At 62.6% G+C, this 56800-nt stretch carries 52 protein-coding genes and 3 riboswitches (1 of these 55 running past the window's edge); of the genes, 25 read left to right on the top strand and 27 right to left on the bottom strand.

From position 1 onward, the window contains the following. The 13 genes from CTATCC11996_RS20485 to cobJ all read left to right on the top strand — a co-directional run. Positions 1-530, top strand: the 3' portion of a protein-coding gene (locus tag CTATCC11996_RS20485; protein WP_003079920.1) for a FecCD family ABC transporter permease. It extends 535 nt beyond the left edge of the window; only the last 530 of its 1065 coding nucleotides appear in the window; its start codon lies off the left edge, out of view; it ends in the stop codon at positions 528-530. Further along, the gene (locus CTATCC11996_RS20490) at positions 527-1324 is read left to right on the top strand and encodes an ABC transporter ATP-binding protein (RefSeq protein WP_003079922.1); all 798 of its coding nucleotides are present in this window, start codon (positions 527-529) and stop codon (positions 1322-1324) included. The genes CTATCC11996_RS20485 and CTATCC11996_RS20490 overlap by 4 nt, the downstream gene beginning before the upstream one ends. Positions 1325-1373: 49 nt before the next feature. Beyond that, a riboswitch (cobalamin riboswitch) is annotated at positions 1374-1631 on the top strand. 252 nt (positions 1632-1883) lie between these two features. Then, positions 1884-3908, top strand: a complete 2025-nt coding sequence (locus CTATCC11996_RS20495; RefSeq protein WP_236597849.1) for a TonB-dependent receptor — start codon at positions 1884-1886, stop codon at positions 3906-3908. Positions 3909-3943: 35 nt separating this feature from the next. Next, positions 3944-4978, top strand: a complete 1035-nt coding sequence (locus tag CTATCC11996_RS20500) for an ABC transporter substrate-binding protein (protein WP_236597850.1) — start codon at positions 3944-3946, stop codon at positions 4976-4978. After that, positions 4975-5796, top strand: coding sequence for a (2Fe-2S) ferredoxin domain-containing protein (locus CTATCC11996_RS20505; RefSeq protein WP_003079928.1), 822 nt, complete (start codon positions 4975-4977; stop codon positions 5794-5796). The genes CTATCC11996_RS20500 and CTATCC11996_RS20505 overlap by 4 nt, the downstream gene beginning before the upstream one ends. Before the next feature lie 33 nt (positions 5797-5829). Continuing rightward, entirely contained in the window at positions 5830-6885 is a 1056-nt protein-coding gene (cobW, locus tag CTATCC11996_RS20510; RefSeq protein ID WP_003079930.1) for a cobalamin biosynthesis protein CobW, read from the top strand. 62 nt (positions 6886-6947) lie between these two features. Further along, positions 6948-10772: a cobaltochelatase subunit CobN gene (cobN, locus tag CTATCC11996_RS20515; protein ID WP_003079932.1), complete on the top strand. Its 3825-nt coding sequence runs from the start codon at positions 6948-6950 to the stop codon at positions 10770-10772. Further along, positions 10769-11971 carry a magnesium chelatase ATPase subunit I gene (locus CTATCC11996_RS20520; RefSeq protein WP_003079934.1) on the top strand — a complete coding sequence of 401 codons (1203 nt, stop codon included), beginning with the start codon at positions 10769-10771 and terminating at the stop codon, positions 11969-11971. Before cobN ends, CTATCC11996_RS20520 begins: the two co-directional genes overlap by 4 nt. Before the next feature lie 77 nt (positions 11972-12048). Continuing rightward, positions 12049-12636, top strand: a complete 588-nt coding sequence (locus tag CTATCC11996_RS20525; RefSeq protein ID WP_003079936.1) for a vWA domain-containing protein — start codon at positions 12049-12051, stop codon at positions 12634-12636. A gap of 170 nt (positions 12637-12806) precedes the next feature. Further along, positions 12807-13046: riboswitch (cobalamin riboswitch) on the top strand. Positions 13047-13175: 129 nt separating this feature from the next. Then, entirely contained in the window at positions 13176-14516 is a 1341-nt protein-coding gene (locus CTATCC11996_RS20530) for a nitrite reductase (RefSeq protein ID WP_003079939.1), read from the top strand. Further along, positions 14500-15129, top strand: a complete 630-nt coding sequence (locus CTATCC11996_RS20535; protein ID WP_003079941.1) for a precorrin-8X methylmutase — start codon at positions 14500-14502, stop codon at positions 15127-15129. The genes CTATCC11996_RS20530 and CTATCC11996_RS20535 overlap by 17 nt, the downstream gene beginning before the upstream one ends. 11 nt (positions 15130-15140) lie before the next feature. Continuing rightward, a complete protein-coding gene (gene cobI, locus CTATCC11996_RS20540; protein ID WP_003079943.1) occupies positions 15141-15881 on the top strand; it encodes a precorrin-2 C(20)-methyltransferase in 741 nt (246 codons plus the stop codon). 25 nt (positions 15882-15906) lie between these two features. Then, on the top strand, positions 15907-16695 hold the full coding sequence (gene cobJ / locus CTATCC11996_RS20545; RefSeq protein WP_034349827.1) for a precorrin-3B C(17)-methyltransferase: 789 nt from the start codon (positions 15907-15909) through the stop codon (positions 16693-16695). A gap of 31 nt (positions 16696-16726) precedes the next feature. On the opposite strand, the gene CTATCC11996_RS20550 is transcribed toward cobJ, so the two are convergent. Beyond that, a complete protein-coding gene (locus CTATCC11996_RS20550; RefSeq protein WP_080569916.1) occupies positions 16727-17473 on the bottom strand; it encodes a cobalt-precorrin-6A reductase in 747 nt (248 codons plus the stop codon). Between CTATCC11996_RS20550 and cbiT the strand changes: the two genes are divergently transcribed. The 4 genes from cbiT to cobF are packed head-to-tail and all read left to right on the top strand — an operon-like array spanning position 17466 to position 20651. Further along, a complete protein-coding gene (gene cbiT / locus CTATCC11996_RS20555; RefSeq protein WP_003079948.1) occupies positions 17466-18662 on the top strand; it encodes a precorrin-6Y C5,15-methyltransferase (decarboxylating) subunit CbiT in 1197 nt (398 codons plus the stop codon). The two genes, CTATCC11996_RS20550 and cbiT, sit on opposite strands and share 8 nt — an antisense overlap. Then, entirely contained in the window at positions 18659-19102 is a 444-nt protein-coding gene (locus CTATCC11996_RS20560; RefSeq protein ID WP_003079950.1) for a cobalamin biosynthesis protein, read from the top strand. Before cbiT ends, CTATCC11996_RS20560 begins: the two co-directional genes overlap by 4 nt. Continuing rightward, positions 19099-19893: a precorrin-4 C(11)-methyltransferase gene (gene cobM / locus CTATCC11996_RS20565; protein WP_003079952.1), complete on the top strand. Its 795-nt coding sequence runs from the start codon at positions 19099-19101 to the stop codon at positions 19891-19893. Before CTATCC11996_RS20560 ends, cobM begins: the two co-directional genes overlap by 4 nt. Further along, positions 19893-20651: a precorrin-6A synthase (deacetylating) gene (gene cobF, locus CTATCC11996_RS20570; RefSeq protein WP_003079954.1), complete on the top strand. Its 759-nt coding sequence runs from the start codon at positions 19893-19895 to the stop codon at positions 20649-20651. Before cobM ends, cobF begins: the two co-directional genes overlap by 1 nt. A 118-nt stretch (positions 20652-20769) precedes the next feature. Here cobF and CTATCC11996_RS20575 read toward each other — a convergent pair whose 3' ends face one another. The 4 genes from CTATCC11996_RS20575 to CTATCC11996_RS20590 all read right to left on the bottom strand — a co-directional run bounded on the left by CTATCC11996_RS20575 (position 20770) and on the right by CTATCC11996_RS20590 (position 24410). Continuing rightward, a complete protein-coding gene (locus CTATCC11996_RS20575) occupies positions 20770-21777 on the bottom strand; it encodes a LysR family transcriptional regulator (protein ID WP_042437864.1) in 1008 nt (335 codons plus the stop codon). Positions 21778-22044: 267 nt separating this feature from the next. After that, positions 22045-22845 carry an amino acid ABC transporter permease gene (locus tag CTATCC11996_RS20580; RefSeq protein WP_003079959.1) on the bottom strand — a complete coding sequence of 267 codons (801 nt, stop codon included), beginning with the start codon at positions 22843-22845 and terminating at the stop codon, positions 22045-22047. Next, positions 22842-23504, bottom strand: coding sequence for an amino acid ABC transporter permease (locus CTATCC11996_RS20585; protein WP_034349767.1), 663 nt, complete (start codon positions 23502-23504; stop codon positions 22842-22844). Before CTATCC11996_RS20585 ends, CTATCC11996_RS20580 begins: the two co-directional genes overlap by 4 nt. Positions 23505-23507: 3 nt before the next feature. Then, on the bottom strand, positions 23508-24410 hold the full coding sequence (locus tag CTATCC11996_RS20590) for a glutamate ABC transporter substrate-binding protein (protein ID WP_003079964.1): 903 nt from the start codon (positions 24408-24410) through the stop codon (positions 23508-23510). A 695-nt stretch (positions 24411-25105) separates the two neighbouring features. Between CTATCC11996_RS20590 and CTATCC11996_RS20595 the strand changes: the two genes are divergently transcribed. The 3 genes from CTATCC11996_RS20595 (at position 25106) to CTATCC11996_RS25220 (ending at position 28009) form a co-directional block, all read left to right on the top strand. Then, positions 25106-26131 (top strand): tripartite tricarboxylate transporter substrate binding protein BugE, encoded by a 1026-nt coding sequence (locus CTATCC11996_RS20595; RefSeq protein WP_034349832.1) that lies wholly within the window; start codon positions 25106-25108, stop codon positions 26129-26131. A 90-nt stretch (positions 26132-26221) separates the two neighbouring features. Next, positions 26222-27649: a M20 family metallopeptidase gene (locus tag CTATCC11996_RS20600; protein WP_003079967.1), complete on the top strand. Its 1428-nt coding sequence runs from the start codon at positions 26222-26224 to the stop codon at positions 27647-27649. A gap of 216 nt (positions 27650-27865) precedes the next feature. Continuing rightward, on the top strand, positions 27866-28009 hold the full coding sequence (locus tag CTATCC11996_RS25220) for a DUF3149 domain-containing protein (protein WP_003056033.1): 144 nt from the start codon (positions 27866-27868) through the stop codon (positions 28007-28009). Between the two features lie 453 nt (positions 28010-28462). On the opposite strand, the gene CTATCC11996_RS20610 is transcribed toward CTATCC11996_RS25220, so the two are convergent. The 7 genes from CTATCC11996_RS20610 to CTATCC11996_RS20645 all read right to left on the bottom strand — a co-directional run bounded on the left by CTATCC11996_RS20610 (position 28463) and on the right by CTATCC11996_RS20645 (position 36053). Continuing rightward, a complete protein-coding gene (locus CTATCC11996_RS20610; RefSeq protein ID WP_034349834.1) occupies positions 28463-30700 on the bottom strand; it encodes a putative bifunctional diguanylate cyclase/phosphodiesterase in 2238 nt (745 codons plus the stop codon). A gap of 148 nt (positions 30701-30848) precedes the next feature. Beyond that, on the bottom strand, positions 30849-31610 hold the full coding sequence (locus tag CTATCC11996_RS20615; protein WP_003079973.1) for a GGDEF domain-containing protein: 762 nt from the start codon (positions 31608-31610) through the stop codon (positions 30849-30851). Next, a complete protein-coding gene (locus CTATCC11996_RS20620; protein ID WP_003079975.1) occupies positions 31611-32000 on the bottom strand; it encodes a DUF1987 domain-containing protein in 390 nt (129 codons plus the stop codon). A 34-nt stretch (positions 32001-32034) separates the two neighbouring features. Next, on the bottom strand, positions 32035-32601 hold the full coding sequence (locus CTATCC11996_RS20625; RefSeq protein ID WP_003079977.1) for a SiaB family protein kinase: 567 nt from the start codon (positions 32599-32601) through the stop codon (positions 32035-32037). A 15-nt stretch (positions 32602-32616) separates the two neighbouring features. Beyond that, positions 32617-33849, bottom strand: a complete 1233-nt coding sequence (locus tag CTATCC11996_RS20630; RefSeq protein ID WP_003079979.1) for a SpoIIE family protein phosphatase — start codon at positions 33847-33849, stop codon at positions 32617-32619. A gap of 792 nt (positions 33850-34641) precedes the next feature. Continuing rightward, the gene (locus CTATCC11996_RS20640; RefSeq protein WP_034349775.1) at positions 34642-34860 is read right to left on the bottom strand and encodes a SlyX family protein; all 219 of its coding nucleotides are present in this window, start codon (positions 34858-34860) and stop codon (positions 34642-34644) included. Then, a complete protein-coding gene (locus CTATCC11996_RS20645) occupies positions 34857-36053 on the bottom strand; it encodes an aminotransferase-like domain-containing protein (protein WP_003079982.1) in 1197 nt (398 codons plus the stop codon). The genes CTATCC11996_RS20640 and CTATCC11996_RS20645 overlap by 4 nt, the downstream gene beginning before the upstream one ends. A gap of 299 nt (positions 36054-36352) precedes the next feature. Between CTATCC11996_RS20645 and CTATCC11996_RS20650 the strand changes: the two genes are divergently transcribed. The 3 genes from CTATCC11996_RS20650 (at position 36353) to nth (ending at position 40471) form a co-directional block, all read left to right on the top strand. Continuing rightward, entirely contained in the window at positions 36353-37882 is a 1530-nt protein-coding gene (locus CTATCC11996_RS20650) for a collagen-like triple helix repeat-containing protein (protein ID WP_003079985.1), read from the top strand. Between the two features lie 134 nt (positions 37883-38016). Then, on the top strand, positions 38017-39726 hold the full coding sequence (locus tag CTATCC11996_RS20655) for a ShlB/FhaC/HecB family hemolysin secretion/activation protein (protein ID WP_172590541.1): 1710 nt from the start codon (positions 38017-38019) through the stop codon (positions 39724-39726). An 88-nt stretch (positions 39727-39814) separates the two neighbouring features. Then, entirely contained in the window at positions 39815-40471 is a 657-nt protein-coding gene (gene nth, locus CTATCC11996_RS20660; RefSeq protein ID WP_003079988.1) for an endonuclease III, read from the top strand. Positions 40472-40521: 50 nt separating this feature from the next. Here nth and cobT read toward each other — a convergent pair whose 3' ends face one another. The 15 genes from cobT to CTATCC11996_RS20735 all read right to left on the bottom strand — a co-directional run bounded on the left by cobT (position 40522) and on the right by CTATCC11996_RS20735 (position 55161). Continuing rightward, positions 40522-41634 carry a nicotinate-nucleotide--dimethylbenzimidazole phosphoribosyltransferase gene (gene cobT, locus CTATCC11996_RS20665; protein WP_003079990.1) on the bottom strand — a complete coding sequence of 371 codons (1113 nt, stop codon included), beginning with the start codon at positions 41632-41634 and terminating at the stop codon, positions 40522-40524. 184 nt (positions 41635-41818) lie between these two features. After that, positions 41819-42244, bottom strand: coding sequence for a hypothetical protein (locus tag CTATCC11996_RS20670; RefSeq protein WP_003079992.1), 426 nt, complete (start codon positions 42242-42244; stop codon positions 41819-41821). Positions 42245-42361: 117 nt separating this feature from the next. After that, complete coding sequence (locus CTATCC11996_RS20675) at positions 42362-43816, bottom strand: cobyric acid synthase (RefSeq protein WP_034349777.1); 1455 nt, start codon at positions 43814-43816, stop codon at positions 42362-42364. Positions 43817-43819: 3 nt separating this feature from the next. Then, a complete protein-coding gene (locus CTATCC11996_RS20680) occupies positions 43820-44221 on the bottom strand; it encodes a DUF3037 domain-containing protein (RefSeq protein WP_003079996.1) in 402 nt (133 codons plus the stop codon). Then, the gene (locus CTATCC11996_RS20685; protein ID WP_034349837.1) at positions 44208-44993 is read right to left on the bottom strand and encodes a HipA family kinase; all 786 of its coding nucleotides are present in this window, start codon (positions 44991-44993) and stop codon (positions 44208-44210) included. Before CTATCC11996_RS20685 ends, CTATCC11996_RS20680 begins: the two co-directional genes overlap by 14 nt. A gap of 65 nt (positions 44994-45058) precedes the next feature. Continuing rightward, positions 45059-46066, bottom strand: coding sequence for an aminotransferase class I/II-fold pyridoxal phosphate-dependent enzyme (locus CTATCC11996_RS20690; RefSeq protein ID WP_003080001.1), 1008 nt, complete (start codon positions 46064-46066; stop codon positions 45059-45061). Next, the gene (gene cbiB, locus CTATCC11996_RS20695) at positions 46059-47141 is read right to left on the bottom strand and encodes an adenosylcobinamide-phosphate synthase CbiB (protein ID WP_003080005.1); all 1083 of its coding nucleotides are present in this window, start codon (positions 47139-47141) and stop codon (positions 46059-46061) included. Before cbiB ends, CTATCC11996_RS20690 begins: the two co-directional genes overlap by 8 nt. Next, the gene (gene bluB / locus CTATCC11996_RS20700; protein ID WP_003080008.1) at positions 47138-47890 is read right to left on the bottom strand and encodes a 5,6-dimethylbenzimidazole synthase; all 753 of its coding nucleotides are present in this window, start codon (positions 47888-47890) and stop codon (positions 47138-47140) included. The genes cbiB and bluB overlap by 4 nt, the downstream gene beginning before the upstream one ends. 36 nt (positions 47891-47926) lie before the next feature. Further along, a complete protein-coding gene (gene cobO, locus CTATCC11996_RS20705; protein ID WP_003080011.1) occupies positions 47927-48496 on the bottom strand; it encodes a cob(I)yrinic acid a,c-diamide adenosyltransferase in 570 nt (189 codons plus the stop codon). Positions 48497-48556: 60 nt separating this feature from the next. Next, a complete protein-coding gene (locus CTATCC11996_RS20710; protein WP_003080013.1) occupies positions 48557-49354 on the bottom strand; it encodes an ABC transporter ATP-binding protein in 798 nt (265 codons plus the stop codon). After that, on the bottom strand, positions 49351-50394 hold the full coding sequence (locus CTATCC11996_RS20715; protein ID WP_003080016.1) for a FecCD family ABC transporter permease: 1044 nt from the start codon (positions 50392-50394) through the stop codon (positions 49351-49353). The genes CTATCC11996_RS20710 and CTATCC11996_RS20715 overlap by 4 nt, the downstream gene beginning before the upstream one ends. Then, entirely contained in the window at positions 50391-51302 is a 912-nt protein-coding gene (locus tag CTATCC11996_RS20720; protein WP_003080019.1) for an ABC transporter substrate-binding protein, read from the bottom strand. Before CTATCC11996_RS20720 ends, CTATCC11996_RS20715 begins: the two co-directional genes overlap by 4 nt. Further along, the gene (locus CTATCC11996_RS20725) at positions 51299-51880 is read right to left on the bottom strand and encodes a bifunctional adenosylcobinamide kinase/adenosylcobinamide-phosphate guanylyltransferase (RefSeq protein ID WP_003080022.1); all 582 of its coding nucleotides are present in this window, start codon (positions 51878-51880) and stop codon (positions 51299-51301) included. Before CTATCC11996_RS20725 ends, CTATCC11996_RS20720 begins: the two co-directional genes overlap by 4 nt. A 47-nt stretch (positions 51881-51927) precedes the next feature. Next, positions 51928-53322 carry a cobyrinic acid a,c-diamide synthase CobB gene (locus tag CTATCC11996_RS20730; protein ID WP_034349841.1) on the bottom strand — a complete coding sequence of 465 codons (1395 nt, stop codon included), beginning with the start codon at positions 53320-53322 and terminating at the stop codon, positions 51928-51930. Positions 53323-53352: 30 nt separating this feature from the next. Further along, positions 53353-55161 carry a TonB-dependent receptor domain-containing protein gene (locus tag CTATCC11996_RS20735; protein WP_003080029.1) on the bottom strand — a complete coding sequence of 603 codons (1809 nt, stop codon included), beginning with the start codon at positions 55159-55161 and terminating at the stop codon, positions 53353-53355. 137 nt (positions 55162-55298) lie between these two features. Continuing rightward, positions 55299-55539, bottom strand: a riboswitch (cobalamin riboswitch). A gap of 241 nt (positions 55540-55780) precedes the next feature. Here CTATCC11996_RS20735 and CTATCC11996_RS20740 point away from each other — a divergent pair. Further along, the gene (locus CTATCC11996_RS20740) at positions 55781-55990 is read left to right on the top strand and encodes a hypothetical protein (RefSeq protein WP_003063053.1); all 210 of its coding nucleotides are present in this window, start codon (positions 55781-55783) and stop codon (positions 55988-55990) included. A gap of 40 nt (positions 55991-56030) precedes the next feature. Further along, the gene (locus tag CTATCC11996_RS20745) at positions 56031-56411 is read left to right on the top strand and encodes a cell division protein ZapA (protein WP_003080033.1); all 381 of its coding nucleotides are present in this window, start codon (positions 56031-56033) and stop codon (positions 56409-56411) included. The last annotated feature ends 389 nt before the right edge of the window (positions 56412-56800 follow it).

Here is a 56800-nt window from a genome sequence, read left to right on the forward strand (position 1 = left end):
TCACCAGCCTGATTGTGCTGACGGCAGATCAGCGTGAGCTGGCCAACTCCGTGCTCACCTGGACCCTGGGCAGTCTGGCCGGAACCCGCTGGCAGGAGCTGGGCCTGCCGGCTGCCTTGCTGGCGGCGGGCGTGGCCCTGCTGCTGGCACAGGCCCGCTCACTCAATGCACTGCTGGCAGGCGAAGAGACCGCCGCCACGCTCGGGGTGGACACCACCCGCACCAGGCGCTGGCTATTCGTTCTGGTCTCGATGGTGACGGGCGTGCTGGTGGCGCTGACGGGTCCGATCGGCTTTGTCGGCCTCATCGTGCCCCATGTCGCCCGCATGCTGGTCGGCTCCGAGCACCGGCGCGTGCTGCCTGTGGCCGCGCTCACAGGTGCCATCTTCCTGATCTGGGTCGATGTGTTCTCGCGCATCAGCTTTGCCCCCGCCGAAGTACCCGTGGGGGTCATCACCTCGCTGCTGGGCGGCCCCTTCTTTGTCTGGATGCTGTGCCGCAAGAGCGTGCGGGAAAAGGGCAACCCGTGAGTGCCGCACCCAGCTCTTCCTGCCTGCTGGAGGCCAGCCGCCTGCATTGGCAAACGGCGGCCGCCTCCATTGTCAAGGACATCAGCCTACATATCCGGCATGGCGAACTGGTCGGCCTGCTCGGCCCCAACGGCAGCGGCAAGTCCACCCTGCTGCGCATGATCTACCGCATGCTCAGGCCTGCCAGCGGTGCGGTCTGCATAGATGGACAGGACGTCTGGCAGCGAAGCGCTCGCGACAATGCCCGCTCCATGGCGGTACTGACCCAGGAAAACACCAGCGAGTTCGATCTGCGCGTCTGCGATGTGGTGCTCATGGGTCGCACGCCTCACCAGAGCTCTTTCGCCCGGGACAGCGAGCAAGACTTTCACATCGTCGCCCAGTCCCTGGCCCAGGTCCGTGCCCAGTCGCTGGCGCAGCGCATGTTTTCGACCCTGTCAGGGGGCGAGAAGCAGCGCGTGCTCATGGCCAGAGCACTGGCCCAGCAGACCAGGCTGCTGGTGCTGGACGAGCCCACCAACCACCTGGACGTACGCCACCAGTTCGAGCTGATGAACCTGATCCGCAGCCTGGGCCTGACCACGCTGGCCGCGCTGCACGAGCTGCCACTGGCTGCCCACTACTGCGACCGTCTGTACCTGCTCAAGGCAGGAGAACTGGTGGCACAGGGCACACCGGCCCAGGTGCTGACCTCCCAGACCATTGCCGAGGTCTACGGCGTGCATGCCCAGGTACGCCTGAGCGAGCGCAGCGGCAGACCGCTGATCGAGTTCATGCCGGACGAGTTGCTCTAAATCCCTCTGCGTTTCGCCCGGGGACTGATAAACTCTCGCGGCGCCTTGATGGCGCTTCGTTTCGGAAGGTGCTCGCTTGAAGCGAGTGAAACGGGAACAAGGTCTGATCGCAAGCTCAGGAAGCCTTGGCTGCCCCCGCAACGGTAAACAGGTCAACACACTCATGCGAGCGCATCAACGCTTGCAGCCACTGGACATGATCCGGCCCCTCGCATCGCGACGGTCTGCATCTTTCGGGAAGGCGAGTCGTGAATTCAGCAATGAATTGCCTGTGAGCCCGGAGACCGGCCTGCCGATGACTCAACTCCGCCCCTCGGGGCGGTCTTTACGAAAACTGTCTGCGGGGTGCGGATAGCGGCCAGAAAGTGGATTGCGTCATGCCTGAAAAAGGCGGACCTGTCTGCGGCACAGCTATCCCTTCAGGCAGTTTCGGCCTCGTGATATGTGCTCTCATCCACAAACCTCTGCTGCTCTTCATTCCGCCCTCAACTCCAAGCCTCAGCTGCGCCATTTAGGCAGCACCGCAATCAAGCTGCTTCTGCTCTGCCCCGCCGTCGGCATGGCCCAGCAGTCCCTGCCCGAAGTCACGGTGCGGGAAAACCGTCTGCCCTCGCATGAGTTGCAGACCAGCCAGCCGTCAACCACTGCCTCCCATGTGAACGTACCCGTGCTGGACCTCCCGGCCAGCGTCAGCGGCGTGTCTTCACTACAGATCGAAGAGCGCGCTGATTACAGCGTGGCCGACGCCGTCACCCGCACCGTGGGCCTGAGCACATCGGGTGCCCCCGGCAATGGGGGGCTCTCTTTTTCAAGCCGCGGCTTCAATGGCGTGAACTCCATCGGCATTGCCGAGGACGGCATCATGCTGGGCGTGGCCTCGGGCACCGTCAACTATCCGGGCGACAGCTGGGGCTATGAGCGCATCGAGGTGCTGCGCGGCCCCGCATCGCTGATGTATGGCAGCGGCACCACAGGTGCCACCATGAACGCCATCCGCAAGCAGCCCAGCCGCGAACGCTCCACCGAAGTGCTGCTGGGAGCAGGCAGCCACGGCAGGGCCTACGCCGGCATCGGCGCCAGTGGCGCACTGGGCGAGACCCTGAGCTACCGGCTCGATGCCTATGGTGACCGCACCGACGGCGAGCGCGAGCTGGGCAAGGCCAGCAGCGGCAAGCTGATGAGCGCACTGCGCTGGACACCACGCAGCGATCTGACCGTGGACCTGAGCGCCGACATCAGCCAGCAAAAGCCCGAGCGCTATTTCGGCTCGCCCGTGGTCGGCGGGCAGATCGTCAAGGAGCTGCGCAACAAGAACTACAACGTGCTCGATGCCATCGACCAGTTCAAGGACCAGCGCTTCCGTGCCAAGGCCCAGTGGCGTGCCAGCGACGCGCTGACGGTGCGCAACGAGCTCTATCACTTCAAGTCCGATCGCCACTGGAAGAATATCGAGGCCTACGACTACCAGCCTGCCACCGGCCAGGTGGAGCGATCCGACTATCTGGAAATCGGCCACGATGTGCAGCAGACGGGCAATCGCATGGGGCTGGACCTCAAGGCCGCCAACCACCAGATCGCCATGGGCTGGGACATCTCCAACGCCCAGTTCACCAGTACCAGCAACTCGCCCTACACCGGCCAGTCCACGGTCTCGGCCTTCAGCCCGCAGCACGGATATTGGGACAGCCCCGATGCCTATCTGCCGCGCATGAACTCCAGCATCCGCCAGAATGCGCTGTATCTCGAAGATGCCTGGAAGATCAGCGAGCAATGGCTGCTGATGGCCGGCATGCGCCGCGACTGGTATGCCTTCTCACGCAACAATATTCAGGATGGCTCGGGCTTTGACAAGCCGCTGAACGGCACCTCCTGGCGCCTGGGCCTGACCCACAAGTTCGATGCACTCAGCAGCGCCTATGTGCAGACCAGCACCGGCCATGACCCCGTCACCAGCCTGCTGTCGATTGCCCAGTCGCAATCAGGCTTCAGCCTCAGCCAGGGCCGCCAGGTCGAAGTCGGCTACAAGCAGCAACTGGCCGATGGGCGTGGCGAATGGACTGTGGCGGCCTATCGCATCGTCAAGGACGACATCATCACCCGCGACCCCGATCGTCCGGCACTGTCGGTCCAGGGCGGCAAGCAGTCGTCCAAGGGGATTGAACTGACCGGCCTCATCCATGCCAGCAAGGCGCTGCGCTTCGAAGGCAATATTGCCTATGTGGATGCAAAGTTCGACCGTTTGCTCGAAGGCAGCAAGGGCGTGGACCGTGCAGGCAACCGTCCCAGCAACGTGCCGCGCATGACTGCCAACCTCTGGGGCCACTACCGCACCGGCCCCTGGCAGGCATCGCTGGGCATGCGCTATGTGGGCGACCGTTTTGGTGACAACGCCAACACCGTTCGCATGCCTTCCTATGTGGTGACCGACGCCGTGCTGAGCTGGGATATGAACCCACGCACCACGCTGCGCCTGGTGGGCCGCAACCTGACCAACCGTCTCTACGCCACCTATGCCTATAGCGGCAACCAGTGGCTGCTGGGACGCGGGCGCAGCGTGGAACTGTCCGCGCTGATGCGTTTCTGATGCTGCCCAGGCCTGCTGCCATGCAAGCTCTTGGCTTGAATCGACCCCGCGCCTCGGCGCTGCTGGTGGCATCGCTGCTGCTGGCCGGTTGCGGCAAAGCACCCGAGCCGCAGGCGGTTGCGGTGCCGATGCGCCAGCATCAGCCAGCGCTGGAGTTGCCGGTGTGCGGGCAGACCGTGCGCTACGACAAGGTTCCTCAACGCGCCGTCACCCATGACGTCAACATCACCGAGAGCTTTCTCTATCTCGGTCTGGGCCGGCGCCTGGTCGGCTACTCGGGCATCCCTTCCAGCAAGGAGATCAGCCCCCAGCTCAAGCCCTGGCTGCAGCGTCTGCCCGATCTTTCATCCCAGGGCATGAACCTGGAGGTATTGCTGGGCGCCGAAGCCGACTTTGTCTTTGGCGGCTGGAGCTATGGCTTTCGCCAAGGTGGCGTGACCCCGGAGCGCCTGGCCAGCCACGGGATCGCCTCCTATGTGCTGTCCGAATCCTGCATCCGCGTGCAAAAGCGCGAGCGCATCGCACTGGACGATGCATTGCTGGACATGGAGAACATCAGCCGCATCTTTGGCGTCCTCCCGCAGACCCTGCCACGCATAGACAAACTGCGGGCCTCCCAGGCCCAGTTGCGCCAGCAGATGCAGGGCAATCGCACGCTGCCGCGCGTCTTTGTATACGACAGCGGCCAGGAGATTCCCGTCACCGTCGGTCACTTCGGCATGCCGCAAGCCATGCTGGACGAAGCCGGTGCCAGCAACATCTTTGCAGACCTGAGCCAGAACTGGCAGCGCGGCAACTGGGAAGACGTGATCGAGCGCGACCCCGAGTGGATCGTGATCATTGACTACGGCCAGCCCGATGCTCAGGGCAAGATCGACTTCCTACTGCAAAAAAAGGAACTTGAGGCGGTTTCCGCCATTCGCAATCGCCGGTTCTTCGTGATGAGCTATGCCGAAGCCACACCCGGCCCGCGAAATATCGAAGCCGCACAGCGCCTGGCAGCCGCCTTGCACCCCGAGCGCAAGATCGCCGTCCAACGCGTGGAGTTTTCTGCAGGAGAGCTCCCGTGAACAAGCATCTCCCCACCTCCCAACCGGCCGATCTCAAGCAGGCCGCAGCGCCTTCGCTGGCCATCATCCTGCTCAGCCGGGGCGGCGCCTATACCGCAGGCCTGACGGAGCTCAGTGATCTGGCCGGGCGGCTGGAGGCCGCCATGAGGGCCTCAGGCCAGCCTGTGCAGCAGGTGACCACGGCCTATGTGGACCGCGCCCAGCCCACGCTGGGCGAGGCGCTGGACCTGTGTGCCAAAGCCCGCAGCATTCTGATCCTACCCGTGATGATGCCTGACGAAGCCTCGCTGCGCCGCTGGCTGCACAAGCTCATCATGCGCTGGCGTGCAGCACGTGATTCCTCACAGCCCCCTCCGCGTCTGGTATTAGGTCAACCGCTGCTGCAGCTACCCGGACTGACCGAGTTGCTGGCTCGGTCCGTGGAAGATGCACTGCGCCAGCCCGATGTGCCCGAGGTGCTGGGCGACGATCCATGGGAGCATGACCCCAAGGGCTGGTCGCTGGTGCCAGAGCACCGCCAGCATGTGCTGTGGTGCGTGGGCCCGCGCTGCGCGGCCAAGGGAGCGCTTCAGCTATGGCCCACACTGACGCGAACGATACGTGAAACCCCGGGGCTGAAAAACCGGCTGCAGCCGCTGCAGACCGGCTGCCAGTACCCCTGCAACCATGGCCCGTTGATGATCGTCTACCCCGACGGCGTCTGGTACGGCCCCATGGATGCCGACAATCTGGCGTCCACGCTCACAGGCCATGTGCTTGATGCGCGCGTCAACCCACAATGCCATGTCCACGGACCGGCTGTCCTCGAACGCTCCTAATTTCTATTGCTTTCCTCCACCGGAGATAGATCCATGCAAACCACCAAGATCCCCGCCACCATCGTCACCGGCTTTCTCGGCAGCGGCAAGACCACGCTGATGCGCCATATCCTCGAGCAGGCCAAGGGTCTGCGCGTGGCCGTCATCGTCAACGAGTTCGGCGAACTGGGCATTGACGGCGAAATCCTCAAGACCTGTGCCATAGGCTGCCAGGAAGAAGGTGGCGCGGATACGCAGTCGGGCCAGATCTACGAGCTGGCCAACGGCTGCATGTGCTGCACCGTGCAGGAAGAGTTTTTCCCCGTCATGAAGGCCCTGGCCGAGCGCCGTGCAGATATCGATGTGCTGCTGATCGAAACCAGCGGCCTGGCCTTGCCCAAGCCCCTGGTCCAGGCCTTTCAGTGGCCTGATATTGCCAATGTCTTCACGGTCGATTCCGTGGTCACCGTGGTCGACACGCCCGCTGCGGCCGCCGGCCAGTTTGCCCATGACCCGCATGCTGTCGACGAGCAGCGCCAGGCCGATCCCAATCTCGACCATGACGCCAGCCTGCATGAGCTGTTCGAAGACCAACTCTCGGCCGCCGATCTGGTGGTGCTGTCCAAGGCTGATCTGGTCACGGCCGAACAACTCGGCCAGGTACGTGCCCTGGTGGCCGAAGAGGTGCCTGCCAGCGTGAAGATGATCGAAGCAGTGCAGGGCCAGGTGCCCCTGAACGTGCTGCTGGGCCAGCATCGCGCCGCCGAGCTGTCGATCAACGACAAGCACAGCCACCATGACCATGACGAAGACCATGACCACGATGCCTTCGACTCCCTGCACCTGGACCTGGGTGCCGTGGACCGTGAGCGCCTGATGCTGGCCCTGCAGTCCATCGTGGAGCAGCATGGCGTGCTGCGCGTCAAGGGCTTTGCCGCGCTGCCGGGCAAAAAGATGCGTCTGCTGGTGCAAGGCGTGGGCCGCCGCTTCGATGCCTATTTCGACCGTGCCTGGGCTGAGGGCGAAGCTGCAGCCACGCGCCTGGTGTTCATCGGCAAGCAGCTGGACGCCGCCGCGCTGCGCCAGGCCTTGCTGGGCGCACAGGCATAAATCCAAGCAAAATCAGCCTCAGTCGCTTTACTGGCAAGCGAATAAAGCTATCTTTTTGAATCATGCACCTGCTCAGCTCCCGCCCCGGCGGCTTTGTCGAAGACGACAGCATCATCACCCGTCTGGACCAGACGCCTGCCGACATGGTGGTGCTCAGCTCTGCCGACACCACGCTGTCGCTGCTGGCCGATGCCTACCGGATGTGGCAGCAAGCCGAAACCGATGCCCCCACGCTGCGGCTCGCCAATCTGCTGCATCTGCGCCAGAGCGCCTCGCTCGATCTGTATATCGACGAGGTGCTGCAGCATGCCAGGCTGGTCATCGTCGACCATCTGGGAGCCGAGTCCACCTGGCCCTACGGCATCGAGCAGCTGCAAAAGCTGGCGCGCCGCAAGGGCCAGAAGCTGGCCATGTTCTCTGGCGACAACCAGGAGGATCCCGAACTGCTGGCCAAGGGCACGCTTGAGCCCGAGCAAAGCCGTGCGCTGTGGCAATATCTGCGCGCCGGCGGCCTTGGCAATGCCCGCGAGTTCCTGCGCATGGCGGCAGCCTGGGGCCTGAACCAGGGCTGCGAGGGCGCGCCCGTGCGGGTGCTGCCCCCCGTGGCCGTTCATGTGCCACAAAGCTGGCTGGCAGACGATGCCGGGCATCTTCCGGGCCTGGACGATCTGCAGGCGCGCTGGCAGCCCGGAGCCCCCGTGGCGATGCTGGTGTTCTACCGCTCGCATCTGCTGGCGGCCAATACCGAGGCCTTTGATGCCATGGCCGACGCCCTGCTCGCACGCGGCCTGAACCCGCTGCCGCTGGCCCTGGAGTCGCTCAAGGACGGGCTGTGCCTGCAGACGCTGCGCTCCCTGTGCATTGCGCACCAGGTGCAGATCATTCTCAACACCACGGCGTTTGCTGCCCTCGGAGAACATGCGCGCACAGGCGAAGCGGCCGATGCGCTGGCCGGCGACATTCCGGTGCTGCAAGTGATTGCCAGCGGAAGCAACCGCGAAGACTGGCTGGCTGACAGCCAGGGCCTGCGCCCGCGCGACATTGCCATGCAGGTGGTGCTGCCCGAGATGGACGGCCGCATCATGACGCGCGCCATGAGCTTCAAGGGCCTGGCCCATCGCTGCGAGCTGACGCAGACCGATGTGATCAGCTACCAGGCCGAGCCCGACCGCGTCGCCTGGATTGCCGAGCTGGCCTGGCGTTGGTGTCAGCTGCGCAGCAAGCCAGCGGCGCAGAAGAAAGCCGCGCTGATACTGGCCAACTACCCGGGCAGCGAGGCACGCATGGGCAGCGGCGTGGGCCTCGATACGCCGGAATCCGTGATCGCGCTGTTGGATCAGCTGGCAAGTGACGGCTGGCAACTGGGCGATGCTGCTGCGCGGCCCGACTCCGGTCTGGCTCTGATGGGCCTGCTGCAGCAAGGCATTGCCAATGACCCCAAAAAATGGCCACTGCGCCCTGCAAGCCAGGGCTATTCGCTTCAGGCCTATCAACAGCGCCTGGCAAAGCTGCCCGGCGATATGGCCCAGGCCATAGCCGAGCGCTGGGGTGCGCCCGAACAGGACCCCATGCTGCGCGATGGCTGGTTCATGATTGCGGGCCTGCAGCTGGGTCATGTCTTTGTCGGCATACAGCCCGCACGTTCTCTCGATGGACGCAATGACTACGCGAGTTACCACGACGCCGAGCTGGTGCCGCCCCATCACTATCTGGCGTTCTACTTCTGGCTGCGCGATGTGTTCGGCGTGGACGCCATGGTCCATGTGGGCAAGCACGGCAATCTGGAATGGCTGCCGGGCAAGAGCCTGGCGCTTTCGCAGCAATGCTGGCCCGATGCCATCCTCGGCCCGCTGCCGCATGTCTATCCCTTCATCGTCAACGACCCGGGCGAAGGGGCTCAGGCCAAGCGCCGCAGCCAGGCCGTCATCATCGACCATCTGATGCCGCCGCTCATGCGCGCCGAAAACCACGGCCCCATGCAGGAGCTGGAACGTCTGGTGGACGAATACTACGAAGCCCTGCTGGTCGATCTGCGCCGCTCCGGCATGCTGCGCAAGCAGATTCTGGACTGCGCCAGGCAGCAGGATCTGCTGCGCGAACTTGGCCTCGAAACGGCGAGCGCGCAGCCCGATGCCGACGAGCAGCTGCTGGAACGCATCGATGCCTATCTGTGCGAACTCAAGGAAACCCAGATCCGCGATGGCCTGCATATCTTCGGCAGCTCGCCCCAGGGCCAGCTGCGCGAATCCACCCTGCTGTCTCTGGCGCGCTATCCGGGCGGTGGTGGCAACGAGCAGGGCCTGCTCAACGCACTGGTCGCCGACCTGCTGCCGGCCATGGACTGGAACCCGCTGGACATGGATGCCGCCGCGCCCTGGAACGGCCTGCGCCCGGCCGCGCTGCAGCAGCAGGATGCCGGTGCCTGGCGCCATGGCGGCGACACGCGCGAGCGGCTCGAGCTGCTGGCCCTGCAGGTCATTGCCCGGCCCGAGCTGGCCCGCGACTGGCCGCACACACTACAAGTGCTGACGCGCATAGAGCAGCAGATTGCACCTTCACTGGACGCCTGCGGCCCCCAGGAGCTGCTGCAGTTCTCGCGCGCACTGCAAGGATGCTTTGTTCCGCCGGGCCCCAGCGGCTCGCCCTCGCGCGGGCGCTGTGACACCTTGCCCACGGGTCGCAATTTCTACACTGTGGACATCCGTGCCATCCCCACCCAGACCGCCTGGGCGCTGGGGCAGCAGTCCGCGCAGCGCCTGCTGGAGCGTTATCTGCAGGAGCATGGCGAATATCCACAGGCCATCGGTCTTTCCGTCTGGGGAACAGCCACCATGCGTACCGGCGGTGACGATATCGCCCAGGCCTTCGCCCTGATCGGGGTTCGCCCCAAATGGGCGGCCGGCAGCCAGCGCGTGACCGACTTTGAAGTCATTCCGGCCGTCGGGCTGCGTCGCCCGCGCGTTGACGTGACGCTGCGCATCAGCGGCTTTTTCCGCGATGCCTTTCCCAACGTGGTGCAGATGTTCGATGCTGCGGTGCGTGCCGTGGCCGAGCTCGATGAGGACGCCGAGGACAACCCTATCCGCGCCCGCATGCTGCGTGACACGCAAACCGCAATGGACCATGGCCTGAGCGCCGACGCGGCCCGCGAACAGGCCCTGTGGCGCGTCTTCGGAGCGCCCACAGGCAGCTATGGTGCCAGCATGCACGAGATGCTGCGTAGCGGCCAGTGGACCGACGCAGGTGACTTTGCACGCCACTACCTGCACTGGGGGGCCTATGCCTACGGCCAGCAGGCCGATGGCGTGCCGGCCCGCGCCGCGCTGGAGCGGCGTCTGCAGGCGTTGGACGTGGTGCTGCAGAATCAGGACAGCCGCGAGCATGACCTGCTGGATTCCAGCGAGTACTACCAGCATCAGGGCGGCATGGTGGCGGCCGTCCGGCACCTGGGCGGCAGCGACCCTGCCGTCTATCATGGCGACCACGGCAATCCTCAGTCTGCCAGGATTCGATCCCTGGCCGAGGAGATCGGCCGCGTGGTGCGCGCCCGCGTCACCAATCCCAAATGGATTGCGGGCGCCATGCGCCACGGCTACAAGGGCGGCTTCGAGATGGCGGCCACGGTGGACTATCTGTTCGGCTTCGATGCCACCACCGCGCTGGTCTCGGACCAGCATTACGCCCTGGTCACCCAGGCCTATGTGGAAGATGAGAGCGTGCGACAGTTTCTGCGCCAGCACAATCCACAGGCGCTGGGCGATATCGTCTCGCGCCTGCTGGAAGCCATAGACCGCGGCATGTGGGAGCAGCCCGGCGAGCATCGCCAGAGCCTGCTGGCCCAGATGCTGGAGCACGAAGAATTCATGGAAGGACAGGTTTCCCAATGAGCCCGAACCACGATCCGGCACCCGTATTCCCTATCTCTGCCATACAGGGACAGCCCGCCCTGGTACAGGCCCTGCTGCTGGCCGCAATCGAGCCACAGCTGGGAGGCGTGCTGATCCGGGGCCCGCGCGGCACGGCAAAGTCCACGGCAGCACGTGCGCTGGCGGATCTGCTGGCACCTGCACCTTTCGTCACCCTGCCGCTAGGTGCCTCCATCGAGCATGTGACCGGCAGCCTGGACCTGTCCAAAGCTCTGGCGGGCCATGAATTGGCTTTTGCGCCGGGCCTGATCGCCAAGGCGCACGAAGGGGTTCTCTATGTCGATGAGATCAATCTGCTGCCCGATGCCATCGTCGATGTGCTGCTTGATGTGGCAGCCTCCGGCATCAATCGCATAGAGCGCGACGGGATCTCGCACAGCCATGCTGCACGCTTTGTACTGGTCGGCACCATGAACCCCGAGGAAGGCATGCTGCGCCCTCAGTTGCTGGACCGCCTGGGCCTTTGTGTGCAATTGGACAATGCCCAGGACCCGCAGCTGCGCAGCAGCATCGTCAAGGCCAGGCTGCGCTTTGACCTGGACCCCCAGGGCTTTGTGCAATCCCATGCGGCCCGCCAGCAGGAGATCCGCCAAAGACTGGCGCAGGCCCGCAGCCGTTGCCGCAATGCCTCGGAACTGGCCTGGAGCGATGCCGTCCACGAGGCCGTGGCCCTGCAGTGCATTGCCGCCCAGGTGGACGGACTGCGTGCCGACCTGGTCATGCTGCGCGCTGCACGCGCCCTGGCAGCCTGGCAAGGCAGTCACAGCATCACGCCAGCCCATGTGTCCGAAGTCGCACCACTGGTACTGCAGCATCGCGCTGCCCAGCCAGACCCCGGCAGCGCCAGTCAACCCCGACAGGCACCGGCCAGCACACCTCCAGCCGCGCCCGCAGCGCAATCCGGCAAGGACAGCAAAGACCTCACAGAGCCTGATATCCAGGCATCAGCATCCCCTTCAACGGCCTCCCGCGAGCCCGGCGCTACCAGCTCCTTGCCTCCAGACGCCGGCCCGGGCCTCGAACAGCCGCCTGCCGGCTGGGGTCAGGCTCAAGCCGTGAGCAGCGTCGTCTTCGAACCGCAACAGGCCGACGCCATGGCACAGGCAGCCCTGGAGGCCCTGGCCGCAAAAAAAGCCCGGGCCTCCGGTCTGCTGCGCTGAGCGCCGGCCGGGGGCAAGTCGGCTCTGCCGACCAAGGTCTGACTCTGGCCAGCCATGCCGTATCCAGCGTCCACAAGATGCCAGGGGCATCGATTGACTGGACTGCCACCCTGCACCAGCGCCAGGGGCTGCCGCTGGCACCCGCCCATCTGCGCTGGCACCAGCCCGAAGGAGAGGTGCGCAGGCAACACCTGTTCCTGCTGGACTGCTCGGCCTCCATGGTGGAGAGCGGCGCGTTCGCCCGGGCCAAGGGCCTGCTGCTGCAGTGGTTGCGCCGGGCTTATCAGCAGCGCGAATCCGTGGCCCTGCTGTGCTTCGGCGCAGGCCGGCTCCATTGGCTGCTGGAGCCCACGCGGGCGCCACGCTGGAATGCCGACCTGATCGAGCCGCTGCGCGGCGGTGGCGGCACGCCGCTGGCCCAGGCCCTGGAGTCAGGCTGGCAGATGGCGGCCAGATACTCCCGGCAACCGTCCTGCCTGTGGCTGATCAGCGACTTCCGCAGCCCCGATGTGCTGCAGCTGGAACGCGGCCCCATACCTGCCCTGGCGCAGATTCTGGTGGACTGTGAAACTGCTGCAGGCCAGAGCAGGCGTCTGTTTGGCGGCGCCGAGCGGCTGGCAAAGGCCTGGCCGGATACTCTGCGACTGCCGCTGAAATTCAACTAAAAACCACCTCTATCGCTTAACAGAAAAGCGTTAATAGCTATCTATTTTGATAGTCACCTGACAGGGTATAACGCCCCCCTGCCCGCCCTATCGATACCCTGTCACCGCACAGGCGGCAGGAAAGCGGCTGCCAGGCCGATGAGTTCGGCCGTGTGGACCAGGTTATCGCGTAAGATCGCGCCACCACAGGTGCCTCATGGCGTGCTTTTGCACGCGGAGGTGAAACGAGAAGCAGGTCAATGGAGTCTCCATCAATCCTGCACTGCACCCGCAACGGTAATCAGAGATATGGCGATGCACGCTCTGGCCCACGGCCATGGCCGCCACTGCGAAAGCGGGAAGGCGCATCGACATGCCACCCTCAGGTGGGCTCTGTAAGTCCGGAGACCGGCCTGATGTGTACAAGGCGCAGCGGGATTGCATGTGGCTTGTGATATGCCAGCGCCTGCGTGCGGCTCATCACCTCTTCATTTCCCTCTGCACATTTTGTTTGTCTGGCCCGGGTATCGGCCAAACCGACCGTGGATGACCTATGTTGCATGGAATTTTCCAGTCAGATTTGTCCCAGCGGGCCGGCCGTGCCCTGGCCTCGTCGCCTGGAGCAGCGCTTGTCCAGCCCTGAGACCGTTCAGATTCGCGGCTGGTGCCCCAGCACCTGGAAGCCCATGCAGGCACAGGACGGCTGGATCGTGCGCGTGCGCCCTCGCTGCGCGTCTCTAACCGCCGCTCAGTGGCTGGTACTGGCCGAGCTCGCACGAACCCATGCCTCGGGCCAGATCGAGCTGACCCGCCTTGGCAATCTTCAATTGCGCGGCGTGCACGAATCGGCCCTGCCTGCCTTGCGCGCAGCGCTCGTTGTCTCCAGGCTGGCCCCTGCCAATGAACAGGCAGATCTGGCGCCTGCCGTGCACTGCACGCCGTTCTACGCCAGAGGAGATCGCACCCATGCACTGGCTCTGGCACTTACTGTGGCGGCGGCGCGTGATCTGTCTCCCCTGGCCCTGCAACAGCAGGACATTCCGGCCCTGCCCGGCAAATTCGACATGCTGGTCGACGATCCGCAGCACCATCTCCAAAGCCTGAGCTCCGATCTTCAGCTATGGGCCTGCGCCGATGGACGCTATGGGCTTGCACTGGGTCAGTCGGCAGACTGGTACGGTTTCGAGAGCGCACCGGCAACCGTCCAGGCCGCCATACGGATTGCACTGTGGTTTGCCCGTGAGCGCAGCGCGCAGGCGGCAGGCCGATTGCGCGCCCTTGCAAAGCCCATCGACCTTCAGGCCTGCGGACTCGCCAGGGCCAGTCATCACCTGGAGCCCCGCACTCAGGACAAGACCACTGCCAAGCCGTTGCGGCCCGGAGCACTCAACCCTCACGGCCTGCTGCTGGGCGCCCCCCTGGGGCGCCTGGACGCATGGGCCATACAGAAGCTGGCGGCTCCGATGCCCGAACAGGCGGAGATCCGGGTCACGCCCTGGAAATCCTTGCTGCTTCCGAACAAGCATCTGGATTCACTGCCTGCCCGGCTCGATGCCAGGGACTGGATCAGCCAGTCTGCGGATGTGCGCCTGCGGGTCTCGGCCTGCACCGGCGCCCCCCACTGCCCTCAGGCCCATATCCCGGCCCAGTCCATGGCCTTGCGGTTCGCCAGCTCACAGGCGGCAGACCGCCATCTTCATATCAGCGGCTGCGCCAAGCTCTGTGCCCTGCCTGCCGATGCGACAAATGTGGTGTTTGCCAGCCGGGACACAGCGGGCCAGATATGGCTGCACGCCAGCCCCGCCGAAGCACAACCGTCGGCCCGGGTATCCATTCCCTATCGGCCTCTGAACTCCGATCCTCACGAGATACAGCAACAACTCAATGACCTACAACTATGAAAAGTGCGGTGAAGAGATTTACCGGCAATCGTTCAGCATCATCCGCCGCGAGGCCGATCTCAAGCGCTTCAACCCCGTGGAAGAGAGGGTCGCCTGCCGCATGATTCACGCAGCCGGCATGGTGGAGCTGGCCGCGCATATCCATTTCTCCCCGACCTTTGCCGAAGTGGCGGAAGCCGCGCTGCAGCGCGGAGCACCCGTGCTCTGCGATGCACGCATGGTCAGCGAGGGCATCACGCGCAAGCGCCTGTCGGCCCAGAACCCCATCATCTGCACCCTGCAGGACCCGCGTGTGCCAGCGCTGGCCGCCGACATGGGCAACACCCGCAGCGCCGCAGCACTGGAGCTGTGGCGCGAGCATCTGGACGGCGCCGTGGTCGCCATCGGCAATGCGCCAACGGCCCTGTTTCATCTGCTCCATATGCTGCAGGACCCGGACTGCCCGCGCCCGGCTGCCATCGTCGGCTGCCCGGTCGGATTTGTGGGAGCTGCTGAGTCCAAGGACGCGCTGCGCGAATGGGGACAGATTCCGTTTGCCATCGTGCAAGGGCGCCTCGGCGGCTCCGCCATCACGGTTGCCGCCATCAACGCGCTGGCAACCACGGTGGAGTAGGAAGAGTCACCATGAATCACGGAAAAATCTTCTGCGTGGGACTGGGTCCCGGCGATCCCGACATGATGAGCGTGAAGGCCGACCGCCTGCTGAGAAATGCCCGTCATGTGGCCTACTTCCGCAAGCGCGGTCACCCAGGCAAGGCACGGCAACTGGTCAACGGCCTGCTGCATGCCGAGGTCACGGAGTACCCGATGGAGTACCCGCTGACCACGGAAATTCCGCACGACGACCCGCGCTACATCGCCCAGCTGTCCAGTTTCTATCAGGACTGGCAGGCCCGGCTGACGCAGCTCACGCGCAGCGAGGATGTGATCGTGCTCTGCGAAGGCGATCCGTTCTTCTACGGCTCCTTCATGCACCTCTATGTGCGTCTGCGCCAAGCGGAACAGGTGACCGTGGAAGTGCTGCCCGGCATACCCGGCATGGTGGGCTGCTGGCATGCCACCGGCATTCCCATGACCTGGGGTGACGATGTGATGAGCGTGCTGCCCGCGACCCTGCCCGATACGCCGCTGCGCGAGCATATGGCGCGCTCGGACGCGCTGGTCATCATGAAGGTGGGACGCCATCTGGGCCGCATCCGTGCGCTGCTGGACGAGCAAGGCAAGCTGGACCGTGCCTGGCTGGTCATCAACGGCACCATGAGCGATCAGCAGGTCATGCCGCTGCGCGATGCGCCCGAGCGCTGCCCTTACTTCGCCATCATCGTCGTGCACGGCCAGGGCCGCCGCCCAGCCAATGACATGTGATCGCGCCGCCATGAGCAAGACCTCAATGCCTCCACAACTCCTGGTGCTCGGACTCGGCCCGGGCGATGATGCCTTGCTGACGCAGCAGGTACGCGACAGCATTGCCAGCGCCAGCGATGCATTCGGCTACTTTCCCTATGTGGCGCGGCTGCAGGGCCTGGAGCACCTGCAACTGCATGCCAGCGACAACCGCGAGGAACTCGATCGCGCACGCGACGCCTTGAATCTTGCAGCCCAGGGCCGCAAGGTGCTGATGCTCTCGTCAGGCGACCCCGGCGTGTTCGCCATGGCCAGTGCCGTGTTCGAGACGCTGGAGCAGGCCAGCCCCGAGGAGCATGCCCACTGGCAGAGCGTGGATGTGCAGGTGCAGCCAGGTATCACCGCCATGCTGGCAGCAGCAGCCCGCCTGGGCGCCCCCTTGGGACATGACTTCTGCACCATCAACCTGTCCGACAACCTCAAACCCGCCAGCATCATCGAGCGCCGCATCCGTCTGGCCGCCCAGGCCGATTTCGCCATGGCCTTCTACAACCCCTGCTCGCGCTCGCGCCCCGAAGGCTTCTCGCGCGCCCTGCAGGTGCTGCAGCAGGAGTGCGAGCCCGAGCGCCTGATCTGCTTTGCCCGCAACGTCAGCCGCCCCGATGAGACGCTGCAGGTCGTGCGGCTGCTGGATGCACGGGCCGATATGGCCGATATGCGCACTGTGGTGATCGTGGGCAACAGCCAGACTCGCCAGGTGGGCAAGCATGTCTACACCCCGCGCAGCTATGAAGCCTGCAGCAGCGCCCCTTCTGTCGTGAGCGACCATGCCTGAACGCCCGCAAGGCCTTGCGAGGCAAAAGTGCTCAGCAGCGCAGCCACTCCATGGCCTGCTGCGGGCTTTGGCACTGGGTACGAGGGTCCAGCACCGGCCTGTCGACCATGATGACTGGAATGCCCAGTTGCCGCGCAGCCTCGATCTTGGCATAGGTATCTGCGCCACCGGCGTTCTTGCTGACGATGCAGTCGACGCGGTACTGCCTGAGCAGCGCGAGCTCATCGGCGAGCCGAAACGGACCGCGCGCCACGATCAGCTCATAGCAGGAAGCCGGCAACGGCAAGGCACCGCCCTCCTGGTCGATGACGCGCAGCACAAACTGGTGCTCGCCAGCCAGGCCCGCAAACGCCGCCAGCTGCTTGCGCCCTATGGCCAGAAACACCCGCTTGAGCATGGGGCTCAGGATCTTGGCGGCAGCCGCCATATCCGGCACATGCCGCCATTGATCGCCGGGCTGCGCCTGCCAGGCTGGCCGCTCCATGGACAGCAAGGGCAGATCCAGTTGGGCGCAGGCCGCGATGGCATTGGCACTCATCTGTGCCGCGAAGGGGTGGGTGGCGTCAATCACATGGGTGATGCGCTGAGTACGCAAATAATCGACCAACCCCTGCACGCCACCAAAGCCACCCACACGCACAGGCAGGGCCGGAGTACGGCGCGTCTGGGTGGCCCCGGCATAGGAATAGATGGCTTGCACCCCGGCCTCGTGCAGCAGCGTGGACAACATATAGGCATCGAAAGTGCCGCCTAACAGGAGAACTTGGGTCATGGCCAATCCGTGGCTTTCAATTATCGGAATTCATCCGTCAGGGCTGGAAGGCCTGAGCCCCGCAGCGCGACGAGCCCTGGATGATGCCAGTGTTGTATTCGGCAGTCCGCGCCATCTGGCGCTGGCGCAAGCAGGGACGCGCGGCAGGGCCTGGCCCGTCCCCTTCAGCGTCGAGCCCGTGCTGCAACTGCGTGGACAGCATGGCGTGGCCGTGCTGGTGTCCGGCGATCCGTTTCACTTCGGTGCCGGGGCATCGCTGGCCAGGCACCTGGAACTGGGCGAGTGGCGCAATTACCCTCAAGCCTCGACATTTTCCTGGGTTGCAGGCGAGCTGGGCTGGTCCCAGGAGCGCACCCATTGTCTGGGCCTGCATGCCCGCAGCCTGAGCAGCCTGACGCCTCTGCTGGCGCCTCACGAGCGCTTCATCTGCCTGCTGCGTGACGGCCCGGCCGCTCACACCCTGGCGCAATGGCTGCTGCAGCAAGGCTGGGGCGACAGCCCGCTGTGGCTGGTGGAGCAGGCAGGCAGCGATCAGCGGGCCATCCGCAGTGGCACGGTGCGCGAGCTGGCCGCGCTGCTGGCAGCCCAGCCGGCCAAGGCCCCCGTGACTGCTGCTTTCGAAGCGCGCGGCGGAAAAGGTCTGTCCCAGGTGCCAGGCCGGCCCGTCAGTGAGTTTGCACATGACGGGCAGATCACCAAAAGCCCGGTGCGCGCCATGACGCTGGCCGCGCTGGCACCGCGAAAAGGCGAGTGGCTCTGGGATCTGGGGGCAGGTTCGGGCTCGGTCGCCGTCGAGTGGTGCCTGGCTGGCGGCCAGGCTATCTGCGTGGAGCAGCATGCCGCGCGTGCAACCAATATTGCGCAGAATGCTGAGCACTATGCGGCAGCGATCGAAGTGGTTCATGACCACGCCCTGACAGCCCTGCCTCGTCTGCAGCCAGAGCCTCAGGCCGTCTTTGTCGGCGGAGGCTTTAGCGCCGAGCTGTTCAACGCCCTCTGCATGCGCCTTCCCGGGCCCTGGCGGCTGGTGGTGAATGCCGTGGCGCTGCACACCCAGGCGCTGCTGCTGGAGCTGCACCGCACGCATGGCGGCCAGCTGTATCAGTTGCAATGGAGCGAAGCTCAGAGCCTGGGCAGCATGCATTCCTGGACCCCGTCTCGCCCTCTGGTTCAGTGGGTCTGGAGCAGCCGATGAGATATTTGTTCGCAGGCTGGGGCTTTCAAGCCGGCGCCTTGCCTCAATCATTCGAAAGCTGCTGGAGCCAGGCCACCCAGGCCCTGGCGAGCGCAGACACGGCCGGCTGCCGCTGGACCTTCGCCCTGCTCTCCAGCAAAAGCCAAACGCTGGCGGCTGGCGCCCTGCAGGACTGGGCCCGCCAGAGGCTTGCGCAGATAGACTGGGAAAGCTTTGCCGACAGCGCGATTGCGCATATCGCCACGCCATCGCATTCCCCAAGATTGCAACAGCGCTTTGCCACCGGCAGCGTCGCGGAAGCCCTGGCCCTGCATGCCAGCGCTGCCAATGCCTCAAGCCGGCTGTTGGTGCTGCGCACCGTTTCGGCAGACCGACGGGCCACGCTGGCGATTGCCGGCCTGCCGCTGCCCACCTCATTGATCCCTGGAGTTTTTCCTTGACCGTTCATTTCATCGGAGCCGGCCCCGGTGCGGCCGACCTCATCACCGTTCGCGGGCGTGATCTGCTGGCCGCCTCGCCTGTGTGCCTGTACGCAGGCTCGCTGGTACCCAGCGAGCTGCTGGCGCACTGCCCTGCAGGTGCCCGTCTCGTCAACACCGCCCCCATGTCGCTGGAAGACATCGTGGCCGAAATCCGGGCCGCACATGAGCAAGGGCAGGATGTCGCCCGCCTTCACTCCGGTGATCTGAGCATCTGGTCTGCCATGGGAGAGCAGCTGCGCGCCCTGCGCGAACTGGACATCCCCTACACCGTCACACCCGGCGTCCCCTCTTTCAGTGCCGCAGCCGCTGCGCTGGAAGCCGAGCTGACTCTGCCCGGCTCCTGCCAGTCGGTGGTGCTGACACGCACCTCGGGCCGGGCCTCGAGCATGCCCGAGGGCGAGACCCTGGCCGCCTTCGCGGCGACCGGCGCCGTGCTGGCCATTCACCTGTCGGTCCATGTGGCCGAGCAGGTGCAGCAGGAACTCACCAGTCATTACGGCGCAGACTGCCCTGCAGCCATTGTCTGGCGTGCCTCATGGCCCGATGAGCAGCTGCTGCGCATCCGTGTCGGAGATATTGCCAGCGCAGCCCAGTCCAATCCGCTGCAGCGCAGCGCGCTGATTCTGGTCGGTGCCACGCTGAGCCAGCAGGACTTCGGCAACAGCCGACTCTATGCCAATGACTACGATCGCCGCTACCGTCCGCGCGGCGACGAACCGCGCTTCCCTCGCGGAACCGAAGGCGCCTGATGCTGGAGCTGTTTCTGATCGGAATCGGCACCGGCAACCCCGATCACCTCACCCGGGAAGCCGAAAAAGCGATTCGCAGCGCCGACCTGGTTCTGCTGCCGCACAAGGAAGACAGCAAGTCCGAACTGGCCCAGGTCCGTCTGTCGCTGCTGCAAAGCCTGGCCGTGGAAGAGAGCCGAATTGCTCACTTTGACATGCCCCAACGCCGCCAGGAGGGATCGGACTACGACCAGCAGGTGGATGAATGGCACGATGCCATTGCCCGGTGCTGGCAAGCCAGTCTTCAGCACCATCTGCCTGCTCGTTCGGGACGCGTGGCCCTGCTCGTCTGGGGCGATCCGGCCCTCTACGACAGCACGCTGCGCATTGCGTCGCGTCTGGGCCTGGCCCGCGAACAGGTGCGCGTCGTGCCCGGCATCACCTCCATGCAGGTGCTGTGCAGTGCCCACGGCATCGCTCTCAATGAAATTGGTGAACCCTTTCTGATCACCACCGGTCGCCAGTTGCGCGAAAACGGCTGGCCATCCGGGGTGAACACCCTGGTCGTGATGCTGGATGGTCAACGCAGCTATGAGCAGTTGCAAGACACCGATGTCGACATCTACTGGGGCGCCTATCTCGGCATGCCCCAGCAATTGCTCATGCACGGCAGGCTTTGCGATATCGCGTCAGACATCACCAGCAGGCGCACCCAGGCCCGTGAGCAAAATGGCTGGATCATGGACATCTATCTGCTGCGCAGGGTCGCTGCCACCTGACCCTGGCTTGCCAAGGCGCATCCGTCGCCTGACCGTCACACCTGATCAGCGCGTGAAGCGCTTCATGTCTGCAAGGACTCGATGGGCCGGGACGTTCAGCCTGCTTGCCGGTGCCAGCCTATGCGGACGCCAGTACTGCTGCATGAGGCAGCTCGAGCCGATGCCAGAGCTTGAGCATCTCCTGCAGCAGCGCTGGCGCATGATCTGTGCGATACACCGCGCCCAGCGGCGGCAAACCGCCCTCTAAACGCACATCCAGCGCACGCACACGCCCCTGGGAACGCAGTCCCGGCAGGATGCTGCGGGGCACCAGCGATACGGCCCCAGGCTGGGTGAGCAGGCCCTCCAGCACGGGCAGGGACACGGTGGAGGCCGGAAACCAGGAGGCATCCTCCAGCACGGGCAGCACCTCGGTCTCCACGATATTGCGCACCGCGATGCCAAAGCTCGGCAGCACCCAGCGCGCGCCCCTCAAGGCAGGCAGCGGCACATCGCACCGCCCGACGAGAGGATGATCAGCATCCGCAATCACCACGGCCGCATCCAGCAGCAGCGGCTCGAAGGAAAACTCCACCGGCAAAAGCTGGGGCTGGCGACAGAACACCACATCAAGACCGGAAGCCATGAGCTGCGACAGCAAAGGGGCGCTGGCGTCCTCATGCACATCCACATAGACCTGCGGATGTGCCTCGTAAAAGCGCGGCAGCAGCTGGGACAGCACCGAAAGCGCAGCTGCCGGAATGGCCCCGAGGCGTAGCGCTGCCGAAGCCCCGCGACGGATGGAGGCCAGCGATTCGGACACTTCCTGCAATCCCACCAGCATGCCGCGTGCCGCATCGATCAATGCCTGGCCTGCTACAGTGGGCCGCATGCCGCGTGCATGGCGCTCGAAGAGCTTGATGTCCAGTACCCGCTCAAGCTCGGCCAGGGCCTGGGTAGCCGCTGACTGGCTCATGTTCAGCTCCACTGCCGCCTGCATGACCGAGCCGCATTGCTGCAAAGCCAGCAAAAGCTGCAACTGACGCAGCCGCACCTGCTTGACCATACGGGAAAAGAGCAAGCGGCCCTCAGGGCTTGCAGCCCCTGCTCCGGCCTGTATCTGGGAAAAAGAAGAGTCAGCAGCCATGATTTCAACGGGTGTCGATCGCTTCCACAAAGTTCGTTGCAGCCTCTCGCCAACGCCGGCACCGAACATAGCCGGTGTTCAAGAGCGGACCGCTCGCATCGAGCATCGAAGTGACCGTGATTCGGGTAATGTGCACGCATCTGACTATGCACTCACTCCCGCTTGAGCTGTCGGAGGAAACGCTGCGACACCGCATTGTCGTGGCAATTGCCCCGTCTGCTGATAACAGAGCGCCGTAGCAGCCGCCCGCGAACCTCCCGAAAGCGATCAATGCATGGGCCTACCTAGTCGCTGGCTCGCCTTTGAAATCGCATAGTTCACAAGGCAGTAAAGCGCTGCCACGACCAGGTACACCGGCACCAGCGAGTGGTAGTTCGCTATCAGCACCTTGGCGTTCTGCATGAGTTCACCATAGGTGACGACATAGCCGAAGGTGGTGTCCTTGACCACGATGACCAGTTGCGCAACCAGTGCCGGAACAATGTAGCGAACGGCCTGAGGAAAGACAACGGAGAAAAAGACCTGGACTTCGGTCAACCCCAGGCTTCGCGCGGCATCGGTCTGGCCGCGCGGAACGGCGAGCACGCCCGCACGATATACCTCGGCAACCACGGCTGCGGTACTCAGACCTATGGGCAAGGTCAGCATCCAATAGGTGCTCAGCTTGATCCCGACCGATGGCAGCACCAGAAAGCAAACATAGATGAGCAGCAGCGTCGGCGTGCCGCGCAGGAACTCGATGACAGCAATGCTGGGCCAACGCATCAACCTCAGCCGCGACAGCCGCCCCAGCAGCAGCACCAGCCCGAGGGCCAGAGCAATGACGGCGGCCATCGCCGACGATGCCAGCGTGCCGAGCAGTCCTTTGGCAAGAAAGCTCCAGGTCGTCGGCCAGGCAAAGAATTCCCAGTACGGGGCATCGAACTGCCCTGCCGAATGGAAGCGGAACACAATTGCCACCGCCAGCAAAAGCAGCACGGCTGCGGCGATCACGCTCACCGCGTTGGTGACGGCCCGGGCCTGGGGGCCTGGCGCAGCAAACAGAATGTCCTCCAGAGAACGGCTCATCGCAGTATCCGCACTTTCTTTTCCAGAGCCGCGCCGGCCCAGGCGATGAGCAGGCCTGTCAACACATACATGGTGGCAGCCACTGCGAACGCGGCAATGCCGAGCGCCGAGTCGTTGGCGATCTTGGATACGAGCGCCGTGAGCTCCCGGCCTGGGAACGGCAACTGCGACGCCAGAGAAGTCGACAACATCAATGCAATCAGCAGCGAAGTCATCGGCTGCACCACCGAACGCAGCGCCTGCGGCAGGACCACGGCAGACACAATCTGCAGCGGCCGCATGCCCAGGCTGAGCGCAGCCTCAATCTGGCTACCGGGAATGGTATTGATACCCGAGCGCAGGTAGTCCGCCGTGAATGCGGAGCAGACCAGCGTCAGCGTCAGGATCACGCTGGGCTCATAGTCAATCACGATGTTGAGATCGGGTAGCGCGAAAACGATGAAGATCAGCAGCGCTACGCTGGGTATATTGCGGAAGATCTCGACGTAGACGGTCAGTGCCAAGCGCAGCGGCGGCAATGGCATAAGCCTAAGCACCGCGACGACCGTGCCCAGCATAACCCCGGGCACAAAGGACACCAACGTAAGCTTCCATGTCAGCAAGAGGGCCTGCCAGAAGGCAGGCCCATAGTCGGCCAGGAGCCTGGAAACCTCACCCATCGTTCAAGGCAGAGCGGGCGGCGTCGGAACAGTCGTGCTACCGGTACGCTGCCCTATGGAGATAGTCCAAAGTTTGGCCCAGGTACCGTCAGCCTCCAGCTTCTTCAGGAAGGCATTGATGAATGCTACGCCGTCCGAGCCCTTGGGCAGTCCAACTCCATAGGGGTCCTGCGCGCCGAATGGCGCACCCGCCAGCCGCGCGTTGCTGGTGCCAAGGCTCAGGGCGTTGAGCAGCAGCGTGTAATCGGTCACGTAGGCATCGACGCGCCCCTGACGCAGTGCATCGAGGGCTTCCTGATGTGTCTGAAACTCTTGCACGACAGCCTTGGGAGCATACTGGGCCAATATCGCAGGCCCCGTGGAGCCCGCTTGCGTGGCCACCTTCTTGCCGCCCAGGTCGCTGTAAGACTGAACCGTCTTGTTGTTCGACTTGACCAGCACGCCGGACTGCGATGTGTAGTAAGGGCCGGCAAACGAGATCTTCTCGGCGCGAGCAGGAGTGATGGAGTAGGTGGCGAAGACCATGTCCACCTGATTATTGATAAGCACCTGCTCACGCGTGGACGAGGTCACCTGCGTGAACTGGTACTTGGCGGCGTCGCCCAGAATGTAGCGAGTGATGAGCTGGGCCAGCCCCAGGTCAAAGCCGCGGATCTTGCCGTCTTTCTCATTGAGCAGCGAGAAAAGATTCGATGTTTGCGTGCTGCCGAGGCGCAGCATGCCAGCCTGTTTGATCTTGCTGGCCCAGGTGCTCGATGCGATGGTCGTCGCATCGGCCACAGGCCCCTGCGCAACCAGAGCGTCATAGGCCGCTGCATTGATGGGAGTGCCCTGTGCGAAAAGCGACCCACCGGTCACGATCGTCAGTGCCACCACGGTGGATTTCAGAATGGATTTGATCGACATGCGGTCTTCTTGGATGGTCTGCGACGCGAATCAATATAAAGCAGCATTTGGAATGCGCGAGCCGCTCGTCCGAGCGGAGCCACCATTGTGCACACAATACAGCCCTTGTGCCCCAACACGGCACGACGCCGCCAACAGTCCCAGGCCTTGCCTAGCAATCATTCGAGAGTCTGCCCCGCCCGGCGTCCGGCTGTGGCAACTAGCGAACAGTTGAACTCAAGCTCGATGCGATTGCTCGTGCCCAAGCCGGCCAAGCAGCGCCGGCCGCAGACAAGGCAATATTGCTGCCGCTCGATCACACCGCCAAGGCAACCTGCTGAGAGAACCTCGACGGCAGCTTTCGAGTCATCAGCTTGAGAAGTCGAAACCTCCGCTGTCGCCGAGCGTGAACCAATACACAAGACCCGTAAATAGATCCAGCGATATTGAGCGGCACCTCTGTCCCAGGCACTGTCCATGGCAAACGTGATCAATGATCTCAATGATTGCTAGCAATATAAGGGTTTTCACCAGTCAATATCAGACTCCATAGAGAGAGGCGCACCCAAGGTATCGGCAAAGCTTATAGCTAACCGCAAATAACATGTACTGCCAAGGCTCCGAAATTTCTATATTTCATTCCCATGACGGCAGAAATTCGTGAACAGCACTGATGGTGTAGGCATGGATTGGCCGATATCTTTCAGGAGCCCTCCATGTCCATCTCTTCACGCACTCGCGGCTGCACAAATGGCCTCACTCGCCGCGTCGGCCTGCTCTCTCTGGCGATTGCCAGCTCCTTGTGGACCCTGGCCGCGCCGCAGGCACTGGCCGCTGAGGTCTATCCAAGCAAACCTGTCAAGCTCATCGTACCTTTTGCCGCCGGCGGCTCCACCGACATCGTGGCACGCGTGATTGCCGAAGGCATGCGCACCACGCTGGGGCAACCGGTGATCGTGGACAACAAGGGCGGCGCTGGAGGGCTGATCGGCAGCGAGGCCATCGCCCAGGCAGCTCCGGACGGCTACAGCATTGGCATGGCTACCGTGAGCACGGCCACCATCAACCCCCTGCTCTACAAACGCGCCAGCAAGATTGAGGGCAAGCTGCTGCCGGTGGCCAATCTGGTGACCATGCCTTCGGTCTATATGGCCCACCCCAAGATGGGCGTGAACAACTTCAACGACTTCCTCGCCAAGATCAAGGCACAGCCCGGTACCTACAGCGCCGGAGTACCGGGAATGGGAACGCTGGGACATCTGATGGTTGCCTCGTTCAACGAAACCATGAAGACCCAGATTCAGATCGTGCCCTATCGCGGTAACGGCCCTGCACTCAATGACGCCCTTGCCGGCATGGTCCAGATCATGACCGACCAGCTGCCCTCGGCAATGCCGCAGATCAAGGGTGGCAAGCTGCTGCCTGTTGTGGTCGCCTCACATGGCCGCTCGCCCGACCTACCCAATGTACCGACCTTCAAGGAGCTGGGCTACGACGAACTCAACGAACTGGGCATCAGCTGGTTCGGTCTGGTCGTCCCCAGCAACACACCGGCCCCCATCGTGAAGCAGTTGCAGGATGCGGCTGTCAAAGCCGTCCACCTGCCCGAGGTGCAAAAGCATCTGAAGAATCTGGGCGCTACGGCGACCGAGACGGCGCCCTCCCAGTTCCCGGCCCAGATCGCCGCCGAACTCAAGCGCAACAAGGCCCTGCTCGACAAGGCCGGCGTCAAGCCCGAATAAGAGCCTGCCCTGCAGCCGGCGCTCGCTGCAGTCGGCCAATTTCCTCCTCATGCCCCATCTTCTTCACCACAGCTCAAGGACCCTTTTGCCATGCAAGCGATGAGCGCCCTGCAGAATTTCTTTCAACGTGAGACACCACGCATGACGGCGCTGGCCGACCAGATCTGGTCTCTGGCCGAGCTGCGCTATGCCGAGAATGCTTCGGTCCAGCTCCACATCGATGCGCTGCAGCAGGCTGGATTCCGCATCACACGCGATGTGGCAGGCATCCCCACCGCCTTCATGGCCGAATGGGGCGATACCGGCCCGGTCATTGCCTTGTTGGGTGAATACGACGCCCTATCAGGCCTGAACCAGCAAAGCGGTGCACTGGTGTGCACCCCGTCCACCGAAAGCCCCGGCCTGGCCGGCCACGGATGCGGCCATCATCTGCTGGGCACTTCGGCGCACTTTGCCGCTATTGCTCTGCAGCAGCACCTGAAAAGCACCGGAACGAATGGGCGTGTGCGCTACTACGGCTGTCCGGCCGAGGAAGGCGGCTCCGGCAAGACCTTCATGGCCCGTGCCGGCGTGTTCGATGATGTGGATGCAGCACTGACCTGGCACCCAGCCAGCTACACCGGTCTGTTCAGCCAGAGCACGCTGGCCAATATCCAGGCGAAGTTTGTCTTCCACGGCAAGGCATCGCATGCTGCGCACTCTCCCCACCTGGGCCGCAGCGCCTTGGATGCAGTGGAGCTGATGAACGTAGGGGTGAACTATCTGCGCGAACACATGCCCTCGGACGCTCGTGTGCATTACGCTGTCACCGATAGCGGTGGTCTGTCGCCCAATGTCGTGCAAGCGCGCGCCGAAGTGCTGTATCTGGTACGGGCAGCACGCAACCACGAAGCCGCCGAACTCTATGAGCGTGTTCAGAACGTGGCGCGTGGCGCCGCGCTGATGACAGACTGCAAGCTCGAAATCATCTTCGACAAGGCCTGCTCCAATCTGCTGCAAAACAGCACGCTGAACAGCGTGATGCATGCGCAGATGCAGGCACTGGGACAGTTGCAAGCCGATGCACAGGCGCATGCTGTTGCCGGCCAGTTCCAGGCCACGCTGGACAAAAACGATGTTGATGCCGTCAGCCGCCCTTTGGCGAGCGTGTTGCGTGGCAAGGTGCCAGCCATTTTTGAAGGTCTGACGCCCTACGACCCGAACGCCAAAGACATCATGTTCGGCTCCACCGACGTGGCCGATGTGAGCTGGATTACGCCCACGGCTCAAGCCTGGGTGGCCTGCTATGCCTTCGGCACGCCGCTGCACTCCTGGCAGATGGTGTCGCAAGGCCAGTCCGGCCTGGCCCACATCGGCATGGTGCACGCCGCAAAGATTCTCACGGCCACCGCCGTGGAGCTGTTCGCCCAGCCCGAACTGCTGGAGCGCGCCAAGGAGGAGTTGCTACAGCGCCGTGAAGGCAAGCCCTATGTCTGCCCCATTCCCGCGGAGGTAGCCTTGCCTTTTCTGCGCAAATAAGAGAGAAGTGAGCCCCTCACCCTGAAAACGATCACAGCACTTCGCAGCCAGATTTCCTGAAAGCGTCTGACAGGATTGATCTTCCCCCTGTACACCAGCTTGCTCTGCCTCAACGCGACGGCTGCCAAAGCTTGATGCAACACAAGCCCCCGGCCCGGCCAAGCAGCCATAGTAAGACATGCCCGCAAGACTGCGGAGACTCAACAGGGAGGAACCATGAAGCTGATGATCGATCTCTTTTCCACCGACTACGGGCTGATGAGCCTTGCCGTGATTGTGCTGATCATCGTCATGGCCGCATTCTTCACCCGCCTCTTCCTGGGCAAGATGAAAAACGTTGCAAACACCCCGCTGGAATAGTCCCGAGCTTCGCTGCATGCTGCATAGGTACTGCCTTGAGTTGCTGGCGGGACAACTTGGATTGAACGCAAAAAGCCGATGAGTTCGCTACTCCCCGGCAATTTATATATCCAGGACGAAGGAGTCAGTGCAAGCTCTCTCAGCCCCTCTTGCAGGGGCTTTTTTTCTTGCCAGGATTTTCTGCGGATAGGTATCGAAGACTTGGCTATTGTTTTTCAAGGCATTCTTGAATCTTTACACGTCAGGAAGCAAGAGTCGACCAAGAGTGCTCGGGGCATTTACTTGCCGAAGAAAATCCAGCTGCAGTGAAGCGCGCGCCACAGGCCCACCCCAACACTTCGGGTTCAGCGCCACAATCCGCCTTGCCAGCGGCAAACACCACGTTGGCCACATAAAGACCGACAGCCAGGAATACCTGTACGCCAGGGCACAAGCAGGAAGAAAGCGCCAAGGTCAAGCGCATGTATGCCGGTCCCTGTCTCGAACACCATGTCTTGAGGAGCTGCTTACTGCAGGGAGGACAGGCGCTACTGATTGTTCCGCACCGAACGCGGCAGCACTCCGTGAATCAAAAGAGAGCTCGACCGGTGGCGCCATCAGTTGGGTGCGACTTTCTGCGTCTGCATCGAGGCAATGCGCCTGAAGCCATTCGAGGAGAGCGCTCTTGTTCATGGGCCTCGCGATGTAATAGCCCTGTCCTTCATAACAATCCATGGCGAGCAATGCCTGGCACACAGTGGCGTCCTCGATTCCTTCGGCGAGCACGCTCAGCCCGAGCTTGCGACCCAGTTGAACGACCATTTCCGCTATCCGTGCGCCGTCCGGTTCGCTAAGCTGACACACAAAGGAACGGTCAATCTTGATCCGATCCAGAGGAAGCTGCTCCAGATAGCTCAGCGAAGAGTACCCGGTACCGAAATCATCGATGGCGATGGAGACGCCTTCTGCCCTCAGCGCCGACAGCGTTGATTTCAGCAAATCCGTGGGAAGCGCCGCCACTGATTCGGTGATCTCCAGCTCAAGGTGATCCCCTCGCAAACCACTGCTGGCGAGTGCTGCGCAGACGATCTCAAGGAATCCAGGGTCCTGAAGCTGCACCGTCGAGACATTGACGGCAATGCGCTGAGGCGCGACTCCTGCATCCAGCAATTCGCGCATCGCTGCACATGCGGCCATGAGCACCCATTGGCCAAGGGCCACAATCAGACCCGAGTGCTCGGCAACAGGGATGAACTTGTCCGGAGGCACGAATCGGCCATCTTCCGTACGCCATCGCAGAAGCGCCTCAATTCCAACGACGCTATGCGTCACCAGGTTGAGCTGAGGCTGATATACCAGAAACAGCTCCCGGTTCTCGATCGCCTCTCTGAGTTCCGATAGCAACAATGCCCTGGATCGTGCCTCGGATCCCATCTGATCGGAGTACCGCAGCACCTGACCGCGGTGATCTCGCTTCGCACGCTTGAGTGCAATCGTGGCATCCTTGACCAAGTCCGCCCCTGCTCGAAACTCTTGAGGCAAAAGCACATAGCCACAGGTGAGCGAGACCTTGTAAGGAGCCCCATCAATACTCAGCGGTTGGCGCACGCACTCAAGCAGACGCCTGGGCTGCACCTGTCCAATAGCCCCCAATACCCCGAAGGTGTCTGCACCCAGCCTGGCCAACAGCACATCGCCTGGCAGCACATCTTCAAGACAGCGAGCAACGCGCTCCAGAAGACGGTCCCCGAACAGATGCCCCATCAGGTCGTTCGTGGCACTGAAATCGTCAATGTCGATCAGCGCCAGAATGTAGTCGTGCAAGCCCTGTCTTGCGCATTCATCGACTGCCTCGACGAAATGGGCGCGATTGGGAAGATTCACCAGAGGATCATGATAGGCACTCTCTTTCAGGCGCCCGAGCAAACCGCGGTTATGCAGCAATGTGCTCAGGTTGGCACAGAAGACATCCAGCAGCTGCGGATGCAGTACAGCATGGTGCCTGGGCACATCGATAAACACCACGAAGTTCTGTCCATCATCGTGGCCGATATGCAGTGCCAGCCCGCCAGTCTCGCCGTAGACATTGCAGCGGCCTTCAACCGCCTTTCTTAGCAAGCCCAGTTCCGATGTCTGCGGCAACAACTCCAGAGGACGCCCAATCAGCTCGGAGAATCGGCCCGTTGCCGCCTGCACGAAGTAGCAGCCGTCGGGATTGGCCACCTCCTGAGCACACACCACACCTACTTGCGCAACCTTCAGCAAAGCCGCCAGCTGTGTCAGTACGCCGGATGCGAATTCGTAGCAATCCTTGATCTCCAGCAGAGATGCACTGGATCGCAGAACATGCTCCAGGCCGCCTCGGCTTGTGTCCGCCGCGCACAGCTGTTTATAGGAGCGAACTGCCGTGGCAACGATGACGTGCAACCGATCCGCAGTCAGTTCCGCTCTAGTTCTGTAATCACTGATGTCATTTTCAATCAGTGCATCGAGCCCGGGCTCCTGCCCCGGTTGGCCGGACAGAAGAATGATGCGGGTATTGCGCAGGGCCGCAGCATGGCGTATGAAATGCACCAGATCAATTCTCACGCCCGCCCGCTCCATCGCAAGATCGAGTATGACCACGGCCAGGTCGGTTTCGCTCAGAAGCAGCTGTCTTGCCTCGTCGCCAGAAAACGCATTCAAAAACAGCAGCGGGCGCTCGAACAGCATCTGCGCATCCAAAGAGGAACGGCTTGCCGCGTGAACCTCTGGATCTGCGCTCACAATGAGGATGCGCCACCTTGGTCCAAAGGCCGAGTCTGCGCTTGGCATTGCATCGGCGGAGACCAGGCGCGACTGATCCCCCCCTGGAGCTGGCTCAGGTCTCATGCTCGAGAGATTGCAAAAAACACGACGAGAGGCAGACCTGGTTGCGTCCGCCACGCTTTGCGACATAAAGCGCTTCGTCAGCGAAGCCATACGCGCTGTCGAAATCGCCGCCCGGGGGTGCCCAACTCACGCCAAAGCTGGCAGTGACAGCACTTCCATCGGGCAGACCGAAATCGCAGATCTCAATCGCGCGCCGGAGATCCTGTGCAAGTCTTTCGGAAACGTCCGCACTCTGACGAGGTAGCACAACGGTGAACTCCTCACCGCCGACCCGGCCGATCTGCGCTGAGGAAGGCACCACGGCCTGAAGGCAGGCAACAACGCCGAGGATGACCTTGTCACCCGTCGGATGACCAAAACTGTCGTTGATTCTCTTGAAGTGATCGATATCCAGCACGATCAGTGAAAGATCATCATGCACAAAATACTGGTTCACCAGTTCGATGACTGCAGCCCGGTTCAGGACACCAGTCAGCGTGTCGTGAGTAGCCCGATGTTCAAGCTCTGCCGCCAGATCCTGAAGCCGGGAATTCAACTGATTCATCTCCAGTTCCGCGCGATCGCTGCGGCGCACCAGTCGGCGTGTTTCTCGCAACAGCCTTTCGTATGCAAGAAGCAGGTCACCCAAAGCCTGTCTGCATTGAGATGGCGCTGTGCAGGCGCAGCCGGTATGTGCCGCTCGCGCAGTCAACAGCGCCTGGTTCTCTGCTTCAAACAGATCTGGCGCCACTGAAGTGCCAGGGCTGTCCATTCAGGTTGCTCCAACTGGATGGGCAACAAACTCGAGAGCTGGAAAATCCTCGCTCAGCTCCTGCCCGAACTCAAGAATCGTGTCGTCTTCTTCATCGTGATACCAGTTGAGCACCACGTGATTACCGGCCTCTGCGCAGTTGCTCAAAGCCTCTATCAAATTGAAGAGCATTTTGGTACTGGAGCTATTGAAATACGCCAGCGCAATATTCACTTCGATCGTTGTCTCTATCTGTGCGGACAGGTAGTCCTTGAGCCGAGAAATGATGTCGCTGTAGAAAGCTGCAGCATTTTCCGGATAGGACTCGCCGCGCATGCTCAAGGTATGCGCATCAAAAATGAAATCCACCTCGGGAGAGCTGGGCGTTGGGGCAATGTAGAGGTTTTCCATCAGTTTTCTTTATTCGTTGACGGTCTCGCTGTGCCTATATGGCTGCCTTCAGGTAGAAGACAGGCGAATCGCCAGATTCCCCGTCGAAGTCGAACTCCAACGGCTCCCTGGCATCCCGGGCAACGGTCAAGAAACCCATGCCCGCACCCTTGCTTCCCTCAGGCGTCTCCTCGCGAAGTGTCTGTCGATAAGCTTGCTTGATCTCTTCAAGCGTCATGCTCCGCAGTGCATTCAGTTTCACCCGCAGCGCTTCGGCCATCAGTGACTCGATAGGATTGGCGCAAAGCAGCAAAAAGCTGCCGTCCTCCTCTCGACGAATGCAGACCGAGCCATGACGTAGCTCCCCGTTGTTCAGACTGGAGGGGGTCAGCGAATCCGCTGAGTAGTGAATGATGTTCTGCGCCATCTCCACGAACGAGGAAAACAGCTTGCGCCGGGTCGGAGCGGCAACCCCGGCAACTTCAAGCTGCAACTTCACTGCATCGGCCATGGCCGCAACGATGTGCTGCGAGAAATACCCGACGTAATAGAAAATGACTTGGTGCTGGCGCGCCAAATTGAAGAAGGATCCGTACTTCTCAGCAATCATGGGGGAAGGCATATATGGGCCTTGAGACTAGGCACGAAAACAGAAAAAAGTCAGATCGTCGCGGCGGTGGTGTTCACCTTGCCAGACGCGCAGAGATTCGAGCAAGGCCATATTGATCTCTGAAGGAGACTTCTGTCGATGCTCAAGCAGTGATTCCCGCACCCGGCGCTTGCCAAGAGCGATACCGCGTGGCCCGCCGATCTGGTCAATCAGTCCATCGGTGCTCACAAAGACAAGCGTGCCGCGGGGAAGGCTTACCTCCTGGTTGAGCCAGGCGAAATCGATTTCGCTGTCGACATAGCCGACTCCCTTGCGCTGCCCCTCCAGCATCTCAACAGTGTCCGCATCAGGGCGCAGCAGGAACATGGACAGTCGTGCGCCCGCGAAGGTCAAGCGCCCGCTTGCGGGCTCAAACCAGAAGCAGGCCGCATCCATGCCGTCGTCCGAGCCCGGTGTTGCGTCCTGACCGTCGACTTGGCCCAGCATCTGCTTGATGCTGCGATTGACATGCCCCAGCAGACTGGCCGGATCGCGGGACCCGTTCTGCTCTATCGCCTGGTTGAGGCTGGTCGACGCAATCAAGGTCATGAAAGCACCTGGCACGCCATGCCCCGTGCAATCAGCCACGGTCGCAAACCAGCCATCGGTGTCGGTGCTGAACTGGTAGAAATCGCCACCGACAATGTCACGTGGCTCCCACACCAGATGTGCTTCGGGACAGGCTCTTGCGAGCGCATCCAGGGAGCTGCGAAGTGTCGACTGCTGAATCACGCTGGCATATTCGATGCTGTGCATGATCTGGCGATTGCGCGAAGCCTGCATATCCGCCACTACCCGCATGAGCTGGAGCCCATTGCCTGTTCCGGCAAACACACCATCTCGGGTAACGATAAAGCCGTCGGACAGCGCTTTTTCGCCGTACTCCACTGTTTTGAAAGTCAGCGCCTCGATGTCCAAAGCTGCATCCACGATCAGCGGCTCTTTATCCATGAACGCGATACAGCTCTTGCGACCATAAAGCTCCATGCGGAACTGCTTGCTCATCTGCGACAGGAAGATGTTGCGATTGATGAGTCCGATGGGCTGTTTGCCCTCAACGACAGGCAGGCTGACAAGGTCACGGTAGCGGTTGAAAACCTCCATGACTTTCTCATTCGTGTCATCAGTCGTCATGCACGGAACCTCGGTGCAGAGATCGGCAGCACTCGGTGGGCGAAAGCGTGGCCGGAAGTCGCTCAAATACTCGGGGATTTCTGGCATGCAGCATCGCCATAGGAATCATTGTGAGCAAATGTTACACACGCTATATGGCGATTTCATGACAAAGCAATAGTGAAGCCATTTCACTGACACATTCAACAGCTCACAGGAACGAAACGGCCCCCTGCAGCCTCTGTGGAGTTTCAGCAAAGACGCTTTACAGCGCAGGTTGAGTGCATACGTAATCAAAAGAGATTCCAGCCTTGAACGCTGCATCGAAGCATCGAAGCATCCTGCTTGTGACTGGAATCAGCGCCACGGGACTTCCGTTCCCCTGCCCCCTGTTCTAGGCGGTATCGTCATCGCCTCCGTTGTGTGGACGTCCGATGTCTGCCGCTATACCGGGCTTGGTATTCCAGGCTTGGGGCGAGCGTTTGGCTAGCCCACCCTGCCTTACTGGGCAAGCTGCTGGAATCGGGCCTGCCTCAGGTACAGGTCGCCGAGAATTACGGCGACGAATCGGAGCGCGTCTTTGCCCACGCCTTCAAGTGCTGGTGCGGCCTGCCGCCACGCGCCTACCAGCGCAAAAAACCAGGCACTCCGAAAAAAGCTTGCGGCGCTGAAACAAGGCTGTGCCGCCCTTGCCGGGCCGGCAATCGCTGGCTCGAGCCGCCGGCCTCCCTCAAACTTAGAAATAGGCACTCTGCGATGCGCCGCCCACGATCTCATGCGGGCAAAGCCCGCTTTGCGCTAACAGAGAAGGCAACCGCAGCGGAGATGCCTGCGGCTCGAGCATCCGCAGGCATCTTGAATCTGCCGCAGCTCAAGCGGAAATTCCAGGCGCAGCCGCAGTCAGTAATGCGGCGGCAATTCGTCGCGCAGATTGCGCACCGCCCCCCCGCCTTCTGGCGCTTGGCGCTTGAGTTCCCTCACCTCGTTGATCAACAGATCGATCTGCTGCTGCTGACGGTAGATCGTCATATTGAGTTGTTCGAGCAAATCCTCGGTGTAGCTGGCCTTGATCTCCAGCTCCATGATTCGCTCTTGCAGCGCTTCGTGACTGTCGCTCATGCCTTGAGCGCCTTGGCAAGACGAGCAATACCTGCGCGAATCTTGTCCTCGTCAGCCGTGGCAAACGAGAGGCGGAAGGTCGCCGTATCAGGGTTTTGTGCATAGAACGGAGCGCCCGGCACAAAGGCCACACCCTCTTCAATGGCCTTCTTGGCCAGCACAGCCGCATCCGCCAATTGGCCACGCGCGCCCGTCAGACGCACCCACATGAACAGGCCGCCGGCAGGCTGTACGAACTCGACGGCATCGCCCAGTTGCTCGCGCAGCGCATCGCCCATGGTCTCGGCACGCTTGGCATAGACCTCGCGCACATGGGCCAGGGTCCTGGGCATGGCGCCGGACCTCAGGTACTGAGCTGCAGTGGCCTGGGCAAAGGTGCTCGTATGAGCATCGCTGAACTGCTTGCACATCACTGCGCGAGCAAGCAATTCGGGATGTGCAATCAGCCAGCCGATACGCAGACCGGGGCTAAGCACCTTGGACAAGGAACCGCAGTGCGCCAGCCACTCGCGGCTGCCGGGGACTTCGCGTGTCAGTGACAGCAGACTGGCAGGAGGCGCTTCATTGAAGTACAGATCGCCGTAGGGGTCGTCTTCCACAACCAGAGTCTGGTACTTGACGGCCAGTTCCAACACCTTTTTGCGGCGTTCCAGACTCAGCATGGCACCACTGGGGTTGCCAAAGGTCGGGATCAGATAGACCAGCTTGGGCTTGTGCTCGGCAATCAGCTTTTCCAGCTCGTCGGTCTTCACGCCATGCTCATCCACAGGGGCGGAGATCACCTCTGCGCCATAGAGGCGGAAACACTGAATCGTGGCCAGGAAAGTCGGGCCTTCGACGATGACCTTGTCACCCTCTCCCACCATGGTCTTTCCCAGCAAGTCCAGCGCCTGCTGGCTGCCGGTGGTGACGATGAGCTGATCAGGCGCCACATCGGGCACGCCCTTGCCGGCCATAAAGGACGACAGTTGCTCGCGCAGCGGCTGGTAACCCTCTGTCGCACCGTACTGCAATGCGGCTCCCGCCTCCTGCTGCAGGGCTGCCGCAGAGGCAGCGCTGATCCCGGTTACGTCAAACATTGCACTGTCCGGAAAGCCGCCCGCAAAACTGATGATGCCTGGCTTGCCCAGCAGCTTGAAGAGTTCGCGGATCGCAGAGGTTTCTACGTTATCGAGTCGTTTGGCAAATTGCATACGTTTTCTTGGTTAAAGCGCTACGGGAATCTCGTCGCTGCTTGAGCGGCAGATGCCCATTGTGGCGCGCGAATCGCCCCAGAGACAGGAAGTGGCTTTTATGTAGGCGCTATTCCATGCAGCAAGTAATCAAACTCCTACCAATTTTCAAAAGTTGATAGCAATTGTTAATTGCGCATAACTTCGTGTCTCAAACTTTGAATTGGACAGTACAGCCTCTCTGAAAAGAACATACGCCTACCGATTCTCGGACCGCGTACTTGACGAATTTTTTCACTTGTTTTTGGGATGGAGGATTTATGCGTACTACCACTTTTACCAGCAAGGCCTTGTCTGCCGCGATTAACGGCAAGACCCCGTCGAGCTTGCGCACCCTGTGTGCTGTGGCTCTGGTTGCCAGCCTGGCAGCCTGCGGCTCGAGCGGCTCTTTGCGCAGCGACCTCGGCGGCACCGGCGGCGGAGACGTTGTCGCCGGAGGCGGCACCGGTGGAGGAACCGGCGGCGGTACTGGTGGCGGTACTGGCGGTACCGGAGGCGGCACTGGTGGCACCGGCGGTGGCACTGGCGGCGGCACCGGTGGTGGCAACACCGGCGGCGGTGATGGCGGCACGGGCAATCCGCCTGTGGCAAGCACTCCGCTCACTCCGGTGCGCGACACCGTGGCGGATGTCACTGGAACGCTTTCCGGGACAAGCGGCGTCATCAGCGACGTCAACAACATCGTGACTTCCACCCTGGGCACGGCTACCAGCGGCACGCCTCTGAGCGGTGTGGCCCAGCCGGCCGGCGGCATTCTTGGCAATGTGAACAATGCCGTCAACAGCGTGGGTAGCGGCGTCAGTGCAGGTCTGGGCCAGATCGGCAAGACGGCCGACCCCATCGGCACCACCTTGCAAGGCGTGGCTCCCGCCGTCGGCTATCTGGGCGCGGCAGTCACTTCGGCAGGCAAGACGGTCAGTGCGCTGGACACTCCTCAGCTTGGCGTGGTCGGTGATGTGGCAGGCTTGGCGGGCGGCACGGTGCAAATCCTTGGCACCACCGTTTCCGGCGTCGAAGGCACGGTGGCAAAGCTGACCAGCAACCCGCTGGTCTCGGGTCTGACGACTCAGGTCAGCCAGGTCGCCACGCCGGTGTTGAGCACCGTCCTGGGCACCACCCAGAATCTGGTTCAGACCACGGGCCTGGGCCAGCCGGTTAACAGCTTGCTGGGCACCGTGGGCGGCGTAGTCAATCATGTGGGAGCTTCCGTCACCAGCACCGGAGTTCCGGTTGTTGCTCCGCTGGGCGGCGTGGTCTCGGGTGTCGGCCAGACCGTGGCCGGCCTGGGTGGTGTGGCGACTGGTCCCGGCACACCTAGCGGCGGCCTGCTAGGTGGCGTACTTGGCAATGTCACGGGCGGTGCAGGCGGCTCTGCTGGTGGAGCAGGCAATATTGTCGGCGGCGTGCTGGGCGGCGTCACAGGCCTGGTCGGTGGCGTGACCGGTGGAGCAAGCGGTGGCGGCAATGCCGGTGGCCCTGTCGCTGGAGCAGGCAATCTGGTCGGAGGCGTGCTGGGCGGCGTCACAGGGCTTGTCGGTGGTGTCACAGGATCGGCAGGCGCTCCGGCAGGAGGCACCGGCAGTGCAGGCACTGCGGTGACGGGCCTGGTCGGCAACACCGTTGGCGCAGTCACAGGCCTCGTGGGCGGTGTACTTGGCGGCGTGACCAATGTCGCTGCAGGCGCAGGAGCAGCAGGTGGTGCAAGCACCTCGGGTGGCCTGCTGGGTGGACTGCTGGGCGGCAATCTGGCGCTCGGCCTGGGCGGTGGAGCGGTAGCCACCAGCAAATAAGGACAACGGCGGTGGCCTGCGTGCGCCGCTTGAGCCTGGCCCGCCTTGAGGCGGGCTTTTTTACGACAGCCCCATACCCAGTTCTGGGGATGTAAGGAACAATGAGAGTCATAAAAATAGAACAGGAGGGACTTTTGCAGTCAAAAGCAAAACCAAAGGGCCGCATCGGCTCCAGGATTCAGGCGTTGGCACTTGTGGCCTGGGCTCCTCTGGCCTGGTCACAGCAGGGCGGCAATCCGCTCAACAGCCTGCCCCAAACGCCCGAATCGGCAAGGAATCTGCAACAGCAGCCCAGGCAGGTTCCGGTGCAGATAGACAAGCCCCCGCCAAGTCCCCAGGATCTCGTCAACCTCCGCGTCGCGGTACGTGGCGTCAATGTGCAGGGAAGCACGGCGATTCCTTTCGAAGAGGTCAGCGCGCTTTTCACCCCCTTCATCAATGGCACGCATACGGTCGGTGAACTCAATGCCGCGACCCAGAAGGTCAGCGAGCTTTACCAGCGCCATGGCTACGCCCTGTCTTTTGCCTACCTTCCTCCACAAGACTTTGCCAATGGCGCGGTGCAGGTCATCGTGGTCGAAGGCTATGTGCAGAGCCTGAATCTGGAAGGCAATTTCGGCCGCTCCGAGGATCAGATACGCGAAATTGCCCAGCCGCTGCTCAATGAGAGGCCTTTGACCACCAAGACCTTTCAGCACCAGACCCAGCTGATGGCACGCCTTCCCGGAGTGCAGATCACGGCATCTGCCAATCTGCCGACCACCACCGATGGTGCGGTGCCCCTGGTCATCAAATCCAAGCACAAGCCCATTGCCGTCACCGTCGGGGGCGAGGCGCGCAAGCCCACGCCGCGCATCATTGCTTCCCTCACCCTGAATGACCCCTTGTGGGCAGGCAGCCAGCTTCAGGCTTCGGCGATGTTGCAAAACCCCGACAAGGAGCGTTTCGGCAGCATCGGCTTCACTCAGCAACTGACACCCGAGGGCACGCAAGCACGTGTCAGCTATTCCGACTACCGCAGCTTCAACCCGCCGGCAACGCGCATTCCAGGCATTGATGACCTGACACAGCAGCGCAAGCTGGACTTCAATATCAGCCACCCGTGGATCTTGAGCAATACCACCCAGCTCAGCACCACGGCGGGTCTGTATGCCATCAATTACAGCCGTGAACTGGCCGATAGCCAGGCCTCCCTGCTGCGTGAGGAAAAGGTTCGCACGCTCTATGCGCAAATGGCCTGGGCGTCCTTTGGCAAGACCACTACCCGTTCGGCTTCGGTCCTGCTGGCCCACGGTCTGGACAGCCTGGGGGCCTACAAAAACCTGGACCTCTACTATCGGCAGGGCTTGCAGCAAAAGTTTGAAAACCCGGCCAAGCTGGACTTCACGCGCATTACCGCCGACTATGCACAGCGCCATCGCTTCGCCAACAAGATGGGTGCCGCTTTTGCCGTTGGCGGGCAATACAGTGCCGACATTCTTCCCGTCCCGGAGAAAATCTCCTTTGGCTCCACCCGCTTCGGCCGTGGCTATCAGGCTGGCGAGTTTTCTGGCGATTCCGGCATGGGCGCCAGTGCCGAGCTCAACTACCAGTTCCTCATCAACCAGGCCTGGATCAAGTCGGCCGAACCCTATCTGCTCTATGAGTGGGCACGCACGCATCAGCAAACCAGCGGCGTCAGCGGCAATACACTGCGCTCTGCCAGTCTGGGGCTGCGCCTGTCCGACAGCCGCCATTACGCACTGGACCTTGCCATGAGCAAACCGCTGGGCGATCGCTCTGTCAACAACCCCGATCGGGAACTGCGCTACAGCCTTGTGTTGAGCTACAACCTGGATCCCTGACTTGCTGCGGTTCCGCCCGCCGAGCCGCTGTGTACCCCAGCGGCTTTTTCTTTGTTCCGCCCCTGAACGACAAGCCACAATATCGCCCATGAAGAAAAACGATATAGCGCCGTTTTTTGCTGCGCTCAAGGCCGCCAACCCCACGCCACAAACCGAGCTGGAATACACCACGGTGTTCGAGCTGCTGACCGCCGTGCTGCTGTCTGCCCAGGCCACCGACGTAGGGGTGAACAAAGCCACGCGCAGGCTTTTTCCTGCTGCCAACACTCCACAGGCCATTCTGGATCTGGGGCTTGATGGGCTGGAGAGCTACATCAAGACCATAGGCCTGTACCGCAGCAAGGCCAAGCATCTGATGGAAACCTGCCGCATGCTGGTTCAGCTGCATGGAGGCACGGTACCCCGAACCCGCGAAGAGCTGGAGGCCCTTCCCGGTGTGGGCCGCAAGACCGCCAATGTGGTGCTCAACGTGGCTTTCGGCCAGCCCACCATGGCCGTGGACACGCACATCTTCCGTGTCGGCAACCGCACGGGGCTGGCCCCCGGCAAGAATCCGCTGGAAGTCGAGAAGCAGCTGCTCAAGCGCGTACCCGATGAATACGCGGTGGACTCCCATCACTGGCTGATCCTGCTGGGCCGCTATGTCTGCCAGGCACGCAAGCCCCGCTGCTGGGAATGCGTGGCTTCGAAATACTGCGATTTCACGCCCAAAACCCTGGCACCGGCAACAGGAAAAAAGAGCTAGAAACGCCTTAACTGCACATCCACAAAAAGCTTTCAGCTATATTTTTTGCATCAACTCTTGCCGCTGACGCCAGCCGATTCAAAGCTGGCCATATTGTTGAGCATGGTGCATGCCGAGCGCAGCAGCGGCCAGGCCAGCGCCGCGCCAGAGCCTTCGCCCAGGCGCAATTGCCAGTCCAGCATGGGCTGGGCCTGCAGGTGGGCCAACATACGGGCATGACCCGGCTCACCCGATCGGTGTGCATACACGCAACGCTGCAGCACATGGGGCTGCAGGCGGCTGGCCACCAGCACGGCGGCTGTGGTGATAAAGCCGTCCACCACGATCAGGCGGCGTTCGGCCGCGGCCTGCAGCACGGCTCCCGTCATGGTGGCGATCTCCAGCCCGCCCATGGCAGCCAGCACGGCCAGTGGCTCTTGCACGCCGGCATGAAAATCCAGCACCCGCCTGAGCACGGCGATCTTTCGTGCCAGGCCTTCGCTGCTAAGGCCCGTGCCCACTCCGGTCACTTCCTCGACCGGCTCGCCGCACAGACGCGCCAGCAGCAATGAAGCGCTGGATGTATTGCCTATGCCCATCTCGCCCAGCAACAGTGCATTGCCCGGCAGTTTCTTGACCAATTCTGAGCCATTGCGCAGCGCCATCGCGCATTGGGCTTCGCTCATGGCCGGGCCCTGGCTGCAGTCCGCCGTACCATAAGCCACCTTGCGCCGCCACAGGCGCGGCTCATGGGCCTTGGGAAGCTTGTGCGCAGGATCCTGCTCGCGCACCTCAAAGTCGCGGGCCACGCCGCAGTCGACCACGTTCAGATCAATCCCGTTCTGCAGAGACAGCACACTCACAGCGGCGCCGCCAGCAAGGAAGTTCTCCACCATCTGCCAGGTCACGTCGACCGGATAGGCCGACACACCTTGAGCGGCCAGTCCGTGGTCCGCAGCAAACACTACCATCTGCGGTGCATACAGATTGGGAGTTTCGCAACCCACGATGCCGGCAATGCGCAATGCCAGTTGTTCCAGCACGCCCAACGATCCCTGGGGCTTGGTCTTGAAATCCAGGCGATGCTGAACCCGGGCTTGCAGCGCCGCATCATGGATGTCCTGCACCTGCGGGCAGGACCAGATGGTGGACGGTGGGAATTCGGAAAAGGAAGCGGAACTCATGCGTGCAGTCATTCCCGGTGCATCAGGCCTGGGTGCCATCCACCACCGGGATGCAGAAGGCACGTTTTTGCGATCTTGCAAGTATCGCGCTTTCATTGGCACTGCAACGCCAAGTTCACCGATTGCCCAGGAGCTGTATGAAAAAAGGCCCCTAAGGGCCTTGACTGAAGACGCTGCAAAAGCCTCAGCGAATGACTTCCTCAACCGTGATTTCGCGCAAGATGCCGCCATCCTTGACCGAGCCGCTGACAGCGCCGTCCTTGACACGCGCCATACAGGCCTGCTGGTCGATTTCGGTCTTGAACACGCCGCAGCGGGCATAGGCATTGCGCTCGTACTGGCTGAGGCCTTGGCCGTCATCGAGCTTGCCCTTCTTGGCTTCGGCACTGGCCGCCATCGCCTCGCGAGAAGACGAATTGTTCTCGCGCATGGGACGCTGGCCCTTGTGATGATGGCGGTGATGCTTTTTCATCGCAGGCTTGGCCGCATCCATCGCAGCTGCCTCAGCCGCTGGCTTGGCTGCATCCACCTGTGCGCTGGCCATGCCTGCCAGTGACAAAACCGCTGCACCCAAAGCCAGTTGAAGAGTCTGAACCTTGAAAAAAGCCATACGCAACTCCATTCCAAAAAGTGAATAGCCCGGTCAGCTTGCACGCACTCTCAGGCAGGGCTTATCGGTTCAGCGGCTTTGAGCCCGCAGGATCAGTCCTACAACTGCTGCGGGCGCTCAGAGCGCGCACGGCTCAAACCATTGCCCCACGCCCTGCGCCAGCCGCTCAAACACCTGCTCCAGACTGGGCGCATCGTGGCCGAACAGCGCATGAATTACCTCGGCGTTTTCAAACAGGCCGTGCAGATAGGTACCGATGACAGCACTGTTGCCTCCCTGCCATAGCATGCCGGGCAACAGTTCCTGAGCCGGTCGCATGCTGGCCATCTGCATGTCGGCACGCAGCTGGGTCTGGCCGTGGTGGATCTCGTAGCCACGCGTCGGCACGTCACTCAAGGCATTCCATGGAGCCTGCAACGCTGGCAGTTTCAAGGTCGTTGGTTGCACGGTCTTGTCCTGTGCAAACAATGTCGCCAGCGGCAGCAGTCCCAGGCCTGCAGCATTGCCGTCCACGCCATGCAGATCGATCAGCGCCTCGCCCAGCATCTGCAAGCCGCCGCAAATGCCCAGCACGCGCTTGCCGAGTTCGGCATGAGCGACAACGGCTGCATCCAGCCCTTGCGCGCGCATCCAGGCCAAGTCAGCAGCCGTGGCCTTGCTGCCTGGCAGAATGACCCAGTCCGCCTCGGCAAGTTGCGCGGGAGAGCGAGCCCAGACCACGCGCACGCCCGGCACTTGCAGCAAGGGCTGAAATTCATCGAGATTGCTGATGCGCGGATAGGCGATGATGGCAATCGTGGTGTGAACGGCCCGCCCGGCTCCCGTGCTGCCGCGATCATCAAACACGCCATCCTCTTCGGGCAGACCGTGCTGGAACTGCATGGGAATGCAGGCCACCGTGGGCACCCCCGTCTTCTCTTCCAGCATCTGAGGCGCCGGCGCCAGCAGTGCCGCGTCGCCCCGGAACTTGTTGAGCACAAAGCCCTTGATGAGCTTTTGCTCATCCTCGGGAAGCAATGCCCAGGTTCCGTAGAGATGGGCAAAGGCGCCGCCACGGTCTATGTCCGAGACCAGCAGGCAATGCGCGTTGCAATGTTTGGCCACGCGCATATTGACCACATCGCTGGCATGCAGATTGATTTCGGCCGGCGAGCCTGCGCCTTCGATCACCACCACATCGTTTTCGGCACGCAGCTCGTCCAGGGCCTGCGCGATCTGCGGCCAGACCTTGAGGCTGCGACCTCGCCAGGGCATGGCGCTCAGCTCGTCATTGACCTGACCGAACAGCACGACCTGACTGCGCGTGTCGGCCTCGGGCTTGAGCAACAGCGGGTTCATGCGCACATCGGGAACCGCCCCCGCAGCCAGCGCCTGCAGATACTGGGCCGTGCCGATCTCGCCCCAGCGGCCCTCGGGCGTGGCAACGACGCGCGCGTTGTTGCTCATGTTCTGCGCCTTGAACGGTGCAACCTTCAGGCCCTGGCTGCGGTAGTAGGCACACAGTGCCGTGGCCACCCAGCTTTTTCCCGCGCCACTGCTGGTGCCCAGCACCATGATGCAACGTGCTGTCATGTCTTAAATCTCGGTTGGGATCGGCAGCACCACACGCTGCAGGATTCGGGCCAGCGCCTCGCCGGGATGGGTGCACATGCCCATATGCGAAGGCGAGGTCTGGATGATGCTGCTGCGCTTGGCGGTGAGCCAGTGGTAGCGCGCCCGCATGGGCAACTGCGCAATCGGCCCGCCATCGACCCGGCCTTCGCAGATGGCCACGATGGAGCCCAGATGACGGTGCACGGCCTCCAGATCCACATTCGGGTCCAGCGCCAGCAGACGCTTTTCATCAAGGGCCACGGCGGCCTGCAGATGGCCGGTGCGCTGGCACGAGAGGATCACGCCTGCATTCACAAATTCCTCACGCTCCACGCGCGGCACTACCCGCACGATGGCGTAGTCGTAGACCTCATGCGCGTGCATCGATCACTCCTTGCAACCAGCGGCCACGCTCGGCAAGCCGGGCCACGAAATAATTGATGTAGGCCTCGCGATGGGCCTGCACATTCTTGAGCAGATCGCCCTCTTTGTCGGCAGCGGCCTGCTCCAGAAAGCAGTCTGGTACCTCGTCCAGAATGCTCTTGAGCACTTCGGGCCCAAGCCTGGCGGCCAGTTGCGCATCCAGCTGCGCCAGCTGGCTGGCCTGCGGCAGCAGCACATGCTCGGCACTGGGCGCAAACGGCTTGGCCGGATCGGCAACCACTCCGCTCCAGGCATGGTGAAACGTCAGACTCGCGCCATGATCGATCAGCCAGGGCTGCTTCTGGTACATCAGCATATTGGTGTTGCGCGCCGTGCGGTCCACATTGCTGACCAGGGTGTCAAACCACACGAGGCGCGAGGCAAAGTCGTCGTCCACCGTGTCCACTGCCGGGTCAAAGTTGATGGAGCCCGGCAGATAGTCCAGCCCCACGTTCAGCCCGTCACTGGCGCGAATCAGGTCCTGAATCTCGGGGTCGGACTCGGTGCGAGACAGATCGCCGTTCAAGTGCAGCAGCACGATTTCGGGCACCGGCAGGCCCAGCGCACGTGCCATGCCGCCAGAGATGATCTCGGCCATCAGTGCACGCACGCCCTGCCCGGCGCCCCGGAACTTGAGCACATAGGTGCCCAAATCGTCGGTCTCGACAATTGCCGGCATGGAGCCGCCTTCACGCAACGGCGTGACATAGCGCTCCACCAGCACCGAGCGCAGCTTCAAGGTTTCAGTGTCCATGGGAAATGGTAGCGCCTTGCGCCCATCAGGTCTGATCGGCAAGGTCATTGAATGCTTTTCCAGGCCTGCTCCAGCGCAGCCTGCGACACGGGCGGCAGCACACCCAGCCGCACATGACCGCTCAGGCCAAAGCTTGCACAGTCGCGCAGCTTGATGCCCTGGGCACGCAGGCCGGCCAGAGGCGCGGCAAGCTCCGCCAGCGGCAGACTTGCGACAAAGTAATTGGCCCGATGACCAGGAACAACCTGCCAGCCCAGTCTCTCGCACAGCGCCAGCTGCTGCGCCTTCCAGCGGCGCAAGGTCATCAGGCTGTGCGCCAGCCATTGCTGCACCTCGTCCGTCACCCAGGCCTGCAGCATGGCCACGCCATGCGAGCCCACCACCCAGGATGCCGCCAGCGCATTCAGCGCCTGCAGCTCTGCGGCTGTGGCATGCAGGGGAGCAATCGCATAGGCAGCGCGCACACCCGTCATGCCCAGGGCCTTGTTGGGCGTCCACAGCTGCCAGACGGCGTCGAGATTGCGCTCGGGTGGCTGGTCCTCCAGCCATAACGGGCGATAGGCGCAGTCCAGCACGCGCCATTCCTTCTGCGCCGGCGGCTGCTGCCAGGCAGGCCAGACGTCTTCCTCCGCCCCCAGCGGGCTTGACGGCTCGCAGGCCCAGCTGAGCACCGGCGCCACGGCCGCTTCTGTGCGGCGGCACAACGCCAGCCGCCACACTCGCGCGGCCTGCAGATAGTCGCCATAGTGATGCTGGGGAAACTGCACGCTTTTGGCACCACTGCGCACAGCGTGCAGCGTGAGGCGATGAATCAGCTCGCTGCTGCTGCCGCCGATCAGGATGCGCTCTACCGCCACGCCATGAAAAGCCGCCAGCTGCGCGCGCAATGCCCTGTATTGCGGATCGGGGTACTGCGCGACATGGGCGGCCTGCAGCGCCTTCACGGCCATGGGACAAGGCCCGCAGGCATTGCGATTGGTCGAAAAATCATGCGCCGGAACGCCCTGCGCATCGGTACCGCCATGCATGGCTGCCGCATTCACATCAAACATTGGCAAGCAGCCTTCCTCTCCACACAACCACCAAAATCATAGCTGCTAACGCAAGCAGGACATGCGCTGCGATCACTTTTGATGCAAATCTTACAGACATCTCCAGATCCGCCGCCTGCGGTGCACGCCCCTGCGGGTTGAGCCGATAGACGCCGGGTTTGGAAAGCTGAACCCCCAATGCCCGCGCCATGGCGCCCATGGGCCAGCCGCCATTGGGCGATGGTGTCACGGCTGCATCGCGCCTCAAGCCGGCCCAGGACAGGCCGCCGGCCAGCAGCGCCAGCCACATTGCGGTGATGCGCGCCGGAATCCAGTTCAGCACATCGTCGACGCGGGCCGCCCATTTGCCCGCCCATTGCCAGTGGCGGCGGCGGTCGCCCTGGCCTCGCCAGCCGGGGTAGCCCCACATGGCATCGGCCGTATTGGCAAAACGATAGACGGCCGCCCCGGGCAAACCGGCCACGGCAAACCAGAACAGCGGAGCAATCACGGAGTCGCTGAGGTTCTCAGCCAAGGTCTCGATGGCGCTTTCACGCACGGTGGCTGCGTCCAGCTGTGCCGTGTCGCGGCTCACCAGCCAGCTCAGGCGCTCCCGCCCGGCGGGCAGCGATTGCTGCAGCGCAGCCTCCACGGCCAGCACCTCATCCTTGAGCATGCGCCAGGACAGCAGCGGCTTGAGCAGTACCCCCATCACCAGACCCCAGAGCCACCAGGGCGCAAAACCCAGCATGAACTGGGCCATGCCATAAACCATGAAAAACAGAGCTGCCAGCGCACACCAGACAAGCGCTGCCAGGCAGAACCGCAGATAGTCACTCTGCACTTCGGCACGCGGTGCAAGTACCTGCCCCGACCAGCCCAGCAATTTGCCCATCAGCACCACCGGGTGCAGCCACACCGGCGGCTCGCCCCAAAGCCGGTCCAGCAGCAGAGCCACCAGCACGGCCAGCAGGCCCGCCTGCACATTGGCAGCCCAGTTGAGCGCCGCCAGATCACCGGCTGTGAATGTCTGGCAGAGCCATGCCAGCGGACTGAGAGAAAGACCGATCAGCTCAGTCCAGCCAAAACTCGTCATGCGTCTGGCTTGCCCTTCGCAGAGCATGCATCGCCGCCCGGCTTGCCCCTGGTGGCCGCAGCCACCACGCGCGAGTCGTCCCAGACATCATCCATCAGCATATCTTCCAGAGGTGCCCGGCAGGCCCATTTCTCCTGCTGCAGCATGGGCTCGGCATAGTAGGCATCGACAGGGCCCAGGCAAAGCACGCCCAGCGGATGGGCGCCTTCAGGCATCTGCAGCAATCTGGCCAGCGCCAGCGGATCGAAAATCGAGACCCAGCCCATGCCCAACCCTTCGGCGCGCGCGGCCAGCCAGAGGTTCTGGATGGCACAGGCGCTGCTGGCGATGTCCATCTCGGGCAGGGTGCGGCGACCGAAGATATGCGCCTCGCGCCCCGGCGGCATGGCCACGACCAGCACCTCGGCCGCATCGAGCACGCCCTGAACCTTGAGCTTCATGAAGTCCTCTTCACGTTCACCCAGGGCATGGGCGGTGCGCACGCGCTCCTCCTCGATCAGGCCGTGGATCTGCCGGCGCAATTCGGCGCTCCTGACCCGAATAAAGCGCCAGGGCTGCATGAACCCCACGCTGGGCGCGTGATGCGCAGCGCGCAACAGGCGCAGCAGGACCTCGTCGGCCACCTTCCCGCCTGCAAAATGGCGCATGTCGCGGCGCTCATAGATGGCACGGTAGACGGCAGCCCGCTCGGCCTCGGTGAAAGGCGTTGCGGCAATCGTCGCGAAGGAGCTGGTCTTGGATTCGGTCATGGAACTATTGTCGCGCCACAGACATGGCAAAAGCCATCAGTCTTCGATACCTCTTTGAGCGGGAATACCCGCCTGGAAGGCATGTTTGATCAGCGTCATCTCGGTCACGGTGTCGGCAATGTCGATGATCTCCTGCGGGCAGCGGCGGCCCGTCAGGCAGACATGCACATCCTTGGGGCGTGCCTTGAGCGTGTCCAGCACCTCCTGCAGCGGCAGCCAGCCATAGATCAGCGGATAGGTGATCTCGTCGAGCACGACCAGAAACAGCTCGCCCGAAAGAATATCGGCCTTGGCCTTTTCCCAGCCGTCACGCGCCAGCTGGGCGGAGTGATCGAGGTCCTTGCTCTTCCAGCTGAAGCCATCGCCCAGCCCTTCGATGGGCAGACCGACCTGCTCGGCCAGGCGATGCTCGCCAAAGCGGGCCGTGGGCACCTTCATGAACTGATAGACCTTGACGGCCTTGCCCCGGCCCGTGGCGCGAAAGGCCAGACCAAAGGCGGCCGTGCTCTTGCCCTTGCCATTGCCGGTGTTGACGATGATCAGGCCGCGGCGCTCGCCCTCGGGCTTTTCGTAAGGCTTCTCGGTGGGAGGCGTTTCAATATTCATAGCTACTCTCGCTTGTCTATCAAGGGCTTAAGGGCAAAAATTCAAGAATTACGGTCGAGCTCAGCTCAAGCGCGGCAGGGCCAGCCACAGGCCGTCGAGTTCGCGCACCTGTATGCGCCGGTCAAACACGGCCTCCAGCGCGGCATGGGTGGCGGGATCGCCGCAGGCGCCCTGGTGGGTGATACGGCCGGCCTGCATGACGATCATTTCATCGGCCAGCAGGGCAAAGGACAGCTCGTGCAGCACGCTGACCAGGGTCACGCCTTGCTGCACCAGACTGCGGGCCGTCAGCATCCAGTCGGTCTGGTGGGGCGGGTCGAGATTGGCCAGCGGCTCATCCATCAGCAGGGTCCGTGCCTGCACGGCCAGGGCCCGCGCCAGCAGAACGCGCTGGCGTTCACCACCCGACAACTGGCCTATGCTGCGCTGGCGCCAGTCCCAGGCATGGGTCTGGCGCAGCGCCTGCTCCACTGCCTGCCGGTCGGCGCTTGAGGCCGGAGCCAGCCAGCCCTGGTGGGGCAAGCGCCCCAGCATGACCAGGTCATAGACGGCCATATCGGCCGCCACCGGCTGATTCTGGCCCAGCCAGGCCAGTGCCTTGGCACGCTCTCTGCCATTCCAGTCGCCGAGCTTGCGGCCCTGCAAAAACACGGCACCGCTTTGCCGCTGGTTGGCGGCACGCATGCCTGCCATGGCGCGCAGCAGCGTGGACTTGCCCGCGCCATTGGGGCCGACGATGGCCGTCCAGCGGCCTTTGGGAATCTGCAGACTGAGCTGATGCAGCACCTCGCGCTCGCCCAGCTGCACGCTCAGGGCCTCGGTCGCCAAAGCGATTCCGGTCTCGGTATTGCCGCTCATGCGCCCTCTCCAGACGGCATGGCGCCACGTTTGTGCATCAACCAGAGCAGATAGCTGCCGCCCAGCACGGCGGTGAGCACCCCCACGGGCAGCTCCTGCGGTGCGATCAGCCAGCGCGCCAGCAGGTCGGCAGCCAGCAGCAGCACCGCTCCCATCAGACTGCTGAGTGCCAGCAGCCAGCGGTACAGCGCGCGCACCATGGAACGCACCAGATGAGGTGCAGCCAGGCCCACAAAAGCAATCAGACCGGTCTGAGCCACGGCGGTGCCCGTGGCCAGCGCCAACAGCACGATCAGCAGCAGGCGCAGCGGAGCCAGAGGCAGACCCAGGCTATGGGCCGTGGCCTCGCCCAGCGCAAGTCCATCGAGCACGCGGCTCAGGCAGCAGGCCAGCACCAGCGCAGGCAGCAGCACCCACAGCATGAGTGCGCAGGCATTCCAGCCCGCAAACGCCGTGCTGCCCAGCATGAAGGACTGCATGGCCTGCATGATGTCGGGGTTCATGAGCAGCACCAGCGATGCGGCGGCGCCCAGCACCACGCCCACAACCACACCGGCCAGCAACAGGCGCATGGTGTTCTGCACGCCCTTGGCCAGCACCAGGGTCAGCACCACGGCCAGCACCGCACCGGCAAAAGCCGCGCCCGTCACGCCCCAGCGGGCCAGGCCGGCCAGAGCGAAGGGTGAGACACCCAGGGCAGCCATGGCCAGCGCCACTCCCAGCGACGCGCCCGAAGCACTGCCCAGCAAATAAGGATCAGCCAGCGGGTTGCGAAACACGCCCTGCGCCACCGCCCCGGCCAGCCCGAGCAGCCCTCCGGCCAGGAGGGCCGCCGCCGTGCGCGGCAGGCGAATGTCCATCACGATCTGCCAGGCCAGTGGATCATGCCGAGCATGCAGCACGCTCTCGAACCCGGTGCTGCCAATACCCGCGCCCAACAGCGCCAGCAAAGCCGCAGCCAGCGTCAGCCACAGCAGCAGCCAGGCAGCGGCAAGCCCGCGCTGCCCCCTGCGGTGAGGACTGGAGATGCAGGCCTTCATGGGCTCTTGCCCTGCCTCGCCGCCAGACGCTGCAGACACTGGACGATGATCTGCGCGCCCTCGGCCATGCGTGGGCCGGGGCGCACCAGAATGTCGGATTGCTCGGGCGTGAAGGCGCAGATCGCGCCCTGCTTCACCGCCCGCATCTGGGCCCAGCCCGGGTATTCGGGCACACCGGTTTTCCAGGACCGCTCGCCGGCCATCAGAATGTCCGGGTCCAGCTTGACCACATATTCAGGGTTCAGGCGCGGAAACGGTCCTTGCCTGGCATCGATCACATTGCGCAGCTGCAGCCGTGCCAGCGTCTGGCCGATAAAGGACTTTTCACCGGCGGCATAGGGGCCACGGCTGGCTTCAAAGTACACACGCTGACCGCGCATGGCATCGGGCACGCTGGCTGCGGCCTTGTTCAGGTCGGCTTCGATTCCGGCCCAGACGCGGTCTGCGCCCTGGGCTGGCGGCAAGGCCAGCAGCTGGCCCAGCTTCTGCATCACGGTGCGCGCTTCCTCGTGGGTGCGCGGCTCCAGCGCCACCACCTTGAGGCCCAGCGCCTCCATGCGCGCCACGGCGCGTGAAGCCATGGAGACCAGCACCAGATCGGGCTTGAGCGCCACAATGCTCTCGATATTCGGATCCAGCCCGCCGCCCACCACGGGCAAGGTCTTCACATGGGCCGGCCAGTTGGAATAGCGATCCACGCCCACCAGACGCTCGCAGCCGCCCAGCGCGCACAGGCTCTCGGTCAGCGAAGGCAGCAGGCTAACGATGCGCTGCGGCGGCTTGGCCAGTTGCACCTGGACGCCACGCGCATCGGATATCTGCACGGGTTGCGCCGCGGCAGGCAGGACACAGGCAAGCAGCAGGCCTGCTGCGATACAGGCCGCCAGGCGTTGGGTGATCGCTTTCATGCCTGCGGCCCTTTCAGCGCCAGCGGCAAGCCGGCGCACATCAGCGTGACGCTGTCGCAATGCGCAGCCGCCTGCTGATTGAGCAAGCCCAGCGCATCGACAAAGGCGCGCACTTCGCGCCCCATGGGAATCACGCCCAGACCGATTTCGTTGCCAACCAGAATGACGGGGCCGGCGGCTTCATCCAGCGCTTTCAAAAAGAGAGCTAGTTGCGCTTTCCAGTCATGGGATTGAGGCTGATTTCCCTTCAAATCCTCAGCCGGCACCGGCATCAGCCAGTTTGTCAGCCACAAGGTCAGGCAATCAATCACCAGCAGTCGCTGCGGGCTGCTGTGCCGGGCCAGCACCTGGGCGAGCTCGCGCGGCTCCTCTATGGTCAGCATGCCGGGCACGCGCTCGGCGCGGTCGCGCTGGTGGCGCGCAATGCGCTCGCTCATTTCCGCGTCCCAGGCCTGGCCGGTAGCCACCAGCACAGCCTGATGCCCGGCATCCGCCTGCAGCCACTGGCGCGCCAGCAACTCTGCGCGACGGGATTTGCCGCTTTTCTGCCCGCCCAGTATGAGCTGGGTACGCGGCATGACGAAGGAGACTGTGCTTGCAGGGCTCATGGTGATGGACTAAAGGCTCAGCCTTCGATTGTTGCGCCAAAAAGCGCCGCCACAGCCGATGGGCAGGACGGAAACCAGGCATGAAAGTAACTGGCCCGCACACTGCCATGCTGATAAAGCGCCTCGCCACGGTCGGCCTGCACGGCCGCGCCGGGGCGGCTGCTGCGCGTGAGCACCGGCATGGCCGTCTCCAGTCTGGTGTAGTGAAAGGTATGGCCGCGCAGCAAGCCCGCATCGAGTGCCAGCTGCTGCATGCCCAGTCCGCCAAGCCGGCTCTGCATGACGACCTGACCGGGCAGCAGCCCCCACATGGACTGGGTGCTGCCGTCCAGAGCGGTCACGCCATCGCACAGCGCCAGCATGCCGCCGCATTCGGCCCAGACCGGCTTGCCCTGCGCCATATGCAGGGCAATGCCGTCGCGCAACTGCCGACTCTCATGCAGGGCCCGGGCATGCAGCTCCGGATAACCGCCGGGCAGCCAGATCGCATCGCAGGGCGGCAGTGCATCGCCAGCCAGTGGCGAGAAAAAGCACAGCTCTGCCCCCATGGCACGCAGACAGTCCAGATTGGCGGGATAGATAAACGAAAACGCCGCGTCGCGCGCAATGGCAATGCGACGGCCGCTCAGCCAGGGCTCCACGCAAGGCTGATCGCCGCAAATGTCTGGCGCGGCAAAGTCCACGCACCAGTCCTGCCAGCTGGGCTGGCCGTCGCCCGAAACCCAGGCCCTTTGCCCCAGCGGCGTCTGGGCCAGGGCATCGGCCGCGGCATCCAGACGCTGCAGGGCATCGCCAAGTTCATGGGCGGCAATCAGGCCCAGGTGGCGCTCGGGCAGCAGCGCCGCAGACCTGGACTTGACTGCCGCATCGCCCAGTTGCACCCCGGGCATGGCCCCGAGCCACATAGACTGGTCGCGCAGGCCCTGCCTGAGCAGATCCGCATGGTGCGCCGTGGCCACCCGGTTGGCCAGCATGCCGGCCCAGCGCAGGCCGGCCTGGTAATGCTGCAAGCCGTAGGCCAGCGCCCCGAAAGTGCCCGCCATGGCCGAGGCATCGACCACGGCCAGCACGGGCAGACCCAGCAACTGTGCCAGATCGCCCGCGCTGAAGTTGCCGTCGAACAGGCCCATCACGCCTTCGACAAGAATCAGGTCGGCCTCCTCGGCCGCCTCATGCAGGCGCTGGCGCACATCCGCCTCGCCCGTCATCCACAAATCCACCGAATGCACAGGCGAACCACTGGCCAGCTCATGCCAGTAGGGGTCCAGAAAATCCGGCCCGCACTTGAACACGCGCACCTTGCGTCCCTGGCGCGCATGCAGGCGAGCCAGGGCTGCCGTGACGGTGGTCTTGCCCTGGCCGGAGGCCGGAGCACTGATCAGCAGCGCGGGGCAGCGCGTGGTCTCAGTCATTGCAAACACCTCGATTGCACTGGCCACCTCTCATCGCGGCTGCCACTGCAAGGTCAGATAACCTGCACGGCCGCGCGTGTTGTAGCCATAAGCTGTGGTGTAGTCCTTGTCCGTAAGGTTGGATACCCTGGCAGACAGCGTCCAGTCCTTGTCCAGACGGTAGCTGGCATACAAGTCCACGGTTGTGTATTGACCCAGTAACTTTTCTGGTGTGTTTTTAACGTCGTCATACCGCTTGCCCACAGACTGGGCGGAAGCGCCAAAGGTCCAGCCACCCCAATCCTTGTCCACTGACAGCCGCGTCACATGGCGCGCACGACGTGGCAGCAGCGTGCCAGTCAGGCTGTTGCGCGGGTCAAGCTGATCGTAGTCAGCACGCAGGGTCCAGCCCATGAACTGGCCGCTATATCCCAAGGTCCAGCCTTTGATACGACTGCGAGGAATGTTCTCTGGCTTGGTGGTGTTCGCGATGTAGCCACGAATACGATTATCAAAGCGGACCAGCTTCACAGAGTGATCGCCCTCGCTCCAAGTCACTCCTACATCAGTGTTGCGTCCCTGCTCCGGCTTAAGGTCCGGCGAGCCATAGTCAGGCCAGTACAACTGATTAAAAGTCGGCGCAACAAAGCTGGTTCCGTGGGATGCATGCATCCGCCATTGAGAGCTCAGCTGCAATCCATATCCAACACCCCAGGTATTCTTGCTGCCGAACTGGGAGTTGTCGTCTCTGCGCAGATTCGCCTGCCAGCTATGGCCTGCTTTTTCACCGGTCAGCCCCACAAAACCGGAGTTCACTGTCCGCTCGGTCACCGAGTATTTGGTGCTGCTCTTGACCTCTTGCTCAAGACGCTCCAAACCCGCCACCACCAGACCCACAGGCGTAGCGATATCGTTTTGCCATTGGTACTGGCGCTGTGTCGTTGCAAACAGACCAGGCAAGTTGTACGACTGGGCCGACGCGATGGCATTGCTTTCATCGCGCGAGTGACTAATGGTGAACTTGGACTTCCAATCCCGCAAGATCCTGCCTGTGACAGATGCCGTGCTGACTTGGGAACGCAGAGCGCTGCGTGTATCCACGCCTGGACCGTCATCGAAATGATTGACACCCTCGGAATAGAGCACGCTGCCATCTACGCGCCAATTGGGGTTGATCTCGTAGCCCAAGGAGGCATTGAGTGAGCTTTGACGAAAAGGATCACGGTCCGGATTAAAGTTGCCGTATGGCACTTTAGGGTTAGTCGAAGAGAAGCCATGCTCTGTCGTACGCTGGGCATTCAGCGAATAGTTCCAGCCTTGCTGCGAACCACTCAGACCTGCGGCAGCCTGTGCAAAGTGATCGCTTCCAAGCGTCACGCTGGCGTAAGGGTTGAAAGGCTTATCACCCCCCCCCTTTTTGGTGAAAATCTGCACCACCCCGCCCACCGCATCGCTGCCATACAGAGATGAAGCAGGGCCCTTGATCACTTCAATGCGCTCAATGGAAGCCAGCGGAATATTGCTCCAAGAAGGACCACCGCTAGTCGCAGAACCATAACGCACACCATCCACCAGCAGGATAGTGTGGCGACTCTCCGTGCCACGTGTGAAGACACTAGTCTCCTTCCCAAGGCCGCCATTGCTGCTCATCTGCAGCCCGGCTTCACGTTGGAGTAGCTCTGGCAGGCTGCTGCCAACCGCACGCTCAATCTTCTTGGTGTCAATTACGGTCACATCTGCTGCCAGTTGGTCCACGGCAGCCTCGGCACGGCTGCCGGTGACGACTGTCTCAGCCAGCTGACGCCCCCCCGCAGTTTGCGCATGGGCACTCAGACTGGAGAAGGAAGCAAAAAAAAGCACAGCCGCAGCTGCTACACGAGTGCGGGAAAATGGCGCCACGCTGCGCGCTGGCGAGGAAACTCTAAGCATGAGAAATCTGCAAGAAAGCGCCCAACCCAGCCAACCCGCCGACATTGAGCAAACATACCTGCACAATATGCAGGCAACCCATGTTGGCCGGTATCCGGGCTAGGCGAATCATCCTCTTGCCGGCCTTCCCAGCGCGAAGCGCCAGTGGCCATGGGGGAAAAGGCGGAATGCCGCAGCATTCCATTCGCCGACCGTTGCGGGGGCAGCGCAGGTTCGGAGTGCCAGTGCATCTGGCCAACCCCTCCCTGCTTCCCGTTGAACTGAGACCACAGAAAAGCAGCCTCGAGCACCAACAGACTCCCATTGTAATGAGCGCTACGCAGCGCAGATCCTTCATTCGAAGTAGCCTTGCGCGGCTCAGGTGACGATTTTTTACCTTAAACATGCGTTTGAGGCACACAGAACTTGCGCAGCACGCTACGATTTTGAGAGAAATATTGCAGTTTCCCGACTACGGCAGTCAAGCAGCCTGTGCTCTGGCGCAAACTGCTGAATTTGCCTGCACATTTATACTCATCCACGGACTGCAAGACCTACAATGGCAGAGTCTATGACCACCCAGCCCTCTCTTGATCTCATTGCCGAGCGCGTAGAGCGTCTGCTGGTGCGCCACGAGGAACTGCAGCGCACCAACACCCTGCTCACCGATCAGGTCATCGCTCTGACGCAAGAGCGCGATTTGCTGCGTCTGCGCCTGCAGGCCGCACGTGCGCGCGTCGATGCATTGATCGAACGCCTGCCCGCCAACCAGGGAGAGTGACAGCCGTCACCCTCCATCACCAGACCCGCCACTGACGCCCATGAAGCAGATCGATGTGCAAATCATGCAGCAAAGCTATGTGCTGACCTGCCCCGATGGTCAAGAAGAACGTGTGCAGGAAGCCGTTCGCCGCGTTGATGACGCCATGACCCGCATCCGTGACAGCGGCAAAGTCCGCTCGCGCGAGCGTGTGGCGGTACTGGCAGCCCTCAATATGGCTTTCGACGTGCTTGACCGTGATGCCCAGCAAGCCCTTATGGCCAACGCCCAGGCAGAAATGCAGGCGCTTGCTCAGGAACAGTTCACGCCTCCTGAGGCCAATGAGGCCGCCCAGGCTGAGCTGCAGCGCCAGCAGGAGCTTGCCGAGCAACTGGTGCTCAAGCTCGATCAGGCACTGGATGCTGACGCCAGGCTGCTCTGATCAGGTAACCTCAGCAGCAAAGCAGTCATGACCTCCGCGCGACTGCCAATACCCGTTAGAATAAAACCGTCTGCAAATCTGCCGGTTTTTATATTTCCTTGAACCAATGCTCAACGAGCATGGGCTTGATAAATCACCTATTGAGCGTGATCGTCTCGCGTCAGATGAACCCAACGATAGGTTGCTCTTGCCCACCTGAACCCCCGGTTCAGGATGACGAACCGGTGGCATTTGCAGACACCTTTACACATACAAGCTGTTGGTTTAGTTGGTTTTTTCACAATAAATGGCCTCAAAAGCCAAACAAAACCAACCAGTTGCACGCAATTGGAATCAACAACTTACGCATCTATTTTGAATTGATGATTAGCCCGCATTGCGGGCTTTTT

Origin of the sequence: Comamonas testosteroni ATCC 11996, assembly GCF_000241525.1 — a bacterium.
Taxonomy (GTDB): domain Bacteria; phylum Pseudomonadota; class Gammaproteobacteria; order Burkholderiales; family Burkholderiaceae_C; genus Comamonas; species Comamonas testosteroni.

Excerpts from the sequence above, each read along its gene's own strand:
- CTATCC11996_RS20495 (WP_236597849.1), top strand. The coding sequence starts at position 1,884 with ATGGCCCAGCAGTCCCTGCCCGAAGTCACGGTGCGGGAAAACCGTCTG.
- cobW (WP_003079930.1), top strand. The coding sequence starts at position 5,830 with ATGCAAACCACCAAGATCCCCGCCACCATCGTCACCGGCTTTCTCGGC.
- cobN (WP_003079932.1), top strand. The coding sequence starts at position 6,948 with ATGCACCTGCTCAGCTCCCGCCCCGGCGGCTTTGTCGAAGACGACAGC.
- CTATCC11996_RS20520 (WP_003079934.1), top strand. The coding sequence starts at position 10,769 with ATGAGCCCGAACCACGATCCGGCACCCGTATTCCCTATCTCTGCCATA.
- CTATCC11996_RS20525 (WP_003079936.1), top strand. The coding sequence starts at position 12,049 with ATGCCAGGGGCATCGATTGACTGGACTGCCACCCTGCACCAGCGCCAG.
- CTATCC11996_RS20530 (WP_003079939.1), top strand. The coding sequence starts at position 13,176 with ATGGAATTTTCCAGTCAGATTTGTCCCAGCGGGCCGGCCGTGCCCTGG.
- CTATCC11996_RS20535 (WP_003079941.1), top strand. The coding sequence starts at position 14,500 with ATGACCTACAACTATGAAAAGTGCGGTGAAGAGATTTACCGGCAATCG.
- cobI (WP_003079943.1), top strand. The coding sequence starts at position 15,141 with ATGAATCACGGAAAAATCTTCTGCGTGGGACTGGGTCCCGGCGATCCC.
- cobJ (WP_034349827.1), top strand. The coding sequence starts at position 15,907 with ATGCCTCCACAACTCCTGGTGCTCGGACTCGGCCCGGGCGATGATGCC.
- cbiT (WP_003079948.1), top strand. The coding sequence starts at position 17,466 with ATGGCCAATCCGTGGCTTTCAATTATCGGAATTCATCCGTCAGGGCTG.
- CTATCC11996_RS20560 (WP_003079950.1), top strand. The coding sequence starts at position 18,659 with ATGAGATATTTGTTCGCAGGCTGGGGCTTTCAAGCCGGCGCCTTGCCT.
- cobF (WP_003079954.1), top strand. The coding sequence starts at position 19,893 with ATGCTGGAGCTGTTTCTGATCGGAATCGGCACCGGCAACCCCGATCAC.
- CTATCC11996_RS20575 (WP_042437864.1), bottom strand. The coding sequence starts at position 21,777 with ATGGCTGCTGACTCTTCTTTTTCCCAGATACAGGCCGGAGCAGGGGCT.
- CTATCC11996_RS20580 (WP_003079959.1), bottom strand. The coding sequence starts at position 22,845 with ATGAGCCGTTCTCTGGAGGACATTCTGTTTGCTGCGCCAGGCCCCCAG.
- CTATCC11996_RS20585 (WP_034349767.1), bottom strand. The coding sequence starts at position 23,504 with ATGGGTGAGGTTTCCAGGCTCCTGGCCGACTATGGGCCTGCCTTCTGG.
- CTATCC11996_RS20590 (WP_003079964.1), bottom strand. The coding sequence starts at position 24,410 with ATGTCGATCAAATCCATTCTGAAATCCACCGTGGTGGCACTGACGATC.
- CTATCC11996_RS20595 (WP_034349832.1), top strand. The coding sequence starts at position 25,106 with ATGTCCATCTCTTCACGCACTCGCGGCTGCACAAATGGCCTCACTCGC.
- CTATCC11996_RS20600 (WP_003079967.1), top strand. The coding sequence starts at position 26,222 with ATGCAAGCGATGAGCGCCCTGCAGAATTTCTTTCAACGTGAGACACCA.
- CTATCC11996_RS25220 (WP_003056033.1), top strand. The coding sequence starts at position 27,866 with ATGAAGCTGATGATCGATCTCTTTTCCACCGACTACGGGCTGATGAGC.
- CTATCC11996_RS20610 (WP_034349834.1), bottom strand. The coding sequence starts at position 30,700 with ATGCTGTTCGAGCGCCCGCTGCTGTTTTTGAATGCGTTTTCTGGCGAC.
- CTATCC11996_RS20615 (WP_003079973.1), bottom strand. The coding sequence starts at position 31,610 with ATGGACAGCCCTGGCACTTCAGTGGCGCCAGATCTGTTTGAAGCAGAG.
- CTATCC11996_RS20620 (WP_003079975.1), bottom strand. The coding sequence starts at position 32,000 with ATGGAAAACCTCTACATTGCCCCAACGCCCAGCTCTCCCGAGGTGGAT.
- CTATCC11996_RS20625 (WP_003079977.1), bottom strand. The coding sequence starts at position 32,601 with ATGCCTTCCCCCATGATTGCTGAGAAGTACGGATCCTTCTTCAATTTG.
- CTATCC11996_RS20630 (WP_003079979.1), bottom strand. The coding sequence starts at position 33,849 with ATGCCAGAAATCCCCGAGTATTTGAGCGACTTCCGGCCACGCTTTCGC.
- CTATCC11996_RS20640 (WP_034349775.1), bottom strand. The coding sequence starts at position 34,860 with ATGAGCGACAGTCACGAAGCGCTGCAAGAGCGAATCATGGAGCTGGAG.
- CTATCC11996_RS20645 (WP_003079982.1), bottom strand. The coding sequence starts at position 36,053 with ATGCAATTTGCCAAACGACTCGATAACGTAGAAACCTCTGCGATCCGC.
- CTATCC11996_RS20650 (WP_003079985.1), top strand. The coding sequence starts at position 36,353 with ATGCGTACTACCACTTTTACCAGCAAGGCCTTGTCTGCCGCGATTAAC.
- nth (WP_003079988.1), top strand. The coding sequence starts at position 39,815 with ATGAAGAAAAACGATATAGCGCCGTTTTTTGCTGCGCTCAAGGCCGCC.
- cobT (WP_003079990.1), bottom strand. The coding sequence starts at position 41,634 with ATGAGTTCCGCTTCCTTTTCCGAATTCCCACCGTCCACCATCTGGTCC.
- CTATCC11996_RS20670 (WP_003079992.1), bottom strand. The coding sequence starts at position 42,244 with ATGGCTTTTTTCAAGGTTCAGACTCTTCAACTGGCTTTGGGTGCAGCG.
- CTATCC11996_RS20675 (WP_034349777.1), bottom strand. The coding sequence starts at position 43,816 with ATGACAGCACGTTGCATCATGGTGCTGGGCACCAGCAGTGGCGCGGGA.
- CTATCC11996_RS20680 (WP_003079996.1), bottom strand. The coding sequence starts at position 44,221 with ATGCACGCGCATGAGGTCTACGACTACGCCATCGTGCGGGTAGTGCCG.
- CTATCC11996_RS20690 (WP_003080001.1), bottom strand. The coding sequence starts at position 46,066 with ATGTTTGATGTGAATGCGGCAGCCATGCATGGCGGTACCGATGCGCAG.
- cbiB (WP_003080005.1), bottom strand. The coding sequence starts at position 47,141 with ATGACGAGTTTTGGCTGGACTGAGCTGATCGGTCTTTCTCTCAGTCCG.
- bluB (WP_003080008.1), bottom strand. The coding sequence starts at position 47,890 with ATGACCGAATCCAAGACCAGCTCCTTCGCGACGATTGCCGCAACGCCT.
- cobO (WP_003080011.1), bottom strand. The coding sequence starts at position 48,496 with ATGAATATTGAAACGCCTCCCACCGAGAAGCCTTACGAAAAGCCCGAG.
- CTATCC11996_RS20710 (WP_003080013.1), bottom strand. The coding sequence starts at position 49,354 with ATGAGCGGCAATACCGAGACCGGAATCGCTTTGGCGACCGAGGCCCTG.
- CTATCC11996_RS20715 (WP_003080016.1), bottom strand. The coding sequence starts at position 50,394 with ATGAAGGCCTGCATCTCCAGTCCTCACCGCAGGGGGCAGCGCGGGCTT.
- CTATCC11996_RS20720 (WP_003080019.1), bottom strand. The coding sequence starts at position 51,302 with ATGAAAGCGATCACCCAACGCCTGGCGGCCTGTATCGCAGCAGGCCTG.
- CTATCC11996_RS20725 (WP_003080022.1), bottom strand. The coding sequence starts at position 51,880 with ATGCCGCGTACCCAGCTCATACTGGGCGGGCAGAAAAGCGGCAAATCC.
- CTATCC11996_RS20730 (WP_034349841.1), bottom strand. The coding sequence starts at position 53,322 with ATGACTGAGACCACGCGCTGCCCCGCGCTGCTGATCAGTGCTCCGGCC.
- CTATCC11996_RS20740 (WP_003063053.1), top strand. The coding sequence starts at position 55,781 with ATGACCACCCAGCCCTCTCTTGATCTCATTGCCGAGCGCGTAGAGCGT.
- CTATCC11996_RS20745 (WP_003080033.1), top strand. The coding sequence starts at position 56,031 with ATGAAGCAGATCGATGTGCAAATCATGCAGCAAAGCTATGTGCTGACC.